Here is a 56592-nt window from a genome sequence, read left to right on the forward strand (position 1 = left end):
TCTGCGAGGTCTCCGCGCCCCGGCAGCAACACCGCGATCCGGGCCCACGCCCGGCCGATTCCCCCGGCCATCACGCGACAGCCCCGGCTTCCCGCAGCTCGGCCAGCAGTACGTTGCGCCCGGCGAGCATCTCGGTCAGGATCCGCCGCGCGGCCTTCATCAGATCGGCGACGTCGCCGCCGGCCAGCTCGTAGACGACGGTCGAGCCCTCGCGGGTGGAGGTGACGATCCCGGAGCGGCGCAGCACCGCCAGCTGCTGCGACAGCCCGGAGGGCTCGACCTCGATCTGAGCCAGCAGGTCCCGCACCGGCATCGGCCCGTCCTGCAGCAATTCCAGCACGCGTATCCGTACGGGATGGCCGAGCATCCGGAAGAACTCAGCCTTGGCCTGGTACAGCGGAACGGACACGACCCCTCGGACTCCCTGCAAGGCCCCGCGCACGGGGCGGACACGAATGGCTGTGCCCGTGACTACCTGCAGACACAGCCAAGCCAGCATCTAACCAATTGCGAAATTTTGCAATTCCGCATCCGGCTGCGCCCAGGACGACTCATCGACGGAGGGGGTCCCTCGCCGGGCTCAGGCCTTCTTGACCACGCTCGACTTGAGCTGCATCGCGCCGAAGCCGTCGACCTTGCAGTCGATGTCGTGACCGTCGACCCCGTCGACCAGCCGGATGTTGCGCACCTTGGTCCCGGCCTTGATCCCCGACGGGCTGCCCTTCACCTTGAGCGCCTTCACGACCACCACGGAGTCGCCGTCCGCCAGCACATTGCCGACGGCGTCCCTGATCACACGCTCCCCGGCGGCCTCGCCGCCCTCGGCACCGGCCTCGGCGGGAACCCATTCGTGGCCGCACTCGGGGCACACCACCAGGGCGTTCATCTCGTAGGTGTACTCACAGGAGCACTTCGGACAGGGCGGAAGATTCTCGTTCATCCCGCCAGACTATCCGGCACCGTTTCCCGAACCGTCCCTCGACCGACCTGCCGATATGAGCACATCCCGTCGGGTCCGAGCAGATGCTCGACGTACCGTGCCGTGTGCGGACAGGGCCGCCTCGACGAGTTCGATGTTCATCCGGCCGAGGCGGTCTTTGTGCTCGACTGCGACCGTGGTGACCGCGGGGTCGGCCAGCAGCCGCTTCGCTTTCGAGCGGGCCCCGTTCCTTACGGAGCCGATCTCCGCCTCCACACGCACGACACGGTGACCGGCCCTCGCCGCCCACCCTTTTGGTGGAGGAAAGCTTGGCATGACCAGCAGGCCGTTCGCCAAGGGGTATTCCGTTAACTGCCTTGCGCGGAGCGGCATTTCATGGCCTCTCCCAGGCACCGATACGGTCCGATTCATGGAGTGGAATTTTCTGACGGCCGAAAAGCTCATGGCTGCCCTGCGTGCCGGTGAAGTGACCTCGGTGGAGCTGACCGACGAGGCGATCGCCCGTATTGAGCGGGACGACAAGGCGGTCAACGCGATCTGTGTGCCGGACTTCGACCGTGCGCGGGCCGCCGCGCGCGACGCCGACCAGGCCCGCGCCCGGGGCGAGGACCGGCCGCTGCTCGGCATTCCGGTGACGGTCAAGGAGTCCTACGACATCGCCGGACTGCCTACGACCTGGGGCATACCGCCGCACCGGGACTACATGCCGGCCGAGGACGCGGTGCAGGTGTCGCGGCTCAAGGCCGCAGGCGCGGTGGTGCTCGGCAAGACCAATGTGCCCTTGCGACTGCAGGATGTGCAGAGCTTCAACGAGATCTACGGCACCACCAACAACCCGTGGGATCACGGCCGTACGCCGGGTGGGTCCTCCGGCGGATCAGCGGCGGCCCTGGCGTGCGGATTCGGCGCGCTGTCCATCGGCTCCGACATCGGCGGTTCGCTGCGCACCCCCGCACACTTCTGCGGTGTCTACGCGCACAAGCCGACACTGGGGCTGGCGGCGACCCGGGGCATGGTCCCGCCGCCCGGGCCGGCGCTGCCGGTCGACCAGGACCTCGCCGTCGTCGGTCCGATGGCTCGCAGTGCCCGCGACCTCACGCTTCTGCTCGACGTGATGGCCGGCCCGGACCCGCTGACGCAGGGTGTGGCGTATGGCCTGAGGCTGCCGCCCGCGCGCCACGAGCGGCTCCGCGACTTCCGGGTCCTGGTCCTGGAGGAGCATCCGTTCATCCCGTCCGGGTCCGCCGTGCGGGCGGGCGTCAACCGGGTGGCCGACGCGCTTGCCGACGGCGGTGCCCGCGTCGAACGGCACAGTCCGCTGCTGCCCGATCTGGCCGAAGCCGCGGTGGTCTACATGCAGTTGTGGTTCTCGGGTGCCGCCGCACGTTTTCCCGACGAGGTGTACGAGCAGCTGCGAGCCGTTGTCGCCGGGCTGAGCGCGGACGACCGGAGTCTCCATGCGGAGCGGCTGCGGGGCATGGTGTTCAGCCACCGGGACTGGGTGAAGGCGGACAGCCGTCGCGAACTCCACCGGCACGGCTGGCGGCGGCTCTTCGCGGAGTTCGACGCCGTGGTGTGTCCCATCACGCCCACTCCCGCCTTCCCGCACGACCATAACCCCGATCTGATGGGTCGCCGGCTCACCATCGACGGCGTCGAGTATCCGTACTTGGACCAGCTCGTCTGGGCCGGTCTGGCCACCATGCCCGGGCTGCCCGCCACCGCCGTACCCGCGGGCCGGTCCCCCGAGGGTCTGCCGGTGGGCGTGCAGCTCGTCGGTCCGATGTTCGAGGACCGCACCCCGCTGCGGATGGCCGAGCTGCTCGAACCGAAGCTCGGCGGCTTCCAGGCGCCGGGGTACTCCGAAGGCTCGTAGTCGTGGAGCGCGACGCCTGACGCCCCCGGTGGGGGCGTCAGGCGAGGCCGAACCAGCCGAGCACTGTCTGGACCAGAAGGATGGTGGACATGCCGCCGACTCCGACGACCACGGCGGTGGCCGCGATGCGGTAGCGGGGGCCGTTGGCGGCAGGGCCGAGGACGGAGCGGCGGTTGGTCAGCACCAGCAGGTACACCAGGACGACGGGGCTGATCAGGCCCTGCAGGACCTGGGTGCCGATGAGGAGTTGGATGACGTCCACCGGTGTCATGGCGACCGTGGCGCCGAGCACGATCTGGGCGGTGAACAGGCCCAGGAAGAGCGGGGCGTCGCGGAAGCTGCGGGAGACGGAGCGTTCCACACCGGCGGCCTCGCCTATGGCGTAGCTGGCGGAGAGGGGGACGACGGCTCCGGCCAGGGCGGAGGCGCCGATCAGGCCGACGGCGAAGAGGAGTTCCGCGTTCTGGCCGGCGACCGGTTTGAGGGCCTCGGCGGCCTGGGCGGCGGAGTTGAGCGGACCGGTGCCGCCGATGGCCGAGGCGGTGGCGATGATGATGGTCAGGCTGATGACGCAGGCGAAGACGGCGCCGAGGATGGCGTCGGCGCGGATGAGGGGGTAGTCGGCGGGCTTGGCACCCCGGTCGACGACACCTGCGGCGGCGTAGAACTGCATGTACGGGCTGACCGTCGTGCCGATCAGCGCGACCGCCAGGAGGATGAAGTCCTTGTTCGGCTCGACGTGCGGGACCACCAGGTGGTGGCCTACGGCGCCCCAGTCGGGGTGGCCGAGGATCATCGCGATCGGGTAGGCGAAGAACGCCAGCGACATGATCAGGAAGATGCGTTCGGCCCAGTGGTAGGACCCGAACAGGACCAGGGCCCAGAGGAGGATCGCGGCGGGCGGGATGACCGCCCATTTCGGGACGCCGAGGAGTTCGAACGCGGCGCCGATGCCCGCGAACTCACTCACCACCAGACCGGTGTTGGCCAGCAGCAGGCAGAACACGGCCAGTGCGCTCAGGCGGAGGCTGAACTGCTCGCGGATCAGGGCACCGAGGCCTTTGCCGGTGTGGGCGCCGAGGCGGACGGCCATCTCCTGCACCATGACCAGGGCGATGGTGACCAGCACCATGAAGAACAAGGTGCCGTAGGTGAATTGGGCGCCCGCCGAGGCATAGGTGGCGATGCCGGCGGCGTCGTTGCCGGCGTTCGCGGCGACCAGGCCGGGGCCGGCGATCGCCGCGACCACGGTGATGCGGCGCCAGCCGGTGCGGCGTGCGGGGGCTTCCGGGGTGACGGGGGTGGTGTCGAGGTCGCGGGTCACTGCAGGAACCTCCGGAAGTGCAGGCGCCCGCGTTCGGGCAGCAGGGCGTCGAGCAGGTCGTCGGCCAGGATCCGGCCGAGCGGGCGGTCGCCGTCGTCGACCACCAGGAGGGAGGAGGCGCGGGCCGCGACCAACTGGTCGGCGGCGTCGGCCAGCGGAGTGTCCGCGTGGACGGTGACGGGCGGGCCGAACTGGGCCCGCCAGGTCACCAGGTCGGCCACCGGGGCCGTGTCCTCGGCCACGGCCAGGTCGAAGAGGGGGATGTCGCACAGGACCCGGCCCTCGTCGTCGACGACGGCGACGGCGTCGATCTCGGTGCGGTGCTCGACCTGTTCGGCCAGCCGTGCCCGCAGGTCGGCGACGGTCGCGTCGCGCCGGGCGGTGACCAGGAGGGTGGTCATGGCGCCGCCGGCCGTGCCCTCGCGGTGGGTCAGCAGCCGCCGCAGCTCGGCCGCCTCCCTCTTGGGCATACGGGTCAGCAGCGCCTCGCGCTCCTCGCCGGTGAGGTCGCGCAGGGCGTCGGTGGCCTCGTCCGGCTCCATCTCGTCCACCAGCCGGGCGGCGTGCTCCGGCTTGGCCTCGCGCAGCAGGTTCTCCAGTTCGGCCGGTTCCATCTCCTCCAGTGCGTCGGCGGCCTGCTCCGGTTCCAGCCAGCCGAGCAGCTGCTGGCGTTCGGCGCGGCCGAGGTCTTCGAGGATGTCGGCCAGATCGGCCGGGCGCAGCCGGTGCAGTGCGGTCCTGGAGGCGCGCAGCCGCACCTCGGGCGGCCCTTCGGTGGCCTGTTCGGCGAAGGGGGCCACCGCCTGCCAGTCCAGCACCCGCTCGGGGGTCGGCCTCGCCTGCCAGCGGCGGGGTCCTAGTCGGCGCAGCAGGGTGGGCAGGGAGACGTCCACCCCTACCAGTACGACCTGGTCGACCAGGGGCGCCAGGTACAGGTCGGCGGCGCGGGTGACCTGGACCCCGTCCACGTCGACCAGTTGGTGGTCGAGGACGTCCTTGGCCAGCAGCACCTCGCCCGGCCGGCGGGCGAAGTCTCGCAGGTCGACCCGCGCTGTACGCAGCCGTACGTGCCCCGCCTGGACCTTGCCGACGGCGTCGGCGGGCAGGAAGGTCCGCCGGCGGCCGATGCGCAGGATCAGCCCGGTGACGGGCGGGTACGGTTCGGGCCCGTACAGCCGGGCGACGACGTCGACGACGCGCCCGACCTCCTCGCCGGACTGGTTGGTGGCCGGGCCCCCGACGAGCCCGGCGAGCGACACCAGTGACGTACGGACCGCCTTGGACGCGGTGGCACGGCGTTCCAGAGTGACCCGCCGGTCGCGCAGACGGGCCGAGGTGGACATGAGCAGAGTGTGGGCAGCCAAGACGAACACCCCCTTGCCCCACGACGGCGGGGCACCGGGCCGCCCTGGGCAGCACGCCTCCCCCTGGACCTCGGCACACAGCACGACGACGGCACGCCGACGCTCGGTCCGGCGGAGCCGATGTGCGGCAGCACTCAGGGAAGGACGGGCTGTCCGGGGCCGCGGAAGGACAGCGTGGACAACACGGAGGAGGGCCGACTATGGCCCGGACTACTGTCCATCTCGCCTCCTCCCGGTCCCGGCCGCGCAACGGGCGTCGCAGCCATACGGCAAGGGGCAACCGGGAGCACTCGGCTCCGGCGCACCCCAACTCGTCAGAGCTTTGGCACTCCACGGCGTGATCCCCCGCCGACCAGGCGGGGGAAGCCACTTGGGGTCACCCCTTGGGCCGGGGAGACCTGTCCTGATCCGGAGCGTCTCTCGACGGGTGGGATCAGTGGCCTGTGTCCGTGAAGACGCCTCACCGAACGAGGTGTCTGGTCAAACCTCACACAGAATACGCCTGCCGCGACCCGGCTTCCCCGCCTATGACCGGCCCTTGACCATGCCTGTGAGCTATCGCAACCGGATCGAGTGAGACGAGCGGCGCCTCGAAGTGCCGGCTGATCCCGTCCGCCGCGTTCGGATCCCGCTGTCGGACGGTGCGCGGGAGCACTCGTGCTCGGTCTCTCGGATCACGTACGTCCCCCCGCCTCCCCGTGAAACCCTACACACCGTAGGGTGCAGGGTGCCCGTCGATTCGGCGCGGCGGCAGTGAGTCGACGACGGGGAATCCATGAAAGAGCCCGACACTCTGTCACCGGTGGGTGACACCGTCTTCGAGGAGATCCTGGACCAGGCCCTGGACTCGCCGGAACTCTCGGAAGCGATCGGCGGTGCCCTTACAGGGCCGACCCGTGGGCGACTTCGCGCCGAAGCCCTGAACGCGCGGGCAGCCATAGCCGGCGCCGCCGCCGTCGAGTACGACCGCTGTCTGCGGTTGCGGGCCTCCGCCGACGAGACCGACCACGGGCGACAGCGCGATGCCGACTCGACCGTTGCTGCACGCGAGGAAGGCGGCGAACTGCTGGCGAGGCTGGCCGTGCTGGTGCCGAGCCTCGGAGCCGTAGCCGCGGGTGTGTTCCTGCTGACCGGGTTCAGCCTGCATGCCCTGGACGCCCGGCCACACTTGGGCGACGGGCTCATCGCGGCGGGCGTGGTCGCCGCCGCAGTGGCGGCAGGGGCGACTCTGGGCGATCTGGCGTGGCTGCTGACGACGGCCCGCAACCGCGCACCCGCCGACCACTCGGAGCCGCCCGATCGGGACGCCGCGGTACGTCAGGCGCAGGAGGCCTGGCAACGGGCCCTGCTGGAGCGGGGGCTGCTCCCCTTCCTGCTCGGCCGACTGGATGCGACGAGCCCGCCCGATGCCGGGAACCCTGACCAGCAGGGGTGACCCATGCCGGGGGTGTCCCGGCCGCGCGGCACGACGGGCACGGCGGTGGCGTAGCTCCTTGAAGCAGTTCTCGATCGGTCAGCAGGCCCTCGCCGCTGCCCGCGTGGCGCGCTTCGGTCTAACGGGGCCCACGACTACTCCGACGACGACAGCGGGCACGGTCACCTCCGTCGACCTGGAGGGACAGCAGGGCAATGCCGTCTGGAAGGTCAGCATCGTCACCGACAAGGGTGTGGAGCACGAGGTCACCGTCGACGCCGGGTCCGGCAAGGCCATGGCTGTGCACACCGACCGCTCGGACGACGACCGTACTGACGACTGAGTCGCCGCCCCCGGTGTACCGGTGTGCGAGCGTAGGTCTACGCGCCGGTGAGCGCGCTGACGCCGGTCCGGGTGCCGAGGTAGACATGGTCGCCGGAGAGCACGGGCGAGGCGAAGTTCGGCAGGTGGCCCACCGCCAGGTGCTGACGGACCCGGCCGGTGTCCGGGTCGAGGGCGTACAGGGTGCCCGTCTCGAAGTCGGTGACCCAGACCGCGCCGCCGCCGATCACGGGCGAGCCCGCCCGTCGCAGCGCGATGCGCCACCCGGTGGTCATCGTGCCGTCCGCCCGGACCGTCAGCTGCAGCAGCCCGTGGGAGCACGGCACATAGACGGTGCCGCCGGTGAAAGCCGCCGCTCCGTACGCCGGGCAGGCGCGGGTCTGCGCGAGCTGCCCGCCGATTCCGCCGAGGTGGTCGGCGGCCAGCAAGTAGGCGGTGCCGCTCTTGCCGACCGTCAGGACGAAGCGGCCGATCCGCACCGGGGTGAGGGAACCCAGGTCGGCATCGGCCGCGTTGTCCCGCCCCCAGCCGGAGGGGGCGAAGTAGTCGGTACGGTGCAGATCGGAAGAAAGGGACAGAACTGAGTCCGTTCCGTCATAACTCCCGCCGGTGGACTCGCCGTTGCCGACCGGCACCAGAAGCCGTCCGCCGTCGACCACCGGTCCGCCCGGCGCCCAGATGCCGCCCATGCGGTGGGTGGGCACGGTGTACGAGGTGACGGGACCCGCGCCGGTGACCGCAACCGAGACCACGGAGCCCCGGTAGGACCCGCAGTCGCCGTACAGCCCGCCGTAGGCGATGTAGACCCGGCCGGCCAGCAGGGCGAGCGCGGCACGCTGCTGATGGGCCGATCGGTCGCCGGCCGGGGGCTCCACCTCGCGGTCCACCATCTCGTGGCCCGTGGCGAGGTCCAGTCCCACCAGGTGGTGGCGCCCGCCGGCGGTCTCGGCGACGGCGAGGACGAGCCCCGTGGAGGCGTCGTACACGGGCGTGCCGGTGATGCCCAGCGGGTCGATGTTTCCGCACTCCAGGCCCGATCGCGGTTGCGGTGTGCCCAGGTGGCGGCGCCACAGGACGCGGCCGGTGTCCGGGGCGAGTGCGTAGACGGTGTTGTTCTCGGTGGCGGCGACCACCTTGCCGCGCACCACGAGTGGCTGGCCGTACACCGCGCCGTCGAGCCTGGCCGTCCAGGCCGGCCGGAGCGTACCGAGCGCCGGTGTGTCAGGGGCGTACCCACTGCGCGGTCCGTCACGGTGGTACATCGGCCAGTCCGCCTGCCCGGCGGGTGCCGCCGACCGGCTCTGCGGGGGCAGGGAACGCGGTGCCGGTACGGGGCTGTCGTCGCCCGTCGAACACCCGGCGGCCAGCAGCCCGCCGCACAGCACCACCGCCGCGAGCCGCCGAGCCATCACCGTCGCCCCCTTCCGCCGCCGAGGAGACCAAGATGTGCCCCCTCTCCTCACACTGTGCCCGGCACACGCGTCCGCAGCGCCCGCCGATTCTCCGCGAGGGCGCCACAGGGCACCAACTCCCCTCGCGACTGGGGGCTTGGCCAAGAGAGCACCAAGGGACGGTCAAGGTGACGGACAGATCCACCGGCACAGACAACCTCGACCGGCAGCCTCACATCCTCAACTGCGCGAAGGTGAACGTGCCGGCCACCAGGGTCGGCCGTCTTCCGCCGTCACGGCCGCACCTCATCAGTCCTACAAGATGTAGGGTGCTCTCGCCCTACAAGGTTGTAGGGCGAGGTGGACGGCAAGCACGCGGGAAGAGACATGACCAAAGTACCGCGCACCGATCATGGTCGCCGGCCAGGGGGATTCGTTCGGCACCCTCAGGAGCTGCGTTCCGGGCGCGAGGCGCTTGCCGTGGACCTCGACCCTCAGCTCCCCGCCGGCCGATGCACCACCTTCGGGCAATCACCTCCGCCGCGGACGCCGCAGGTCTCCGGCTGGCGTTCGTTCGGACTACGCGGTAGAAGGGGTCGGGCACGCGACGGCCCTCGCCTGTCCCCCGTCCCCACCCGTACCGATCCCACAGCCCACTCCCCAAGGTGACCCCAGTCATGACCGCCCAGCAGCAGTCGGCCCTGATCCCCCGCCGGCGCTCCACCCCCGCACAACCGCCCGCTCCCTCCCGGCTGCGGGCGCGGGCAGCCGCATTCACCGTCTGGTATCTGCGGCTGATCGCCCTGCTCAACATCGCGGCGGTGGTGTCCGTGCCGTTCCGGCGCGAGGTCGACGAGCACAACACCGGCCGGATCTACGCCTCCCACACGGCTCACCGGTTCCACGCGCATCACGCGGGCGAGTACTTCACGCCGTACCTGGCCACCGCCGGCCTGGTCTCGGCCGCGCTCGCGATCTTCCTGTCGCTGGTGATGCGGCGCCGGAAGCGGGCCGCCTGGACGGTCAACATGGCCCTTGCCGGGCCGCTCTTCGCGCTGTACGTCGTAGCACTCACCCAGGACCCGTTCCGCAGGCACGTCTTCAACTGGGGGTCGGCCCTGCTCACCGGCCTGTTCGTGGCCGCGCTGCTGATCGGGCGCCGGGAGTTCGAGGCGGTCGGGGACCGGTCCAACCCGAAGCTGGCGCTCGCCTTCGGAGCGGGCGGCATCCTGGTCAGCGGCACCATCGGCACGCTGCTGGTCGGCGCGACCAACAAACTCCACGGTGCCACGCTGTTCGACAAGGTCGCGTACACGCTGCTGCGGGGCATCAGCGTCGGCCCGCTCGCCGACCGCGTGCATGCCGTGCAGGCGCCCCGCTGGGTGGACGTCATCGTCAACATCATGGTCGCCGCGACCTTCTGCCTCGTCCTGTACGTCTGCTTCCGCTCGCCCCGCGGCCGGGACCTGCTGGGCCCGGAGGACGAGGAGCGGCTGCGCGCGCTGCTCGACCGGCACGGCGAGCGCGACTCCCTCGGCTACTTCGTGCTCCGCCGCGACAAGGCCGTCATCTGGTCGCCGACCGGCAAGGCCGCCGTCGCCTACCGCGTGATCGGCGGAGTCACCCTCGCCTCCGGCGACCCGATCGGCGACCCGGAGGCATGGCCCGGCGCCATCGACGCCTGGCTCGCCGAGGCCCGCCGCCACGCCTGGACGCCCGCCGTGATGGGCGCGAGCGAGGAGGCCGGCACGATCTACGCCCGGCACGGCCTGGACGCCCTCGAACTCGGCGACGAGGCCATCGTGGACCTCGCCGACTTCACCCTCGACGGCCGTGCCATGCGCGTCGTACGTCAGGCGCACAACCGGGTGCGGCGGGCCGGGTACACCGTGCGTATGCGCCGCCACGCCGACATCCCCGAGGCCGAGATGGCCACGCTGGTCGAACGCGCCGACCAGTGGCGCGACGGCGCCACCGAGCGCGGCTTCTCCATGGCGCTCGGCCGGCTCGGCGACCCGGGCGACGGAAGCTGCGTGATGCTGGAGTGCCACGACGCCGAAGGCGAGTTGCGGGCGCTGCTGAGCTTCGTGCCCTGGGGCGAGCACGGGCTGTCCCTCGACCTCATGCGCCGCGACCGGGACGGCGAGAACGGCCTGATGGAGTTCATGGTCGTCGAGCTGCTGCTGCGCGCAAAGGAGTTGGATGTACGACGGGTGTCGCTGAACTTCGCCATGTTCCGTTCCGTCTTCGAGCGCGGCGCACGCCTCGGCGCCGGACCGGTGCTACGGCTGTGGCGCTCCATCCTCACCTTCTTCTCCCGCTGGTGGCAGATCGAGTCCCTCTACCGCGCCAACGCCAAGTACCGGCCGGTCTGGGAGCCCCGCTTCCTGCTGTTCGAGAAGTCCGCGGACCTTCCGCGCATCGGCATCGCCAGCGCCTGCGCGGAGGGCTTCCTCACCCCGCCACGCCTGCCCCAGCTCCGGAGGAACCAGCCCGCTCAAGAGGTTTCGTCAGCAGGCTGACCCAGCGGGAGGGGCAGGCACTGCGTGACCTCCTCTGCAAGCAGCCATGAGGGCGTGAGCGGCCGGCGCGGGCCGCCCACGCCCTCGATGCGGCCGGTGTGATCACCGCGGCCGCCACCGGCCCACCCGGCACCCCCCGGCCATGCCAACTACCGGGCACCCGGCGCCCGTTCGGCGCGCCGGAAAACCCTGCGCGCGGCGCGGCCGTCCGGCATACGCTGACGCCCGCTGTCTGCCGAGGAGGATGCATGGGGATCCGAAGCCTGACCCGTAGCGAAGCCGAGCGCCGGGCCGCGCTGTTGACCGTCGAGCGGTACGACGTGGACGTCGACCTCACGGCGCTGCCCGACGGACCCGAGGTGCGGTGTGTGTCCACCGTGACCTTCAGCTGTCACGAGCCGGGCGCCGAGACCTTCGTGGACTGCGCGGCAGAGGTCGTCGGCGCCACCCTGAACGGCACCGCGCTCACCCCCGGCGGTGACGGCCGGATCCCCCTGCCCGCCCTGGCCGGGCACAACGTGCTGCGTGTGGAGAGCGTCCAGGCCGACACGGCCGCGGGCGGGGGCGTGCACAAGGCGACCGACCCCGCCGACGGCGAGGTCTATGTGTGGATGAGCTTCGAACCGGACGAGGCCCGGTTCGTCTGGGCGTGCTTCGACCAGCCCGATCTCAAGGCCCCGCACGCCTTCACCGTCACGGCCCCCGCCGCCTGGACCGTCACCAGCAACTCCGGCGAGGCACGCATCGAGGAGCTGGGGACGGCCCGCCGCTGGACCTTCCCGGACACGCCGCCGCTGTCCCCGTACAACACCGTCGTCAACGCGGGCCCCTTCCACGAGATCCGCCGCGAGGCCGACGGCCACGACCTGGGCCTGTACGCGCGCCGCTCGCTCGCCGGGGTTCTCGACCGTGACGCCGACGAGATCTTCACCCTCACCCGGCAGGGTCTCGCCTTCTACGGCGAGGCCTTCGCGATGCCGTTCCCGCAGCGCAGGTACGACCAGGTGTTCGTGCCCGAGTTCGGCGGGGCGATGGAGAACTACGGCTGCGTGACCTGGTCGGACGTGTTCCTGCGGAGGGCCGCGCCGACGCCCGCCGAGCGGGAGTTGCTCGCCAAGGTGCTGCTGCACGAGATGGCGCACATGTGGTTCGGCAACATCGTCACCATGCGGTGGTGGGACGACCTCTGGCTGAACGAGGCCTTCGCGGAGTTCGCCTGCCACTGGGCCGCCGAGCGCGCCACCCGGTACACGGACGCCTGGGCGGGGCACCTGGTGGGCGACAAGCTCAAGGCCTATCTTGCCGACCAGGGCCCGGTCTCCCACCCGATCCACCAGCCCATCCACGACGTCGCACAGGCCGCGTCGATCTTCGACAACATCACCTATCCCAAGGGCGCCTCGGTCCTGCAGCAGCTGATGACGTATGTCGGCGAAGAGAGCTTCCGGGCCGGTATGGCCGCCTACTTCGCCCGCCACGCCTGGGACAACACCACGCTCCAGGACCTGATCGACTCCCTCGGCAAGGCGAGCGGGCGAGACCTGGACGGCTGGCGCACCGCCTGGCTGGCGACGTCCGGCACCGACCGCTTCCGGCTGGAGCGCGAGGGCGAGAGCGTCACCCTGGTGGCCGCCGGCACCCCACGCCCGCAGGTTCTGGCGGTGGGCGCGTACGCCCGGAACGGACAGGCGCTGCAACGTACGGCGCTGGTGCGCGTCGAGGTGACACAGCCCCGTACCCCGGTCGCCGGCCTGCCTCCAGCGGCGGACGTCCTGCTGATCAACGACGACGACCTGACCTTCGCCACCGCCCGCCCGGACCCCACGACCCGGGACACCCTCCTCCGTTCGGCCGCGGACCTGCCCACGGCCATCTCCCGGGGCGTGGCCGCCGCCACCGTGTGGGACATGTTGACCACCGGCGAGGCCACGGCCGTGGAAGCCGGGCAGTGCCTCACCGCGGTCCTCGCGGCCGAGACGTCGGACGCCGTGATCGAGCCGTATCTGACACTCGCCGCGAACATCGCCGAGCTGTGGGCGCCGCCCGGCGATCGCGCGGAGCTGACGGCGGCGGTGGCCAGGATCTGTCGGGACCTCGCCGCGGACCCCGGCCGCCGCCAGGTCGCCCTGCGCGGCCTGGCCCGTACCGCCACGACCGACGAGGACCTCGCCCGGCTGCGCGAACAGGCGGGCGACGACGTCGACCTGCACTGGCGCGCGCTGGTCCGCGCGGCCGAACTGGGCGGGGACGTCTCGTCCGAGGCCGCCCTCCTGCTGGAACGCGACCCGGACCCCGACGCCTGGATCCGCGCCCTCACCGTACGGGCCGCCGTGCCCGACGCCGCCGCCAAGGCAGAGGTCTGGCAGAAGCTCGTCGTCGACCGCGCCGTCCCCATCTCCGCGGTCGGCCAGGTGGCGGCGGCCTTCTGGCGTCCCGCCCAGGACGACCTGCTGCGCCCATACACGCAGCGCTACCTGGAGGCGATCCCCCATCTGCACCAGGGGGGAATGATCCCGGCGATGATGTTCACCAGTTACCTGTTCCCGCCCCACGGCATCGACTCCGGCTACGTCGAAACCGCCCAGCGGATCTCCGAAGAGGCAGCCCCGGTGGTCCGCAACACACTCCTCGAACGCTCGGACACGGTCCGCCGCATGCTCCACTCGCGTTCCCTCAGGCCCTGACCGTTCCTGCGGGACGCCCGACCGTCCAGGCCCGGCCGCGTCTGCCTGCGGCCGCGCCTGCGCGGGCGGTCAGCCCGTGCCGGCACAGGAAGCGGTCAGTCGTCGGCCCGGTGAGCGGCCGCGAACTCCCGCAGTTTGTCCACGGGGGCGTTGAACTTGTCGTGGTCGCCGACGGTCGGCCCGGACGACGTGTACTGCCACATCGTGTACGTCGACCAGCCCGCCGGAAGCTCGCCCACCGTCGACGCGTACCGGGCGACCCACAGGGGGTTGGTGGAGCCGAAGCCCTTGTAGCCGCCCGTGCAGTTGTTCCACCAGTTCGTGGCCGTGTAGATCACGGCGGTGCGACCGGTGCGGGCCTTGTAGCGGTTCAGGAAGGCACGGATCCAGGCCACCATGCCGCTCTTGGTCTTGCCGTAACAGGGGTCACCGTAGGGGTTCCACTCGATGTCGAGGGCACCGGGCAGTGTCCGGCCGTCGGCGGACCAGCGCCCGCCGTGGTCGACGAAGTAGTCGGCCTGCGCGGCGCCGCTGCCGGAGTCCGGCGTGGCGAAGTGGTACGCCCCGCGCACCATGCCGACGCGATAGGCGCCGTCGTACTGCTGGGCGAAGTAGGGGTTCTGGTAGGACGTCCCCTCGGTGGCCTTCGTGTAGGACCATCGGGTGCCGCTGCTCCACAAGGCGGACCAGGCGACGTCGCCCTGGTAGCTGGAGACGTCGACGCCTTCGGTCTGGCCGGACTGCAGGGGCGGGGGGTCGGGATCGGGGTCGTGGTGGGCGCCCATCCCTTCGTACTTTCCGACGCCCATTCCCATATAGGCGCCGCCGCGCACCGGCGGATCGGGCCAGGGTCCGGCCGCCGAGTACGCGGGCGGCATGGCGGGCAGGGTGAGGAGGAGGCCGGTCAGGGCAGCGATGAGACGCCAGCGCGAGCGGCCGTGCTGAGGACGGAAGCAGCTTGGCACGCAACCCATCTGACCCCGGGGCGCGCCGCACCGCACGCCATGTACCGCCCAATGAAGGCATTCCGGGGTCGGAGTACTCCAATGGGTGTGCCTCGTGGTTGCGTGTGCGGCGATGGTGTCGTTGGCGTTTTCCGTCGGTTCGTACGCCGGCCGCGGGCCCGTGCAGGAGGAGGTGCTGGTGGGTGGAGCTGTTGACGAGGGGACGTCCCGGAGGGCTGTTCGTCGGCTTGTGCACGCTGGACGTCATTCAGCTCGTGGACCATGCGCCGGCTTCGAACGAGAAGCTGACGGCTCGTGAGCAGGTCGTCGCGGCAGGCGGTCCGGCGGCGAACGCGGCCGCCGCCTTCAGCCACCTGGGGGGCACGGCCCGGCTGCTCACCGCGATCGGTTCCCATCCGCTGGGGCTCGGGATCAAGGAGGACCTCGGCCGCCTGGGGGTGGCCGTGTCGGACCTGGCGGCCGAGTCGGCCGAGCCGCCGGCCGTGTCGTCCATCCTGGTGACTGCGTCCAGCGGGGAACGCGCCGTCGCCTCGACCAACGCGAAAAGCCACCGGCTCACCCCGCCCGACGATCTCGACATGCTGGTGGCCGCCTGTGACATCGCGGAGTTCGACGGCCATCACATGGACCTGGCCGTGGCCGCCGCCCGGCTCGCGCGCACCGCCGGCCGTCCGACCGTCCTGGACGGGGGCAGTTGGAAGGACGGCACGCAGGACCTGCTGCCTTTCATCGACGTGGCCGTCTGCTCGGCAGACTTCCGCCCGCCCGGCGCGAGCACTCCGGCGGACACGCTGCGGTTTCTGCGGGAGCACGGGGTCGCATGGTCGGCGGTCAGCCGGGGAGGAAGGCCCCTCCTGTGGGCCGGCCCCCACAGCAGTGGGACGGTGGACGTGCCCGCGGTCCGTGTGGCGGACACGCTGGGAGCGGGTGACGTGCTGCACGGGGCGCTCGCTCATCACCTCGCCGTCCAGGGACCTCTGACGTCGGAGGGCTTCGTGCAGGCACTGCGGGGTGCGGCCGCGGTGGCCTCGCGGGCGTGTGCGTCGTTCGGCACACGTGCCTGGATGCAAGGAGGTTGAGGCCCAACCGGCTGCGGGTCGACTCTACCCAGCTGTGGTTGAAAATTCAAACGCAGATCGGCCCATTCATCGCATGGATGAACCGGATACGGGATTCGGATAACGCCAAGGATGGCGGACAGGCACGGACGCACCCATAGTCGTCCCTACCCGCACGCCGCTGTCCGGACCAGCCGCAGTCGTGCGGCCGTCCCCTGCATGCCGTGCGCCGATGGCGCCCCTGACAGGCATGCCCGCTTCCGTACACCCTGTCTGGAGTCGCCATGCCCGGTTCCGTCCCGCCGCCGTCCGCCACCGCGGTCGACGACGCCCCCTCGTCGCCCGTAACCGTCTCGGGCCCGGCCCATCTGCTGCGCGTGGGCGTGCTGATGGCGGGCAGTTGTCTGCCGATTCTCGGGGCGGTGCTCATCGCGCCGGTGCTGCCGAAGATGCAGGACCACTTCGGATCCGTTCCGGGTGCCAAGGCGCTGGTGCCACTCGCGCTGACCGTTCCCGCGCTGGCGCTGGCCCTGCTGGCCCCGTTCGCCGGCGTGATCGTGGACCGCCTCGGCCGCAGGCGGCTGCTGATCGTGGCGACGCTGCTGTACGCCCTGTTCGGCACCGCCCCGCTCTGGCTGGACTCGCTCGGCGCCATCATCGCCAGCCGCGCCCTCGTCGGTGTCACCGAGGCCGCGATCATGACGTGCTGCACCACGCTGATCGGCGACTACTACTCGGGGCAGCGGCGCGTGAAGTACCTCGCCCTGCAGACCATGTGCGCCTCCGCCTCGGCCACCGTGTTCTTCGTGCTCGGCGGCGCCGCCGGAGCGGCGGGCTGGCGGGTGCCTTTCTGGGTGTACGCCGTGAGCCTGGCGCTGGCCCCGTTGATGGTGACCGCCCTGCCCGACCCTGCTGCACGCCCCGCCGCCGTCGCGGTACCGGCCGCGGTGGAGGACCGACGGCCCTTCCCCTGGCGGGAGTTGAGGGGCATCTGCATCCTGACCTTCTTCGGGGCGATGGTCTTCTACACCGTCCCGGTGGAGATGTCGTACCTGCTCGACGACCTCGGGACGAAGAACTCCGGTGTGATCGGTCTGGCCACGGCGATCGCCAGTGCCGCGACCGTGGGCGGGGCGATCACCTTCGCCCGCCTCGGGCGCTCCCCGGACGCGATGCTGCCGGGCGTTCTCGCCGTCTGCGGGGTCGGCTTCGGGGTGATGTTCCTTGCGGGCAACGCGCCGCTGCTGGTCGCCGGAGCGGTGATCAACTGTCTCGGCACGGGCATGCTGCTGCCCGCCCTGCTCACCAGCGCCATGTCCCGGCTGGCCTTCGAGGACCGCGGCCGCGGCACAGGTCTGTGGACGGCTGCCTTCTTCGCCGGTGAGTTCGTCTGCCCCTTGGTGCTGCTCGCCGGGGAGTCGGCGGTCGGCAGCCTCGCAGGCGCCGTCGGCGTGCTGGGAGTGGCCGCCGCTCTCGTCGCCGCGGGTCTGCTGGCGGCCCGCCGCCGCGCGCCCGCCGCCGAGTCCCGCCCGCTGCCGGAGCAACTGGCCTGAGGTCACGCGCGCCGACGGGCACAGACGCGTCGCTCAGGGGCCGGCAGCGGGCCGGATCACGGCCGGCCCGCCGTCGGCCCGGCGTCCTGTGCGCCGGAGACGGCCCTCTCGTGGCCGTTGCCCGTCAGCGTCGCGCCCACCTCCGCCGCCTTCTGACGGAGCCAGATGTGGGCCGCGTCCTGGGCGTGCACCGGATGCCACCACATCGCCTCCTGCACCGGTACGGCCTCGAAGGGGCAGGGCAGGACGCGAACCGCGGCTAGGCGGGTCGCGCTGCGGGCCAGGCGTTCCTGGATCATCGCGACCCGGCTGGTGCCCTCGACCATGTGGGGCAGCAGCTGAAAGGCCTGCACGGACACCTCCACCCGGGGGCTGATGCCGATCATGCTGAGCTGGCGGGTCGCGGGGGCGTCGTAGGGGCGCTGGTAGACGGCCCAGGGCAGGCGTGCCAGGTGGTCGAGGGTGAGCTCGTCGCCGATCTCGGGGTTGTCGTCGGCGACCAGGCACAGCCATCGGTCCTGGTGGAGGTCGACGGCGGGCAGGCCGTCAATGACGCCGTGCGGCATGAGCAGGCCGTCGACCGTGCTCAGCGCGGTGGCGGGGTTCTCCACGACGGACGGCGGTGTGTGCTGGAAGGTGAGCCGGATGCCGGGCGCCTCGTGGTGCAGGGCGCGGGCGAGCGCGGCACCGAACACGGCCGTGCCGTAGTCGGACGCGAACAGTGTGAACTCCCGGGTCTCGGCCGCGGGGTCGAAGTCGGCCTGGCTGGAGAAGACACGTTCCAGCAGGTCGCAGGCGGTCACACTGCGGTCTCGCAGGGCGACGCCGAGCGGGGTCAGCTCGTAGGAGTTCCCGGTGCGTGCGAGCAATTCGTCGCCGAAATGACGGCGCAGCCTGGCCAGCGCCGCGCTCATCGCGGGCTGGCTCAGTCCGATGCGCTCGCCGGCCCGGGTGACGTTGCGCTCCTCCAGCAGCGCACGCAGGGCGACGACCAGATTGAGGTCGAGACGGGACAGGTTCACTGGCTACCACCTGGGAGCGAGCTGGCGAGCTGATGGGTGCGGGCGGCCATCCTGCGCATCATCCATGCCATGGATGTGATGGATCCACAGGATTGATTTCCCTGATTGGTTGATCGGGGTCAGAGTAGTCCGCAACCCAGCAGGAGGAAATCTGATGGCAACGCTCGTGCAACCTGCCGGCCCGTTCGCGCTCGGCACGTTCTCGGCCCAGGACGACGGAGCCCCCTTCCCCGGCCTCTTGGCCGAAGGCCGCGTACTCGACCTGAGCAAAGCCCTGGACTGGGCGCCGCGCGAGGTGCGTGCCGTGGTCGAGCGGTGGGAGCAGGCCCTCCCCGAGCTGCATGCCCTGGCGGGCGACACCGCCCTCGACTGGCGGCCGCTGGAGGGCCTGCGGGTGCACGCCCCGCTGGAGCCCCGCCAGATCTTCCAGTCCGGCGCGAACTACCGACAGCACGTGATCGACCTGGAGGTCGCCCACCGCTCCCCTGACGATCCGCGCACGGTCGAGGAGGCGCGTGCGGAGATCGCCGCGGTCATGGACCGCCGGGCCGCCGAGGACCTGCCGTACGTGTTCATCGGCCTGCCGAGCACGGTCACGGGACCGTACGACGACGTCGTACTGCCCGACTGGGCCGAACAGCCGGACTGGGAGCTGGAGTTGGCGGCCGTCATCGCCAAGCCCGCCTACCGGGTGTCGGTGGAGGAGGCCCTGGAGTACGTGGCCGGCTACACGATCGCCAACGACCTCACCGATCGTGCCACCGTCTTCCGCCGGGACATGAAGGCCATCGGTACCGACTGGCTGCGCTGCAAGAACGCCCCCGGCTTCACCCCGCTCGGGCCATGGCTCGTGCCGGCCGGGTCGATCGCGGATCCGCAGGATCTTCGGGTCACCCTGAAGCTGAACGGCGACACCATGCAGGACGAGTCCACCAAGGACATGCTCTTCGGGGTCGCGCGGCTGGTGTCGTACATCTCCCGGACTTCCCAACTTCTGCCCGGCGACCTGGTGTTGACCGGCAGCCCGGCCGGCAACGGCATGCACTGGGGCCGGCTGCTGCGCGACGGCGACGTCATGGAGGGCTCCATCACCGGTCTGGGTGTCCAGCGCACCCGATGTGTGGCGGAGGAGGCATCATGACGCTCGACCGTCACGACCCGGAGGGCGCGATCGCCGAGGCCGCCAAGTCCTGCTCCAACTGGGGACGTTGGGGCGAGGACGACGTACTCGGCACGCTCAACTTCCTCGACGAGGCCAAGCGGCGTGAAGGCGCTGCGCTTGTGCGCCGCGGAGTCAGCTTCTCACTGTCGCAGTCCTTCGACATGAACGGCCCGCAGAAGGGCTGGCGCCGGCGGACCAACCCCGTCCACACGATGCTCGACACCGGCGGCGACGCCGCCCTCGGCAACCAGGGCTTCCCGCACGGCATCGGCGGCGCCGACGACGTGATCGCCATGCCGTTGCAGTGCTCCACCCAGTGGGACGGACTCGGCCACATCTTCGACCACGGCAGGGCCTGGAACGGACGGGCGGCCGAGAAGGTCGTCACCTCCGAGGGCGACCTCGTCACCGGCATCGAGCACATGGCGCCGTATGTCGCCGGGCGCGGGGTGCTCCTCGACGTGGGCCGAGTGATCGGCGCGGACGGCGAGTTGCCCGACGGCTTCGCGATCACCGAGGAGCATCTGACCGTGGCCGCCGCGGCGCATGGGGTGGCCGTCGGGCGCGGCGACATCGTCCTCGTACGGACCGGGCACCTCGCCCGCGCCCGGCGCGAGGGCTGGGGCGACTACGCGGGCGGGCCCGCACCGGGCCTGTCGTTCACCACCGCGGGCTGGCTGCACGGCACCGAGATCGCCGCGATCGCCACCGACACCTGGGGTTTCGAGGTGCGGCCCAACGAATTCGAGAACGCCTTCCAGCCGCTGCACCAGGTCGTCATCCCCAACATCGGACTGCTGATCGGCGAGATGTGGGACCTCGACGCGCTCGCCGCGGACTGCGCAGAAGACGGCGTGTACGAGTTCTGGCTCACCGCGGCGCCACTGCCCATCACCGGTGCGGTCGGCTCCCCGGTCAACCCCATCGCCGTCAAGTAACGCCCGGCCGCGCCCCTAAGGGGCGAGCCGCATCCCCCGCCGCCCGAAGCCGTGCGGCCCCGACCGGGAGGTATCCCCGACATGACCGATCCCCACGCCCGTTCCGTACTCGTCGTCGGTGGGGGCGCCTCCGGCAACGCCGTCACGATCCTGCTGCGCCGTGCGGGCATCACGGTGGACCTGATCGAGGCCAGCCCCGACTGGCACGCCTCCACCGGTTCCGGCATCACCCTCCAGGGCAACGCCCTCAGGGTGCTGCGCGAACTGGGCGTCTGGGAGCAGGTGAGCGCCTCCGGTTTCGCCTTCGGCTCAGTGGGGGTCACCGCCCCGGACGGCACCGTGCTGTTCGTCGCCGAGGACATCCAGACCGGCGGCCCGGAGCTGCCCGCCACCGTCGGCATGCAGCGCCCCCGGCTCCAGCAGATCCTGAGCGACGCGGTCCGCGCATCCGGTGCCACCGTGCGCCTGGGCGTCACCGCCGAGTCCCTGGAACAGGACACCGACGGCGTCTCGGTACGCCTCAGCGACGGCACCGAGGGCCGCTACGACCTGGTCGTCGCCGCCGACGGTCTCAACTCGGCGACCCGCGCCGCGATCGGCATCACCGACAAGCCCGCGCCGACCGGCATGGCCATCTGGCGCATCGCCGCTCCGCGTCCGGAGGGTCTGGAGCGCACCGACCTCGCCTACGGCGGACCGGCCTACATCGCCGGATACTGCCCCACCAGCGAGAGCACCATCTACGCCTACGTCGTCGAGGGGTGCCGGGACCGCGCGTCGATCCCGCCCCAGTCGTACGCCGACGAGATGCGCGGCCTTGCACAGGGCTACGGCGGCTTCTGGCCCGAGATCGTGAAGCACATCGACGATCCGGCCAAGGTCAACTACACCTGGTTCGACCGCCACCTGGTGGAAGGGCCCTGGCACCGCGGCCGGGTCGTGCTGGTCGGGGACGCCGCCCACTGCTGCCCGCCCACCCTGGCGCAGGGCGCGGCGATGTCCCTCGAGGACACCTCAGTCCTCTGCGAGCTGCTGACCACCCGCGGCGACTGGGACGACCAGCTCTTCACCGACTACCGGGACCGGCGGCTGCCCCGGGTGCGCATGGTCGTCGACGCCTCCGTGCAACTGGGCCAGTGGACGCTCGACGGGGTGCGCGACGCCGACGTGCCGGGGCTGATCGGCCGCACCATGAACGCGCTGAAGGAACTCCCGTGACCGATCCCGCAGGCCTCTCGTCGATGCCGACGATCGACGTCCACGCCCACCTCCTGCTTCCGCAGGTCGAGGAGGCCGTCGCCGGACGCCCCGGGCTCGCCGAGGCCCGCGAGCTCGACGCCCGCCGCAACGGGCCGGCGGCCCTGGCCGTGAACGGTCCGATGGTCGGCACGCGCCTGCCGAAACTGACGGACGTCGCCGTGCGGCTGGCGGCGATGGACGCGCAGGGCGTGGACGTCCAGCTGGTCAGCCCGTCCCCGTCGCACTACCACTACTGGGCCGAACCTCACCTGGCCGAGCAGGTATGCCGGTTGGCCAACGAGGGCACGGCCGCGCACTGCGCGAAGGCGCCCGACCGGCTGCACGGCCTCGGCCTGGTCCCTCTCCAACACCCCGGTCTGGCCGTGGAGTTGCTCGACCACGCGCTGGACCAGGGACTGAAGGGGGTGGAGATCTCCTCGCACGCGCCCGGCCGCGAGTTGTCGGATCCCGCGTACGAGCCCTTGTGGTCCCGGGCGGAGGAGACCGGCGCGCTGGTCTTCCTGCACCCGTTCGGCTGCACGCTCGACGAGCGTCTGGACCAGTGGTATCTGTCCAACACCGTCGGCCAGCCCACCGAGAACGCGGTCGCCCTCTCCCATCTGATCTTCTCCGGCGTCCTGGACCGCCATCCGGGGCTGAAGCTGATCGCGGCGCACGGTGGCGGCTATCTGCCCACCCACATCGGCCGCTCCGACCACGCCTGGCGGGTCCGCCCCGACGCCCGGGGCTGCGCACGGGAGCCGAGCAGCTATCTGCAACAGCTCTACTTCGACTCCCTCGTCCACGATCCCCACGTACTGCGGGAGTTGCTCAGGGCCGCCGGGCCGGAGCGGATCCTGCTCGGCTCCGACTTCCCCTTCGACATGGGCACCGACGACCCGCTGGACGCACTGCGTGCCGCGGACCTGCCCGAGCCCGACTTCCACGCGGTGCGGGGCGGCAACGCCGCCGCCCTGCTCAACCTCGCCTGAGGAGGAACCCCCCATGAGCAACCGCCTGCTCACCCACCTGCGGCACGTCGACCTCGCCGTGCCCGACTACGACAAGCAGCTCGACTTCTACTCCGGAGTATGGGGTCTGACCAAGGTCGCCGAGGACTCCGGCATCTCCTTCCTGGCCGCCGAGGGCAGCCCCGAGCAGTACGTCATCCGGCTGCGCAAGGCCGACGAGAAGCGCCTCGACCTCGTGTCCTACGGTGCCGCGAGCGCGGCCGACGTGGATGCGCTCGCCGATCAACTCCTGTCCGACGGCGTGCAGTTGATCTCGCAGCCGGGCAAGGTGGACACCCCCGGCGGCGGTTACGGCTTCCGCTTCTTCGACGTCGACGGCCGCACCATCGAGGTCTCCGCCGACGTCCAGGTGCGGCAGCACCGCAGGATCGAGGAGAAGGAGTCGATCCCGGTCAAGTTGTCGCACGTCGTCCTCAACTCCCCCGATCTGAACCGCACTCGACAGTGGTACGAGCGCCACATGGGCTTCCGTCTCTCCGACACGCTCAGCTCGCCGCACATGGGCGAGGTCATGCACTTCATGCGGATCTCCAACCAGCACCACTCGATGGCCATCGCGCAGGGACCGCACACCGCCCTGCACCACGTCTCCTTCGAGATGCGCGGCCTGGACGAGTACATGCGCGGCTCCGGGCGTGTGATGCGGGCCGGCGTCCGCAAGATCTGGGGCCCCGGCCGCCACATGGCGGGCGACAACACCTTCACCTACTTCCTCGACCCGCACGGCAACACCGTCGAGTACACGACGGAGCTGGAGGTCCTGGACGAGGACACCTGGCACCCGCACGTGTACGACTTCTCCCAGCCCGAGGTCACCGACCAGTGGGGCACCGCGAACCCCATGAACGAGCTGGTCGCCAAGGAGTCCTTCAACGACGTCGACCGCGGCGTCTTCGTCGCCCCACCGGTCTGACCGGCCCCCCTGTCACCGGGGGCGCGGCAGCCCGGTCATGCCCTGGCTCCCCGCCGCGCCCCCGGCCCCGCTCCGCCCGCCCTCCCGCCGACAGGACCCTGCCATGCGTTTCGCCACGTACGAGTACCGCAACCGACGCCAAGTGGCCGTCGTCGAAGAGGACGGCACGCTCAACCCCCTGCCGGGCGTCGCCTCACTCACCGGGCTGCTCGCCGAGGGCGGCGGTCTGCCCGAACTGCTCGACGCGGGGTCCGCGACGACCGACCTGCCGGCCGGCCCCCATGTCTCGGACGTACGGCTGCTGGCACCGCTCCAGCCGCCCACCGTGCGGGACTTCGTCACCTTCGAGGAGCACGTGGAGGGGGTGCGGCGGTCCGTGGACGGCAGCGTGGGCGTGCCCGAGCAGTGGTATGCGGCCCCCACGTTCTACTTCACCAACCCGTACGCGGTGTACGGGCCGGGGGACGACATCCCCGTGCCGCCGGGATCCGGCGTGCTGGACTTCGAGCTCGAGGTCGCCGCCGTGATCGGCAGGGAGGGCCGCGACCTCACTCCCGAGCAGGCCCGTGAGCACATCGTCGGCTACACCGTGCTCAACGACTGGTCCGCCCGCGACCTGCAGTCCGCCGAGATGCGGGTGGGGCTCGGCCCGTGCAAGGGCAAGGACACCGCCACCACCCTGGGCCCCTACCTGGTCACCGCCGACGAGCTGGACGAGTACCGCGACGAGGACGGGTTCCTGCGGCTGGGGCTGACCGCCGCGGTGAACGGCGAGGTGGTCGGCAAGGACCTGCTGTCCAACATGAGCTGGACGTTCGAGGAGATGGTCGCCTACGCCTCGCGCGGGACCTGGGTGCGCCCCGGCGACGTCCTCGGCTCGGGCACCTGCGGCAACGGCGGCTGCCTCGCCGAGCTGTGGGGCGTACGGGGCAGGCAGGACCCGCCGCCGCTCAAGCCGGGCGACACGGTCACCCTCACCGTCGAGGGCATCGGCACTGTCTCCAACACCGTGGTGCGCGGCGCCGATCCACTACCCGTCCCAGCCGGCCGACGCCGCTCGCGGGAGCGGCCGTGAGCGGACTCCATCCGAAGCGGCTGCTCGGCAAGGTCGTCGTGGTGACGGGCGCGGCAGGCGGCCAGGGCGCCGCGGAGGCCGAGGCACTCACCCGCGAGGGAGCCCGGGTGATCGCCACCGATGTGACAGAGGGGCCCGGCTGCCGCCGCCTCGACGTCACCAGCGAGCGGGACTGGGCCGAACTCACCGCCGAACTGCGGGAGTCGTACGGGCAGGTGCACGGCCTGGTCAACAACGCGGGCGTCACCTGGCGCGCCCGCATCGACGACGTACGCCCCGAGGACATGGCCCGCGTCCACGCCGTCAACGCCACCGGGCCGCTCCTGGGCATCCAGCACCTGGTGCCGCTGATGCGCGCGGGGGCGTCGATCGTGAACGTCGGTTCGTCGGCGGCGCTCACCGCCCACTACCCGGTGGCCTACACGGCCGCCAAGTGGGCACTGCGCGGCCTGTCGAAGACCGCCGCCATGGAACTGGGACCCCGCGGCATCCGCGTGAACACCATCCACCCCGGCTTCATCGAGACGGACATGACCGCCTCCGCCGCTCCGGCCTTCCGGGAGGCGAACCTCCGCCTGACCCCGCTCGGCCGCACCGGCACGGTGGACGAGATCACCCCGCTCGTCACCTTCCTCCTATCGGACGACTCCGCCTTCATCACCGGAGCCGAGATCCCGGTGGACGGCGGCTTCACCTCGCACGGTGGCGCGATGCCGATCTCGGACGCCCTGCGCCCCGATGCATGAATCAGCACACGCACGGCAGAAAGGCTCTTGAGCCATGGACAAGGTCTGCGCGAGCGCCGTGGAGGCGGTCGCCGACATCCCCGACGGTGCGTCGCTGGCCGTCGGCGGCTTCGGCCTCAGCGGCATTCCCGACGTGCTCATCCAGGCCCTCCACTCCCAGGGCGCCACGGGCCTGCGGGTCGTGTCGAACAACTGCGGCGTGGACGGACGGGGACTGGGCGTCCTGCTGGCCGACGGCCGGATCGCCCGCGTGACGGGGTCCTACGTCGGCGAGAACAAGGAGTTCGCCCGTCAGTACCTGTCGGGTGAACTGGAGGTGGAGCTGGTCCCGCAGGGCACACTGGCCGAACGGCTGCGCGCCGGCGGCGCGGGTATCCCCGCGTTCTACACGCCCGCCGGGGTGGGCACTCAGGTCGCCGTGGGCGGCCTCCCCTGGCGCTACGCATCCGACGGCGCGGTGGCCGTGGCCTCCCCGGCCAAGGAGACCCGGGACTTCGCCGACCGGACGTATGTCCTGGAACACGCCATCACCACCGACTTCGCACTCGTACGGGCCTGGCGCGCGGACACCCACGGAAACCTGGTCTTCCGCAAGGCGGCCGCCAACTTCAACCCGCTCGCGGCGATGGCCGGCCGCATCACGGTCGCCGAAGTCGAACAGCTCGTGGAACCGGGTGAGTTGAACCCGGACGAGGTGCATCTGCCTGGCATCTTCGTGCAGCGGGTGGTGGAGCTGACGGCCGCCCAGGCCACCGCCAAGCAGATCGAACACCTTCTGACTTCCGCGTCTTCGACACGAGGGACCGTACGCGCATGAGCACCGCCATCCCCACCCGACTGGGCTGGACCCGCGACCAGATGGCCGCCCGCGCCGCCGCCGAACTCAGCCACGGCTCCTACGTCAACCTCGGCATCGGCCTGCCCACCCGCATCCCCGGCCACCTCCCGCCCGGCGTACACGTCGTCCTGCACTCCGAGAACGGCATCCTCGGCACCGGCCCGTATCCGTACGAGGACGAGGTCGACCCTGATCTGATCAACGCGGGCAAGGAGACCGTCACCGTCCTGCCCGGCGCGTCCTTCTTCGACTCCGCGCTCTCCTTCGGCATGATCCGCGGCGGTCACATCGACACGGCCGTCCTCGGCGCCATGCAGGTCTCCGCCGCCGGCGACCTGGCCAACTGGATGATCCCCGGCACCATGGTCAAGGGCATGGGCGGCGCGATGGACCTCGTCCACGGCGCCCGCCGCGTCATCGTCCTGATGGACCACACCGCCAAGGACGGCACCCCGAAGCTGGTCGAGGAGTGCACCCTGCCACTGACAGGAGAGCGCTGCGTGCACCGCGTCATCACCGACCTCGGCGTCCTCGACATCACGCCCGACGGCCTGGTCCTGGTCGAATGCGCGCCGGGTGTGAGCGTGGACGACATCGCGGCTCGCACGGACGCGCCGGTGAAGACCTGAGCCACGCGTCCGTGCGCTGCGGGCAGGGATGGTGAGTCCCTGCCCGCGCCACGTTTTCCGGCGCGTTCCTACGACAGGGGCATGACCTTGCGGTAGGCGAACACCGCGGCCGTCGCAACCACGACATGCATCAGCAGCAGCGCCCCGACGCCGGTCGCGCCGCCGGCGCCGAAGAGCAGGAAGTCGGGAACGAAGGACACGACGACGAGCGTCGGCACCAGCCACCGCACCAGCGCCCGGGGATCCTTCGACACCCTGCGCACAACGGCCCAGCCGACCGCGCCGGCCACGACGCCGACCGCCGTCAGGAATATGTACGAGGACGCCTTCAGCGGCTTGAAGTCGTCAGGCGCGCCCGCGGCCGAGGCGAGGAGCGCAAGGAGCGCGTCCGCCGCGGAGGCCACGACGATCGCGGCGAGCACACCTCCCGCCACTACGAGTGGACCACGGCGGACGACGGCTTCGTCAGAGGCAACAGACATGGCAACTCCGGGGACGGGACGGCGGAGGGGCTCCGCGAGAAGTGTTTGAAGCATCAAACGGTAGTCTGAACGAATGTGTTTGAGGATTCAAGCTCAAGCGGCTACGGAGTCCACTGTCCGGCCTCGCCCCAGGCAGCCGACCGTTCCCGCGCCACATCGCGCAGGAGTCCGTGGAACACCTCCACCGCCTCCCGTGGCTCCAGCTCCGGCTTCTCCAGCCGTTACCCGGCGAACCGCACGGCGAGCTCCGCCATGAGGCGCGTGTCCCGGCGCACGGTGGTCAGCCCGATCGGTATCAGAGGGGAGAGATGACTGTCGTCGTATCCAACGACGGACATGTCGCGGGGAGTCTTGGGGCCCGCCCGAGTCAGGGCCATCGACAGGCCCCACGCACAACGGTCGTTGCCCACGAGAACGGCCGTCGGCAGGGGCGGACCCTGATCGCACTCCGCCACCAGCAGCCGTCCGGCCTCGATACCGGACGGCTCGGTGTGCTCGCCGGGAATCACCCGCACTTCGGCCTCCAGCACATGGCTGCGCATGGCCGCCCGGCAGGAGCGCCGGCGGTCGGCGGAGCCCGGGCCGCGGCCGCCGTCGATCTGCACGATCCGGCAGGCCCAGCTCGACGAGGTGGTCCATCGCCTGCCGTACGCCCTTGTCCTCAGCGCTGTGCGCGAAGTCCACGCGGGTGCGCCGCCCGCCCATGAGACGAGCCGTGATGGGTGAAGTCGTCGGTGTCCCGGGCCGGCGGGTGGGTCAGGGCACCACGAGCAGGGCCTTACCGATCACCTCTCGGGCCTCCAGTGCTCGGTGCGCCGCGGCGGCCTGTGCCAGTGGGAAGGTCTGGCCGATGAGTGGCCGCAACTCGCCGCGGGCCGCCGCTTCGACAGCCTGCGCCGCCAGCCGCCGCCGGTCCTCGGCGGAACGTTGCACATCCTGGATGCCACGGAGCCGCACACTCCGCTCCTGTGCGGCCCGCGTGTCGACCTCGGTGAAGGAACCGCTGGGCGCGCCATGCGCGGAGAACCGGGCGCCCGGCGCCGTGAGTTCGAAGGCGGCTCGGCCGACCGCCCCGCCCACGCCGTCGAAGACGACATCGACGCCCCGGCCGCCTGTCGCCTCCCGCACCCGTGTGGTCCAGTCGGGGTCGGAGTAGTCGGCGAGGACATCGGCACCGCGCTCGTGGGCGGTGGCCAGTTTGCGCTCGCCGCGCGCAGCGGCGATGGTGCGGGCGCCGGCCGCGTGCGCCAGCTGGACCAGCAGGCTGCCGAGCCCTCCGGCCGCCGCCGTGATCAGGACCTGGTCGTCCTTGGTGACCTCGGCGGCCTCGAAAACCGTCAGCGCGGTCGTGCCGTCGTTGAGGAGCGCGGCGGCCTGCGGCAGCTCCAGCCCGTCCGGGACGGGGATCAGCGCCTCGACCGGTACGACCACTTGCTCGGCGTAGCCTCCGTAACCGCCGGCGTGGGCGGCCACCCGTCGGCCCACCCACCCGGGGTCGACGCCCGGGCCGACCGCACGCACGTGCCCGGCCACGCCGTCGCCCGGTACGTAGGGCGGCTCCACCGAGAAGAATTCCCGGCCCCAGCCGTTCCTGACCTGGGTCTCGATGAAGAGGATGTCGGCGACCGTGACGTCGATCACCGCCTGTCCCTCACCGGCCACGGGGTCGGGCGCCTGAGTCGGCGTCAGAACCTCGGGGGGCCCGAATCGGTTTACCTGGACGACGAGCAAGTCGGCACTCTCCTCTTACGTGTGCGATGGGCGGGGACGGACTCGCCGTGCCCCAGTCGGCAGTCGGTGCACCGAGTGTCCTACGGGGGAAGCCGCGTGCCGACGGAAACAGGACACCGGGCGAAGGAAGGCGGGCAGGAGATGTGGGGCCTGGTCGACGTCGACTCGCCCGGCGCCGGTGTGCCGCACCGCTCGGGCTCCCGGCCCCGGACATTCATCGCTCGGGCTTCTGGCCCCAGACGCAGAACCGCAGCATGGTGACGTCACGGTCGCGCGGGTCGTCGAGGCTCGCCACGAACGCCTCGAGGTTCTCGGCGCTCACCACTCCCTGCTCGATCATCGCGGGGCCCTGGAGCTTCATCCGCAACCGGATCAGTTCGCTGTCCAGTTCGTCCTGTCCCGGACCCAACGGGGTCACCCGCATCGAGACCGAGGTCAGTCCCGCCCTGGCGAACGTCGACGGCAGCCTGCGGCCCCAGTGCATGTCCGCGCCCACGGCCTTCCAGCCGGCGAAGTACGCGCCGATCAACGCCCGTGCGGCAGGGCTGACGGCGTGCTCGCTGGGCAGGAAGTAGAAGTCCTCCAGCAGGATCCAGCCGCCCGGCGCCAGCCAGCGCACCACCCGCTCAAACGTCTCCTCGGCCTTGGGCAGGTGCTCGAACACGGCCCGGGCCAGGATGAGGTCGGTCGAGTCCGGCTCGAACTCGGCCTCCGCGACGTCCTGTTGCACTACCGTCAGGTTCGGCGCGCGCCGCTCGTCCAACCGACTGATGTCGGTGTCGAGGGCGATCACCGAGCCCTGGTCGGCCTGTGCGGCCAGCCAATACGACATGGAGCCCGCCCCTGCCCCCACCTCCAGGCAGCGCCAGCTCCGCCCGATCGGCAGGCTCGCCAGAATCTCCGTGGTGAGTGGGTCGTAGACCCGCTCCCACAGCAGGGCCAGGGCGTCATCGCCCTCGGCGCCCGCGGGGGCCTTCGTGTCCTCGGCCCGGAAGGCGTCGGCGTGCTCCTCCACCCATTCCCGGAAGGTCCGCGCCGGCCGGCCGGTGACATCGGCCACGACGGTGGATCCCACTTCCGGCTGCGTGGTGAGCATGGCGAAGTAGTCCAGCGCCCCGTCCGCGTACGCGGGGGGCCAGCCGGATTTCACCATCTCCTCCCGCGCGGCCTGTGCCTGGACGTCCTGCCAGCCGAGTTGACGGCCGATCACCTCGCCGATGATGTGGACCTGTTCCTCCTGGGTGAGCGCCTCCGGCCCGGTCACCAGGTACTTCTTGCCCGCGTGCCCGTCCTCGGTCAGCGCGTGCACCCCCACGGCCGCCAGGTCCCCCTCGTGCACCGACGTCCGGGCGGCCGCGCCGTGCGGGAAGTGCACGGTCCCGCTGCCCTTGATCTGACCGGCGAAGCCGAACGCGTTCGCCATGAACCCCGTGGTGCGGAGAAACGTCCAGTCCAGACTTGTCTGCTCGATCAGCTCTTCCAGATAGGCGTGGCAGTTGTTGTCCCGTCGCTCCAGGCCTATGTGCACGCCGACCGACGAGACCAGCACGATCCTTTCGGCCTGACGTTCGATCTTCGCCAGCACGGCGGGCGCGGTCTCCACGCTCAGGGTGAAGAACGGCCACATCCAGAAGACACCGTGGACGCCGTCGAGAGCGGGGTCGAGGCTGTCGGGGTCGGCCAGGTCGCCATAGTGCAGTTCGACGCCCTCGGGAAGCTTGGCGATGTTGGGGTCGTCCTTCAGTACCAGGGCCCGGACCGTGGCGCCCGTCGCGAGCAACTGGGCGGCGGCGTGCGGGCCCACGTTGCCGGTGGCCGCGGTGATCAAGAACGTGCGCTGGGCGGTCATGGGGCGGTTCCTCTCGGGCACTGGAGAAAAGACGGATTTTCGAAATCTGCGGCGGACGGTCCGCGGGGAGCGAGTGCATGCGAGTGCGGCGAATGGACCCTGATGAAAGCTTCTTCGTGATGCCGGGAAGCAGTCAAGGCTTCAATTCCAGATGCTCGTAAGGCTTCTTCAGAGAAATGTCAACTGCGGTGCGGCCGGTGTCGTTCCAGGCGTCCGCCAGTGCACACTGGTGTCGAGCCGCAGAGGTGACGTAGGAAAAGGGCCGAGAGCCGAAGGAGTTCGGAATGTCCCAGATGGTATTGACGGAGCCGGAGCCGGGCATCTTCGTCTTCGACAGCATCAAGGTGGCGGGTGACGGGGGCGCCGTCGAGTTGGTGGACGCATTCAAGGAGACGGTGGAACGCGAGTATCGCGAAGCGCCCGGGTTCCTCGGCGCACGCGTCCACCTCAGTGTGGCGGAGGACACGATCGTCACACGGGTCCGCTGGGAGCGGGAGCAGGACCTCGAGGCGTACTCGGCCGCGGTGGCGGCGCGGGGCAACACCTTCACCGAGTGTCTCGCCAAGGCCGCGATCACCGATCGAACAGCTTTCGTCGGAACGCAGGTCCCGGGGTTCACCGGCCCGGACGCCGACAAGGAAGCCGGGTACAGCGTGGTGGCGACGCGACCGGTCCAGGACCGCGAGACGGCCATGAAGATCCATGACGTCCTGCTCAGGACAGGGGAATGGAAGCACACGATTCCCGGCTTCGTGTCCGCCACCCCGTATGTCAGCCTCGACGGCACGGAGTTCCTCAACAACCCCGCATGGGTGGACGAGGATGCTTTCCACGTCTACATGAACCACCCCAGCATCCCGGGCGGGTTGGCGGACGCGAAGGACCACGCGCTCGCCGAGCCGTGCGTGATCTCCTGCCGGTACGCGCAGGACATCGCTTCCTGATGCTCCTGCCAAGCGGCCGTGGTCACCGGCGGTGTTACTTGGTAGCACCGCCGGTCACGGATCAGGGCCCACAGGACGTTCGGTGGTGGCGACCGGCCGGTGCAGGTTGCCGCTGACCTTGCCGGAGTCGTGAGGCGCGGGGGCGACGCCCGCGAACCAGGGCTCTTGCGTTGCGGACCTTGCGTGCGTCGGTCCTGCGCTGGGTGCCGGGCGGCGAAGCGATGCAAGCCACGAGGCGGCGGCCGACTGATGGCCACACCCGGCACCCCTGGGCGAGCCAGCCCTACGAATGGCTCGATCAAGACGGTGGAGCCGGCTGACGGCACTTCACTTCTGCGGAGTGCCGTCCGTCGCGTCATACGCCGTCTGGGCGTCGACGATGTCGTGAGTGTGCAGGGTGATCCACTCGACGAGGGCGTGTGTGTACTGGGCGAGTCCGCTGCCGAGCGGAGTCAGGCCGTACGAGACCCGGGGCGGTGAATCGGGCACGACCTCCCGGCTGACCAGTCCGTCCCGGCACAGCACGCGGAGGTTCTGGGACAGCATCTTCTCGCTGATCCCGCCGATCCGGTCCCGTAGCTCGTAGAACCGCAGGTCGCCTTCGCGCAACGCGCTGAGGATCAGCACACCCCAGCGGCTGGTGACGTGGTTGAGGACATGCCGTCCAGGACAGTCCGTGTGAAACGCGTCACTTTCCTGGGCCGACTGATGGCGTGTGAGCTCGTGACGGACCTTCATGTACTGAGCTTACCCAGAGGTATGGGCTCACTTCCAGTAAGCCCATGTACCTAGGCTTGGCGTCATGACAGAGATCACCGTGGACATCTGGTCCGACATCGTCTGCCTCTGGTGTCCGATCGGCAAAGCCCAGTTCGACACCGCTCTGGCGCAGTTCGACCATCGGGACGCGGTGACGGTGCGATATCACAGCTTCGAACTCGATCCGAGTACACCGCGCGACAGCGCCCAGCCCATGCTGGAGAGGTCTGCTCGCGACATGGGCACCAGCAAGGCGCACGCGGCCAAGGTGCTCGGGGAGGTCGCCTCGATGGCCGCGGATCTGGACCTGGAGTACCGGATCGACGCGATCCGCGTGGTCAACTCCTTCGACGCGCACCGCCTGACGCATTTCGCCGCCGGCCACGGTCGCGCCGACCTCATGCTGGGCCGGCTGATGGCGGCCTACACCGGCGAGGGGGCCGTGCTCTCCGACAGCGATACCCTGGTCCGCCTCGCGGGCGAAGTGGGGCTCGACCGAGAGGAGGCCGCGGAGGCGCTCAGGAGCGGCCGGTACGCCGACTCCGTCCGCCAGGACCAGCAGCTGGCTCGGCGGCTCGGTCTTCGCGGGGTGCCCAGCTACGTCGTTCAGGAGACCTACGCGGTCTTCGGGCCGCAGAGCCCGGACGAGATGACCGCGCTGCTCCAGCGGGCCTGGGAGGACGCCGTCCGCTCCGACTCGGGGGCCGGCCAGGGGGTCCCCGGTCCCGTCAGCCCCTCCGCGGACTCCGGCGCATGAGCGGTCCGCGGCCGGCGACGCAGATGACCATCAGTCAGTTCGCGCGGCGCGCCGGTGTGCCCACCTCCACGTTGCGCTTCTACGAGCGGCAGGGACTGGTCCGCAGCGCGCGCACCTCCGGGAACCAGCGCCGTTATGCGCGGGACACGCTCCGGCGGGTCTCGTTCATCCGGGTGTCCCAGCGTCTCGGCATACCGCTCGCGGCGATCCGGGAGGTCCTCGACCTGCTACCCGAAGGCCGTACTCCGACTCCGGAGGACTGGGCCCGCGTCTCGGAGCACTGGTACGAGGATCTGACCCGGCGCATCGAGCAGTTGATCGCCCTCCGCGACGCCCTGACCGACTGCATCGGCTGCGGCTGCCTCACCCTGGAGCGGTGCCAGTTGGCCAACCCCTATGACGTGCTTGGTGAGAAGGGGCCGGGCGCCCATCGCCTCGGTATGCGCTGAAACCCCGCAGGGTTTCAGCGCGGCGATTGAGATTCCTTTGACGTTACCCATGGTTCGTGCGGACGCCTTGACATTCTTCTGATGATTCATCACGGTCCTCTTTATTTCTCGCCTTGACCTGCCCGTGCGGAAACGAAGAGGATTTACACCACTCACCAATTCTCTTTCCTCGGCACTCCGAGGAGAGTGGTTTTCTTGAGGTGGTGTTTCCATGCCGGAAAAGGTCCTGATCTCCAATCGCGGCGAAATAGCCGTCCGTGTGGCGCGTGCGTGCCGGGATGCCGGTATCGCGAGCGTGGCCGTCTACGCCGACCCGGACCGGGACGCTCTGCATGTCCGCGCCGCGGACGAGGCGTTCGCCCTCGGCGGCGACACTCCGGCCACGAGCTACCTCGACATCGAGAAGGTGCTGGGTGCGGCCCGTGAGTGTGGGGCGGACGCCGTGCACCCGGGCTACGGCTTCCTCTCGGAGAACGCCGAATTCGCACAGGCGGTCCTGGACGCGGGCCTGATCTGGATCGGCCCGCCCCCGCAGGCCATCCGCGACCTCGGCGACAAAGTGGCGGCCCGTCACATCGCCCAACGCGCGGGCGCACCCCTTGTGGTGGGGACACCCGACCCGGTCTCGGGCCCCGAGGAGGTCGTCGCCTTCGCCGAGGAGCACGGCCTGCCCATCGCCATCAAGGCCGCCTTCGGCGGTGGCGGACGCGGCCTGAAAGTCGCCCGTACCCTCGAAGAAGTCCCCGAGCTGTACGACTCGGCCGTCCGCGAGGCGGTCGCCGCCTTCGGCCGCGGCGAGTGCTTCGTCGAGCGCTACCTCGACAAGCCCCGCCACGTCGAGACCCAGTGCCTGGCCGACTCCCACGGCAACGTGGTGGTCGTCTCCACCCGCGACTGCTCCCTGCAGCGCCGCCACCAGAAACTCGTCGAAGAAGCCCCCGCCCCCTTCCTGACCGCCGAACAGAACGCCGAGCTGTACCGCGCCTCCAAGGCGATCCTGAAGGAGGCCGGCTACGTCGGCGCGGGCACTGTGGAGTTCCTCGTCGGCAACGACGGCACCATCTCCTTCCTGGAGGTCAACACCCGCCTGCAGGTCGAGCACCCGGTCACCGAGGAGGTCGCCGGCATCGACCTGGTCCGCGAGATGTTCCGCATCGCCGACGGCGAGGAACTCGGCTACGACGACCCGCCCCTGCGCGGCCACTCGTTCGAGTTCCGCATCAACGGCGAGGACCCCGGCCGAGGCTTCCTGCCCGCCCCCGGCACCGTCACCACCTTCACCCCGCCCACCGGCCCCGGCGTCCGCCTCGACGCCGGCGTCGAATCCGGCAGCGTCATCGGCCCCGCCTGGGACTCCCTGCTCGCCAAGCTGATCGTCACCGGCGCCACCCGCGGGCAGGCCCTCCAGCGTGCCGCCCGCGCCCTGAGCGAGTTCACCGTCGAAGGCATGGCCACCGCCCTTCCCTTCCACCGCGCGGTCGTCACCGACCCGGCGTTCGCCCCCGAACTCACCGGCTCCACCGACCCGTTCACCGTCCACACCCGCTGGATCGAAACCGAGTTCGCGGGCGGCATCGAGCCCTTCACGGCCCCAGCCGACACCCCCGAGGCCGAGGACGAGGCCGGCCGCGAAACCGTCGTCGTCGAGGTCGGCGGCAAACGCCTGGAGGTCTCCCTCCCCGCCTCCCTCGGCATGACCCTCGCCCGCACCGGCCTGGCCGCCGGAGCCAAGCCCAAACGCCGTGCCGCCAAGAAGTCCGGCCCCGCCGCCTCCGGCGACACCCTCACCTCCCCCATGCAGGGCACCATCGTCAAGGTCGCCGCCGAGGAAGGCCAGGAGATCGAGGAAGGCGACCTGGTCGTCGTCCTCGAAGCCATGAAGATGGAACAGCCCCTGAACGCGCACAAAGCGGGCACTGTCAAGGACCTCGGAATCGAGGTCGGGGCCGCCGTGGCCCAGGGCGCGGTCATCTGCGACATCAAAGACTGACGAACCATCCGGGCCGCGAACCATCCGGGCCACAGTTCTGATCCGCCGGGCTGCTTGCCGACATGTGCGCCTGAAATCCGCTGAATTGTGACCGTGGTCGACCGAGGAGAACATATGGACGCCGAAGTAATTGTCGTCGGAGCGGGGCCGGCCGGGTTGATGCTGGCCGGAGAGCTACGGCTGGCGGGTGTCGACGTCGTCGTCATCGAGCGCCTGGCCGCACGGACGGGTGAGTCCAGGGGCCTGGGGTTCACGGCGCGCACCATGGAGGTCTTCGACCAGCGGGGGCTGCTCTCGCGGTTCGGTGACATCGAGATCAGCAACCAGGGCCACTTCGGTGGTCTGCCCGTCGACTTCGCCGTGCTCGACGGCGCTCACCAGGCCGCCAAGACCGTGCCGCAGTCCCACACGGAGACGGTTCTGGAGAACTGGGCCGAGGAACTGGGCGCGGACATCCGGCGCCGGCATGAGCTGCTGTCCCTCAAGGACACCGGTGATGTGGTGGAGGTCGAGGTCCAAGGGCCGGACGGCGTACACCAGTTGACCGCCGGTTACCTGGTGGGCTGTGACGGCGGGCGCAGCGTCGTGCGCAAGACCGTGGGCTTCGACTTCCCGGGCACACCGGCCACGTTGGAGATGTTCCTCGCCGATGTGAAGGGGCTCGACCTCGAGCCCCGCATGATCGGTGAGACGCTGCCGGGCGGCATGGTGATGGTCGGTCCGCTGCCCGGTGGGATCACCCGGCTGATCGTGTGCGAACGGGGCACGCCACCGCAGCGGCGGGAGACGCCGCCCTCCTACGACGAGGTGGCGGCGGCCTGGAAGCGCCTCACCGGCGACGACATCTCGCACGGTGAGCCGGTCTGGGTCAGTTCGTTCGGCGATGCCACGCGCCAGGTCACCGAGTACCGGCAGGGTCGGGTCTTCCTGGCCGGCGACTCTGCGCACATCCACCTCCCGGCAGGCGGCCAGGGGATGAACACCAGCATCCAGGACGCCGTGAACCTGGGCTGGAAGCTCGCCGCCGTGGTACGGGGCCGGGCACCCGAGTCCCTGCTGGACACCTATCACGACGAGCGCCACCCGGTCGGCAAGCGGCTGTTGATGAACACCCGCGCCCAGGGGCTGCTCTTCCTGAGCGGGCCCGAAGTGCAGCCGCTGCGCGACGTGTTCACCGAGTTGATCACCTATCTGCCGGTGAGCCGGCACCTCGCCGGGATGGTCAGCGGTCTGGAGATCCGGTATCCGGTCGCCGGGGGCCGGCATCCGCTGCTCGGTCGCCGTATGCCGCACCTGAAGCTGTCCGACAGCACCGGCAGGAGCGTCGGCAGCAGCACGCAGGCCCTGCACGCGGGGCGCGGTGTCCTGCTCGACCTGGCCGACAATGCGGAGCTTCGGCGCCGCGCCGCCCGGTGGCGGGACCGCGTGGACATCGTGACCGGGCAGCCGCAGGACCTCGCCGAGGACAGTGAGCTCGCGGGCACCACCGCCGTGCTGATCCGTCCCGACGGCTACGTGGCGTGGGCAGCGCCCGGCTGCCACAGCGATCTGCCCATGGCCCTGGACCGCTGGTTCGGCCCCGCCGGCTAGGCCTTCCTCCGGAGCCGGTGTCCCGTACCGGAAACCGCAGGAAACGAAGGAAAAGCACAGGAAAGCGAGAGAAGCATGCACAGTACCCTGATCGTCGCCCGGATGGCTCCGGACTCCAGCGCTGACGTGGCACAGCTGTTCAGTGCCTTCGACACGACGGACATGCCCCACCGCATGGGCACCCGACGTCGTCAGCTCTTCTCGTACCGGGGCCTCTACTTCCACCTCCAGGACTTCGCCGAGGACAACGGCGACCGGCTCATCCAGGAGGCCAGGACGGACCCGCGGTTCGTCGCCATCAGCGACGACCTGAAGCCCTTCATCGAGGCCTACGACCCGGCGACCTGGCGCTCCCCGGCCGACGCCATGGCCACCCGCTTCTACCACTGGGAGGCACGGTGAACGGGCGACGGGTCGTCATCACCGGGATGGAGGTCCTCGCTCCCGGCGGTGTCGGTGTCAAGAACTTCTGGGAGCTGCTGAGCGGGGGACGGACCGCGACCCGGCGCATCACCTTCTTCGATCCTTCGCCGTTCCGCTCCCAGGTCGCGGCGGAGATCGACTTCCATCCCGAGATGCACGGACTGCGGCCGCAGGAGGTGCGGCGCATGGACCGGGCCGCGCAGTTCGCGGTCGTCGCGGCGCGCGGTGCGGTCGCGGACAGCGGGATCGAGCTCGACTCCTACGATCCCTTCCGGGTCGGCGTCACCATCGGCAGCGCCGTGGGCGCCACGACGGGCCTCGACCAGGAGTACCGGATCGTCAGTGACGGCGGTCGGCTGGAACTCGTCGACCACGAGTACGCCGTACCCCATCTGTACGAGTACCTGGTGCCCAGTTCCTTCACCGCCGAGGTCGCGCGGACGGTCGGTGCCCGGGGTCCCAGCACGGTGGTGTCCACGGGCTGCACCTCGGGCCTGGACTCGGTCGGTCATGCCGTCGAGCTGATCCGTGAGGGTTCCGTGGACGTCATGATCGCCGGGGCGACGGACGCGCCGATCTCCCCGATCACCATGGCGTGCTTCGACGCCATCAAGGCGACCACGCCCCGGCACGACGAACCGGAGCGGGCCTCCCGCCCCTTCGACGGCACCCGCAACGGATTCGTGCTGGGCGAGGGAGCGGCGGTGTTCGTCCTGGAGGAGCTGGAGAGTGCCGCCGCGCGCGGCGCCCATGTGTACGCCGAGATCGCGGGGTACGCCACGCGCAGCAACGCGTACCACATGACCGGTCTGCGGCCGGACGGCGCGGAGATGGCCGAGGCGATCCGGGTCGCACTCGACGAGGCGCGGATGTCCGGTGACCAGATCGACTACATCAATGCCCATGGCTCGGGGACCAAGCAGAACGACCGTCATGAGACGGCGGCGTTCAAGCGAAGCCTCGGCGAACACGCCTATCGGACCCCGGTCAGCTCCATCAAGTCGATGGTCGGACACTCGCTCGGCGCGATCGGCGCGATCGAGATCGCCGCGTCCGCCCTCGCCATGGAGAACAACACGGTGCCGCCCACCGCCAACCTGCACACCCCCGACCCCGAGTGCGACCTGGACTACGTCCCGCTGGAGGCGCGCGACCAGCTCACGGACGCCGTGCTCACCGTCGGCAGCGGTTTCGGCGGTTTCCAGAGCGCCATGGTGCTGGCCCGACCCGACCGGAGGGTCGCATGAGCGCCTCGGCGGTGGTGACCGGCCTCGGTGTGGCCGCGCCCAACGGCCTGGGCACGGACGAGTACTGGAAGGCCACGCTGGTCGGCCGGAGCGGGATCGGCCCGATCACCCGCTTCGACCCGAGTTCCTATCCGGCGCGGCTGGCGGGTGAGGTTCCCGGCTTCGTCGCGCAGGAACACATCCCGGGCCGTCTGATCCCGCAGACCGACCGGATGACCCAGCTCGCGCTGGCGGCGGCCGACTGGGCCCTGCGGGACGCCGGGGTCGAGCCGGGTGAACTGCCCGCCTTCGACATGGGTGTGGTCACGGCCAGTTCCTCCGGCGGCTTCGAGTTCGGCCAGGGCGAACTGCGCAAACTGTGGTCCCAGGGCAGCGAGTACGTCAGCGCCTACCAGTCGTTCGCCTGGTTCTACGCCGTCAACAGCGGCCAGATCTCGATCCGCAACGGAATGAAGGGCCCCAGCGGAGTGGTCGTGAGCGACCAGGCCGGCGGACTGGACGCGCTCGCACAGGCCAGGCGCCAGATCCGCAAGGGGACCCCGCTCGTCGTCTCCGGCGGTGTCGACGCCTCGATCTGCACCTGGGGTTGGGTGGCCCAGCTCGCCGGGGGCCGTCTGAGCACCAGCGACGATCCCGCGCGGGCCTATGTCCCGTTCGACGCTCAGGCGCGGGGACATGTGCCGGGCGAGGGCGGCGCCATCCTGATCGTGGAGGACGCGGCGGCGGCCCGTCGGCGCGGAGCCCGCGTGTACGGCGAGATCGCCGGCTACGCCGCGACCTTCGACCCCGCGCCGGAAACCGGCCGTGAGCCCGGGCTGGGCAAGGCGATCGAGCTGGCTCTGGCGGACGCCGGGGCCCAGCCGTCGGACATCGACGTGGTGTTCGCGGACGCGGCGGCCATCCCGGAACTGGACCGCGCGGAGGCGGAGGCGATCACCGCGGTCTTCGGCCCGCGCGGGGTGCCCGTGACCGCGCCGAAGACCATGACCGGCCGGCTCTACTCCGGTGCCGCCGCCCTCGATGTCGCGACCGCGCTCCTGGCCGTCCAGGACGGTGTCGTACCGCCGACCAGCAACGTCGAACCATCCGCCGACCATGACCTCGACCTGGTCATCGGCGAGCCCCGCCGTCTTCCCGTGCGCAGCGCCCTGGTACTGGCCCGCGGCCACGGCGGTTTCAACTCCGCGCTCGTCGTACGGGCCGTCTGACCCGCCCGACGGCACGGGCCGCCGACCGGGCGCGCCCCGCTCACACACCACACCCCCACCGCACACCCCGACGACCGGAAGGGAAACAAACATGTCCCCGTTCACTCTCGCCGACCTCAAGCGGATCCTCCTCGAAGGCGCGGGCGCCGACGACGGCGTCGATCTCGACGGCGAGATCCTCGACATGGAATTCGTGGACCTGGGCTACGAGTCCCTCGCCCTGCTGGAGACCAGCAGCCGCATCGAGCGTGAGTACGACATCTCGCTGGACGAGTCGGCGATGGCCGACGTGACGACGCCGCGCGCACTCATCGACCTGGTCAACAGCCACCTCGCCGCCGCGGCCTGAACCGAGCACGGAGGAAGAACATGACCGTCACCCCTGTCGCCGAACAGCGGGACACCGCCGGCGAAACGACGCAGAAGGTCGCGCTCGTCTCCGGTGCCACGAGCGGTATCGGGCTCGCCGTCGCCCGGCTGCTGGCCTCGACCGGCCATCGGGTGTTCATCGGCGCCCGGAACGCCGAGAACGTCGCCGCCACCGTCAAGGAGCTGCGCGAGGAAGGCCTCGACGTGGACGGCGCCGTCCTCGACGTCCGTTCGGCGGACGCGGTGCGACAGTTCGTCGAAGCCGCCGTCGAGCGCTTCGGCACCGTCGACGTGCTGGTCAACAACGCCGGCCGGTCCGGTGGTGGGGTCACCGCCGACATCGACGAGGAGCTGTGGCAGGACGTCATCGACACCAACCTCCACAGCGTCTTCCGGATGACCAAGGAAGTCCTCAACACCGGTGGCATGCGTCAGAAGAAGCGCGGGCGCATCATCAACATCGCCTCGACGGCCGGTAAGCAGGGCGTGGTCCTGGGCGCCCCCTACTCGGCCTCCAAGCACGGTGTCGTCGGTTTCACCAAGGCCCTGGGCAATGAGCTGGCGCCGACCGGCATCACCGTCAACGCGGTCTGCCCGGGCTATGTCGAGACGCCGATGGCGCAGCGCGTCCGGCAGGGCTATGCCGCGGCCTACGACACCACCGAGGAGGCGATCATGGAGAAGTTCTCCGCGAAGATCCCGCTCGGCCGCTATTCCAGCCCTGAGGAGGTCGCGGGTCTCGTCGGCTACCTGGCGTCCGACCCCGCTGCCTCCATCACCTCGCAGGCCCTCAACGTCTGCGGCGGGCTCGGCAACTTCTGACCGCCGACCGTACGGCACCCGCCCCTCGGGCTCCTTGGGATCCCCGCCGGAAAGGAGAACAGACATGCCCCCCAGCGCACTTCGCGAGGTCGAGCACGAGATCGTCGTGGCGGCACCGGCCGCCGACGTGTACCGGCTCATCGCCGAGGTCGAGAACTGGCCGAGGATCTTCCCACCGACCATCCACGTGGACCATGTGGAACGCGGTGAGAAGGAGGAGGTCATCCGGATCTGGGCCACCGCCAACGGCGAGCCCAAGAACTGGACCTCGCGCCGCACCCTCGACCCCGACGCCCTGCGGATCGGTTTCCGCCAGACGATATCGACCCCTCCGGTGGCCACGATGGGCGGCACCTGGGTCATCGAGACGCTCTCGGACAGCGAGTCCCGGGTCCGTCTGCTGCACGACTACCGCGCGGTCGACGACGACCCGAAGAGCCTGGAGTGGATCGACAACGCCGTCGACCGCAACTCCCGCTCCGAACTGGCGGCTCTGAAGGGCAATGTGGAACTGGCCGTCGCCCAGTCCCGGGAGCTGCTGCTGTCCTTCGAGGACAGCGTCCGGATCAACGGCTCCGCCAAGAACGCCTTCGACTTCGTCAACGAGGCCCAGTTGTGGGCCGAGCGACTGCCGCACGTGGCCAAGGTCCGGTTCGAAGAAGACGCCAACGGTCTGCAGACCCTGGAGATGGACACCCGGGCCAAGGACGGTTCCACGCACACCACGAAGTCCATCCGGGTGACCTTCCCCCACCACAAGATCGCGTACAAGCAGATCACCCTGCCCGCGCTGATGTCCCTGCACACCGGGTACTGGACGTTCGTGGAGCACGAGGAGGCGGACGGCACCGTCGTCACCACCGCGTCCTCGCAGCACACCGTGGTGATCAACCCGGAGAACATCGCCCGCGTCCTCGGCCCCGAGGCCGGCGTCGCCGAGGCCCGCGAGTACGTCCAGGGCGCGCTGAGCACCAACAGCCTGGCCACGCTGGGCCACGCCAAGGACTACGCCGAAGCCAAGGGCTGACCATGGCCGGCACAGCGGACGTACAGCCCCGTATCGACACCCAGGTCGTCGTGGTGGGGGCGGGCCCCGTGGGGCTGATGCTCGCCGGGGAACTGCGGCTCGGCGGGGTGGACGTCGTCGTGGTGGAGAGCAGGGCCGAACCGACCACCGAGTCACGTGCGTCGACCCTGCACGCCCGCACCATGGAGATCTTCGCCTCCCGGGGGCTCCTGAACGGCTTCGGGGAACTGCCGAACGACGTCATGGGCCACTTCGGCGGCATCCCGCTGGACCTGACACTGCCGGGCCCGTTCCCCGGCCAGTGGAAGGCCCCCCAGGTCCGCACGGAAGCGGTCCTCCAGGAGTGGGCCCTGTCCCTCGGCGCCCGTCTCCGACGCGGTCACGCCCTCACCTCGGTGACGCTTCATCAGGACCGGGTGGAGACCGAAGTGTCGGGACCCGCCGGGCCGGTCCGGATCAGCGCGCTGTACCTCGTCGGCTGCGACGGCGAGCACAGCACGGTCCGCCGGCTCACCGGGGCGGAGTTCCCCGGCCGGGACGCCGACCGGGAGCTGATCCGGGCGGATGTCGCCGGGATCGACATCCCGGCCCGGCGCTTCCAGCGGCTGGAGCGGGGGCTGGCCATCGCGGCCCGCAATCCGCAGGGGGTCACCCGGGTCATGGTGCACGAGTTCGGCAGCGCCGCAGCGCAGCGCACCCGTGACCCGGAGTTCGCCGACATCCGCGACGCCTGGCGGCGCGTCACCGGCGAGGACATCTCCCATGGCACACCGCTGTGGGTCAACTCCTTCGACGACGCCTCCCGCCAGCTGGCCCGGTACCGGCACGGCCGCGTGCTGTTCGCGGGCGACGCGGCCCACCGGCAGATGCCCATCGGCGGCCAGGCGCTCAACCTCGGCCTCCAGGACGCGGTCAACCTCGGCTGGAAACTGGCCCTCCAGGTCAGTGGCCGGGCACCAGCCGGACTCCTCGACACCTACCACACCGAACGTCACGCCGTCGGCCGGCGGGTCCTGGCGAACATCAACGCCCAGGCACTGCTGCTGCTCGGCGGCCCGGAGGTGGAGGCCGCCCGCTCGGTCCTCGCCGAACTCATCGCCCTCGAACCCGTCCGGCAACGGCTGGCCGGGGCGATATCCGGCCTGGACATCCGCTACGACACCGGCCCCGGCGGCCCTTCACCGCTGGGCGCCCGCCTGGCGCACGGCCACCCCGTGCGCTCCGGGCGGGGCCTGCTGATCGACGCCTATGGCGACCCGGAACACCACCTGCGGCTGCGCCGGGCCGCCGCGCCCTGGGCAGACCGGGTGGACGTCCTGGCGGCCGGACCCGAGACCGTCGGGCTGTCCGGCACCGATGCCGTGCTCGTCCGCCCGGACGGCCATGTCGTCTGGATCGCCTCAGCCGGACCTCCCGGCCCGGAACCGCTGGTCGCGGCCCTGCGGACCTGGTTCGGCGAGCCGGCGCGGCTCGACCACGTCGGCACCACACGAAACCTCTCGGTCGAACGCACCACACGAAACACCCCAGCCGAACGGAGACACGACATGAACAGGCTCACCGGCAAGACGGCACTGGTCACGGGATCGAGCCGGGGCATAGGCCGCGCGATCGCCGAACGGCTGGCCCGGGAGGGGGCGCTCGTCGCGGTGCACTGCTCCACCGGCGTGGCGGCGGCCGAGGACGTCGTCGCGTCGATCGAGAGTGACGGCGGCCGGGCCTTCGTCGTGCAGGCCGAACTCGGTGTGCCCGGCGACGTCCACGAGTTGTTCCTCGCCCTCGAACAGGGGTTGAAGGAGCGCACCGGGTCGACCGATCTGGACATCGTCGTCAACAACGCCGGGGTGATGGGCGGTGTCTCCGTGGAGGACACCACCCAGGAGAAGTTCGACCGGCTGTTCGCCGTCAATGTCAGGGCGCCGTTCTTCATCATCCAGCGGGCCCTGGCCAACCTGACCGAGGGGGGCCGTATCGTCAACATCTCCTCCGGCCTCACCCGTTTCGCCAATCCCGACGAGATCGCGTACGCGATGACGAAGGGAGCGGTGGAGCAACTCGCCCTGCACTTCGCCAAGTTCCTCGCACCACGCAACATCACCATCAACAGCGTGGCGCCGGGCATCACCCGCAACGGCAGTCCCGTCTTCGACATACCGGAGGCGGTCGAGCAGATGGCGCAGCTGTCGGCGTTCGGCCGGGTCGGGGAGCCGCAGGACGTCGCCGACGTCGTGGCCTTCCTCGCCTCCCCCGACGCACGCTGGGTCACCGGGGCGTTCATCGACGCCAGCGGCGGAACGCTGCTCGGCTGAGGGACGGACCATCGATGACGAGGCCCAGGAGTGTTGCCGAGGGAGCGTGGGGATCCCCCGAAGCCAGGCCGACGGCCGGGCGGTGGGGTGCGGGGCAGCGGGGCCTGCTGATCGTGCTGGCGGGCAACATGCTCATCGACGCGCTCGAGGTGTCCGTGGTGATCGTGGCGCTGCCCTCGGTCGGCGCGGACCTCGGGATGCCGCTGGTCGCTTCACAGTGGCTGGTCAGCGGGTTCGCTCTGGGGTTCGGCGGGCTGCTGCTGTTCGGTGCCCGCGTGGTGGAGGCGCTGGGACGCCGGCGGGTCTATCTGGCCGCGCTCCTCGCCTTCGCCGCCGCCTCCCTGGTGGCCGGGCTGACGAGCGAGCCGTGGCTGCTGATCGCCATGAGGTTCGTCAAGGGCTGCTGTGCCGCGCTCACCGCTCCCACCGGCCTTGCGATCATCGGTGCCGCGTTCCGCGAGGGCCCGGACCGCGACCGGGCGGTCTCGGTGTACGCGTTCTTCGGCGCTGCCGGGTTCACCTCCGGACTGCTGTTGTCCGGGGCGCTCACCGGGGTGGGCTGGCGGTGGGCCTTCCTGTTCCCCGCTCCCGCCGTACTCGCCCTCCTCGTCCTCGGACTGCGGCTCGTCCCCGTCGACGAGCCGAGTCCGTCGACAGGGCGGTCCTTCGGCGCGACCGGCGCCGCGTCCTTCACCGGAGCGCTGTCGGCGCTGGTGTACGGGGTGATGTCGGTCCCCCGGGCCGGCTGGTCCGCGCCGCCCACGGTCATCGCCTTCGCACTCGCCGCGCTGCTCGCAGCGGTCTTCGTGACCGCGGAACGGTTCGCGCGGCAGCCGCTGATCCGCATCGAGGTGCTCGCCAACACCATGCTTGTCCGCTCGATGCTCGGCGCAGCGGCCCTCAACGGCTCCTACCTGGGGCTGCTGTTGCTCGCCACGATGCGCCTGCAGACCCAGCACGGTTGGTCCCCCTGGCAGACGGCGCTGGCCTTCCTGCCGGCGAGCGCCCCGGTGGTCGTCACCACGCTGCTGACGCAGCGGCTGGTGAAGCGGTTCGGCACGGCTCGGCTGATCGCCCTGGGAGCACTGTGCCCGGTGGCGGCCTGTCTGCTCTACGCCGTGCGGGCGTCCGGTACGACCGTCCGTTACCCCACCGACGTACTGCCGTCGCTGCTGCTGATGGGCATCGGGTTCGTGCTGGCTTTCGCGGCGCTGAACATCCAGGCCACGTCGCGGATCGCGGCATCCGAGCGGGCGACCGCCACGGCCCTGTACCAGACCGCCGTTCAGTTCGCTGCTGCCCTGGTCCCGGCCGTGGTCGCCGCGGTCGTCGCCTCGGGCGCGGGAGAGCGGACGGCCGCCCTGTCCGTCCTCGCCGTCGCCCTGGTGGGCGTCCTGCCGTACGCCGCGGACCGCGTGGTCGCCCACCACGGTTCCACACGAGAGTGAGAGACCCATGCTCGCAACCGACACCACCACCGCCGACCCGGCCGTCAGGACGGCCTCGCCGCCCACCGCGCGCGAACGCCTGGACGAACTCCGGCTGCTCAAGGAGGAGGCCCGGGACGGAACGGACCCGAAGGCCACTGAACGACAGCACGCCAGGGGGAAGCTGACCGGCCGGGAGCGCATCGAGCTGCTCCTGGACCCGGGCTCCTTCCAGGAGGTCGAGCAGCTGCGCCGGCACCGCGCGGTCGGCTTCGGCCTGGAAGCGAAGAAGCCCTACACGGACGGTGTGATCACCGGCTGGGGCACGGTGGAGGGCCGCACGGTCTTCGTCTACGCCCATGACTTCCGCATCTTCGGCGGCGCGCTGGGCGAGGCCCACGCCACCAAGATCCACAAGATCATGGACATGGCCATCGCGGCCGGTGCCCCCCTGGTCTCCCTGAACGACGGCGCCGGCGCCCGCATCCAGGAGGGCGTCTCGGCGCTGGCCGGCTACGGCGGCATCTTCCAGCGCAACACCAAGGCCTCCGGTGTCATCCCGCAGATCTCGGTCATGCTCGGCCCCTGCGCCGGCGGCGCGGCCTACAGCCCCGCCCTGACCGACTTCGTGTTCATGGTCCGCGAGACCTCGCAGATGTTCATCACCGGCCCGGACGTGGTCAAGGCGGTGACCGGCGAGGAGATCACCCAGAACGGCCTGGGCGGCGCCGACGTGCACGCCGAGACCTCCGGCGTGTGCCACTTCGCCTACGACGACGAAGAGACCTGCATCGCCGAGGTCCGCTACCTGCTCTCCCTCCTGCCGCAGAACAACCGCGAGAACCCGCCGCGGGTCGAGTCCACGGACGCGGCGGACCGCCGCAGCGACGTCCTGCTCGACCTCGTCCCGGCCGACGGCAACCGGCCCTACGACATGGCCAAGGTGATCGAGGAGATCGTCGACGACGGCGACTACCTCGAGGTCCACGAGCGCTGGGCCCGCAACATCATCTGCGCGCTGGGCCGCCTGGACGGCCAGGTGGTGGGCATCGTCGCCAACCAGCCGCAGACCCTCGCCGGCGTCCTGGACATCGAGGCATCGGAAAAAGCTGCGCGCTTCGTCCAGATGTGCGACGCCTTCAACATCCCGATCGTCACCTTCCTGGACGTCCCCGGGTTCCTCCCGGGCGTCGACCAGGAGCACGGCGGAATCATCCGCCACGGCGCGAAGCTCCTCTACGCCTACTGCAACGCGACCGTGCCGAGGATTTCGCTGATCCTGCGCAAGGCGTACGGAGGTGCGTACATCGTCATGGACAGCCAGTCCATCGGTGCCGACCTCACCTATGCCTGGCCGACGAACGAGATCGCCGTGATGGGCGCCGAAGGGGCCGCCAACGTCATCTTCCGGCGACAGATCGCAGAGGCCGAGGACCCCGAGGCCATGCGGGCCCGCATGGTCAAGGAGTACAAGTCCGAGCTCATGCACCCGTACTACGCGGCCGAACGCGGCCTGGTCGACGACGTCATCGACCCGACCGAGACCCGCGAGATCCTCATCCGCTCCCTGGCGATGCTGCAGACCAAGCACGCCGATCTGCCGTCCCGCAAGCACGGCAACCCCCCGCAGTGAGCAATTGACTTGAAGTTCGGTTCAACTTCTACGTTCGTCGACGTACGCCCTCACTCGTAAGGAGACTCATCCATGTCCGCCACCCCCTTGCGGATCGTCGTGATCAACAGCAGTGTCCGGGAGGGCCGATTCGGTCCCACCGTCGCCAACTGGATCACCTCGCTGGCCAAGGAACGCGAGGATATGCAGGTCGATCTGATGGACCTCGCCGAGCACCCGCTGCCGCACTCGCTGTCCTCCGGCCCCGGTGAGGAGGTGGCCGCCGAACTGGCGAAGGTCTCACCACGGCTGGCTGAGGCCGACGCGTTCATCGTGGTGACTCCCGAGTACAACCACAGCTTCCCCGCCTCGCTCAAGACCCTGGTCGACTGGCACAACACGCAGTGGCAGGCCAAGCCCGTCGGCTTCGTCTCCTATGGCGGGTTGTCCGGCGGTCTGCGCTCGGTGGAGCAACTGCGCCAGGTCTTCGCCGAGTTGCACGCGGTGACGGTCCGCGACTCGGTGAGCTTCCACAATTGCTGGGGGCAGTTCGACGAGACCGGCGCCCTCAAGGAGCCGGAGGCGGCGACCCTGGCCGCCAAGACGCTGCTGGATCAGCTCACCTGGTGGGGCAAGGCGTTGTCCGAGGCCCGGTCGAGGACTCCGTACGGAAGCTGACCGCGGCTCGCCGGATCCCCGTGGGGTGTGCCCGGTGCCGCCGGGCACACCCGCCGCCGTACGCCCCCGTCGACCGTCGTACGCCCTGCGAAGGAGATCTGCCATGACCATCGACCAGACGACGCATCAGCCCGTGCGCCGCCCCTCCGAGGCCGCGGCCCCGTCCGCCGAGGACTCCGAACCCGTCGCGCCGACGGCTCCCGTGCCGCCGGCGGTTCCCGGCCGGCCGGCGGGGGAGGACGAGACCGACTGGGCGGAACCACATATCGTCCGGGGAATCGACTGATGCCCCGAGGGCGCTCCGTTCTCTTCGTACTCCTGGCCGGCTCCACCCTCACCGTCATGGCTGGTACGGTCCTCAGTCCCGTGCTGCCCCTCATCCGCCGCGAACTCCAGTTGGGCGGCACGGCGGCCGGGCTCCTGCTCACGGCGCACGGCCTGGCACTCGCCGTGGCCAGCCCGCTGGCCGGGTGGCTGCTGGACCGTTACGGCATCCGCCGTCCTCTGGTCGCCGGACTGCTGCTGTACGGCGTGGCCGGCGGCTCGGGTCTGTTCATCGACTCCTACGGCGTGCTCTTCGCCGCGCGGCTGGCCTTCGGGGTCGGCGCGGCGGCGGTCTTCTCCGGCACCACGCTCGCTCTGCTGACCCTCTATCAGGGGCCCGAGCGGGACCGCGCGATGGGCCGGCGCTCCACGGCCATCAGCCTCGGGGGCATCCTGTGGCCTCTGCTGGGCGGGGCGCTCGGGACGATCTCCTGGCACGGCCCCTTCGCCGTCCATCTGATCGGCCTTCCGCTCGCCCTCGGCGTACTGCTCCTACTGCCCGCCGACACAGGCTCCCGGACGGCGGGGGGCGGAACCGCGTTCACCCTGCTGCGTCTGCGGCCCCGGCTGCTGGGCCTGTACGCGATCTCGTTCACCAGCTCGCTCCTGCTGTATGTGCTGTCCGTGTTCCTGCCGCAGCGGCTGGCCCAGGCCGGCATCGACGAGCCGGCGCTCATCGCCCCTTACACCGCGGCCAGTTCGCTGGCCGCGAGCGTGGCGGGGCTGGCGTATGCCAAGGCCAGGGCGTATCTGGGGTACGCCGCGTTCCTGCGCGTCGCCGGGGCCTGCTGGACGCTGGGGCTCCTGGTCGCCGGGACGGCCACCCGTCCGGCAGCGCTCCTGGCCGCGCCCGCGCTGTTCGGCCTGGGCATGGGCATGTCCGTACCGGCCATGACCGTGCTGATCAACCGCACAGCCCCGCCTCATCTGAAGGGGCAGGCCACGGCGTTGTCGGGCACGGCCGCGTTCTCCGGGCAGTTCCTGTCCCCGGTGTTCTTCGGCCCTTTGGTCGCCGCCACCTCGCTCGCAGACGGATTGCTCGCGGCGGCGGGCCTGGCGGCCGTCGTCCTGCTGGCCGTGCTGGTCCTGCCCCTCCCGCTCCCCGACGCCGGCGAGGCGGTCCCCTCCCCCGCAGCCGGCGCGCACCGGCCCTCCCGGACCGATCCGGCCGGGACGCGACATCCGTAGGAGCTCCGATGCCTGTCGAATACGCCAAATCGCTGCCTGCCCCGGCCGTTGAGAACGTACGGGAGGTCGTCCTCGACGGCGGCCACAGCCCGCTGTCGGCCCTGCTGGTGCTGCCGCGCGACGCGCCGCCCCGGGCGGTCGTCGTCGCCCTCCACGGGGGCGGCATGCGCGCCGGGTACTTCCATGGCATGGCCCATCCGAGCCTGTCCCTGCTCAGGCTCGGGGCGTCCCTGGGATTTGCGGTACTGGCCGTCGACCGTCCCGGCTACGGGCTCTCGGCCACCGCGGTCCCCCGTGGGGAGAGCCTGGCCGAACAGGCCGGAACGCTCAGCACCGCCCTCGGGGACTTCACCGCGCGCCAAGCCACTGGGGCGGGGCTGTTCCTGGTCGGTCACTCCTACGGTGGCAAGGCCGCCCTCGCTGTCGCGGCCCACGGGGGCGAGGCGGACGGTCCTGTCCTGGGCCTCGACGTGTCGGGGATCAGCCACCGGTACGCGATCGACGTCAACGGTCTCGGCGGCTTCCACGGCCGTCGCACGACACGGCTGCACTGGGGACCGCTGCGGCTCTACCCGCCGAACACGTTCCGCCTGGCGGAAGGGCTCGTCACCACCATGCCGGAGAGAGAGGAGGCAGAAGCCTCGCTCTGGCCCGAACTCTTTCCCGGCATCGCGGGCCGGGTACGGGTACCCGTGCGCTTCACCTATGCCGAGTACGAGCGGTGGTGGCTCCACGACGAGGCCACGCTCGACGAGATGACGGGGCTTCTCGCCGCACCCCGGGTGGTCGTCGACCGCCTGCCCCGCGCCGGCCACAACATCAGCCTGGGGTGGGCGGCACGCGCGTACCACCTGCGAGCGCTCGCCTTCCTGGAGGAGTGCCTGTCCGGTCGGGAACAGTCCCCGCACGGGGCTTAGCCGTGCACCACGCCGGTCAGGCGTCGGCGGCGAAGCGGAAGCCGACGCCGTGCACGGTGGTGATCCAGCGACCGCCGCCCAACTTGCCGCGCAGACTGCTGACGTGGGTGTCGATGGTGCGTCCGGTGCTGTTCCATCTGTCCCCCCAGACCTTCGTCATGAGTTCCTGGCGGGACACCACCGCGCCGGGGCGCGAGGCGAGCAGCTGGAGGAGGCCGAACTCCTTGTCGGTCAAGCGGACGGACCGGCCGCCCAGCACGACCTCACGCGTGTCGGGTTCGATGCGCAGCGGACCGAACGACAACTCTCCGGTGTTGTCGGCCTGCAGCCTCACCCGCCGCATGACCGCGTCCATCCTGGCCGTCAGTTCCCGGAAACCGTACGGCTTGTCCAGGCAGTCGTCGGCCCCCGCCCGCAGTACGAGAGTCCGGGTGACCTCGGAGTGGTGCCGCGAGGTCCCTATCACCGCGACGTCGGAGACGGCTCTGATGCGCCGGCAGGCCTCCACTCCGTCCATGTCGGCAAGATCGAGGTCGAGCAGGACGAGATCGAATTCCGTCAGCACGCGCAGGGCATCCTCGACGGCGGTAAGACTCACCGCCCGGTGACCGCACCTCCTGAGCCCGCGGGCGAGGCAGGCGGCAAGCTTCTTGTCGCTTTCTAACAGAAGAATGTCCAAGGCGAACCTCCGGGGGAGAGTGACAACGTTCGACTCTTTTCACGATCCACAGTGAGTCAAACGATGTGCTCTGTTAACAACGGAGGATGCGACGAAGGTCACTCCTTGTGCCCTCGCCCAAACATGAATCCGGCGCCTCGTACTGCCACGATCCAGTCACGTGAACCAAGTTTGCGTCGAATGCTGCTCACATGGCTGTCGAGGGTCCTGCCCGTACCGGGCTGAATGTCACGCCACACCTCCTGGAGGATCTGCCGACGCGGCAGCACCTCGTCAGGACGGCAGGCGAGAAGTGCGAGCAGGTCGAATTCCTTCCGGGTGAGCGGCACAACCCGGTCATGGAGGCGCACTTCCCGCGACTCCAGATCGATCCGCAGCGGACCGCTTTCGATGGTCTTCGGCGACTGTCCGGTCAGCGAGCCGCGGAGCCGGCGGGTGACGGCCTCGATGCGTGCCGTCAGTTCATGCAGACCAAAGGGTCTGACCAGGCAGTCGTCCGCGCCTGCCTGGAGGGCCAGGACCCGGTCGAGTTCCTCGGTGCGGACGGTGACACACAGGACGGGCAGATCACTCAGTTCCCTGATGCCCCGGCAGACGTCCAGGCCGTCACGATCCGTTATGTCCAGATCGAGCAGGACGAGGTCGACCTGGGCGAGATCACGCAGGGCCTCCGCGCCGGCGTGGACGACCTCGACGGTGAACCCGCTCCGGGTCAAGGGGGCTTCGAGGGCAGCAATCCTGGCGTCGGCTGTCACAAGACGTATGTGCAAGGGGGTCACTCTCCCTCGGCGGCAGGCATCGGTCTCGCCAGATGCGGGACACGCGCCCACGCCATAGGACCTTTCGGGGCAGCTTCGGGCGGCAGCGGTAAGGCCGGATCCCCTGGTCGGCGGCGCCACCGACCAGCGCTCCGCCTGGGGGCAGCGGAGCACGACTACGGACGATGGCGGCCACAACGGATCACCAGGGGTGAACGGGGCACCCGGCGGTGTGGGAGCAAGGGCTTCTACAGAGGCTTCCACGGCGGACCCGGCGGGAAGGGCGAATCCTTCGCGGTGCGCTGAGACGACATCGAAGAGGACGTGTCGCGGGGTCGCGGCCGGAAAAGGGCACACTTCGACTGCCCGAAGAAGCGTGACACCCCACTCACTCACTGTCAACACGCGCCCATCCCGTCACTCCGGGTGACGGGAGCCGTCCTGGCAAATGCCAGGGGCGAGCGGCAACCGCAACACAAAACGACAATATGTGACCGCTTCGTGACATTCCCCTCTCTGCCGGGCTTGACGAACTCCTTGAGGCTTCATCAAAATTGACCCCAGTAACCGCTTCCATACTCTGACCCTGAGGAGCACTTCAAGGTGGGTCCCTCACCCAGGCCATTAAACGTCTGTTAAATCAGAGTCAGATATCCCTTCACCGTGCGACAGCCATCTTCCTGCCGGCCGCAGCGCGATTCTTTTTTGTAATTCATGAACATGTCTCCGGGCCGGAGGGAGAACAATCGTGCCCTCATCCAGGAAATTAACCCCACCTCTCCACATATCCCTCGACACATCTCTCGAGAGTGTCCATGAAGCGAGCTGCTTCCGGGCAGAGCGCCTGCGCGTCGCTCTGTGCACAGCCGTGAATTTCCACCACGAGAGCGAGCACGAACTGACGTCGTCCGCGCATGGGCTGCGGGAACGCGTCAGCGGCAGCAGGCCGACGGGTATCACTCTCGACGAGTCCGTGGTCGCCCTGCGGTCGCGGATCACCGAGCTGCTCACCTCGTGGGCCCGGCTGGTCATCGAGGAGCGCGGAGTGGCCGCGCCCCGGAACTGCAGCGTTCCGGGCCTGGCCGAATTCCTCGACCGACACCTCTCCTGGCTGACGGAGCATCCGGCGGGACCTGACTTCGACCGGGAGGTCACCGCGCTGATGCGCTCCTGCCACACACTGCGCGAAGAAACCGGGCCGACGCGCCGGGAGCTGGGCGGCTGCCCGGAGCCCGGCTGCTCCGGAACGTTGTATGCAGCACTGCATCCAACCGAAAGCGACCCAGAACGGCCCGGTTCAAGGGTGATGTGCGACCAGGGGCATGCCTTCGCGCCACAGGACTGGCTGCTGCTCGCCGGCCCGCGCCAATCTGCCGGGATCCGGCCGTGACCACCGGGGGAGGCAAGCGCACCGTACCGACCGAACTGGCGGCTCTGGCCATGGGGGTCTCGTCGGCGACCATCCGGAAATGGGCCAGTCGAGGAAAGATCACCCGTCTTGGCACCGCACAGCGCGCGGAGTACGACCTCGACGAGTTGTACAGGTTGCGACAGACCCGACAACCCGAAGCCCCGAGCCGGGCCCGGACGGTCGATGACGCAGCTGATTCCGGCCCGGATTGAAGCGGGCCGGTGCGGTCACGTGAGCTGTTCGCGTAGACATACGGTGCAGGTTCGGAGTTGACGTGTGGTCGGCCCGCCACGAGGGCGGTGGGCACGGTCTCGTTGCCTTGCCTGCCACCCTCACCACACGGCGCTTGCAGCCCGGCCACCACAAGACGACCGGCCGGCCGTCGGCCGCGCCGGGTCGCTGTAGCACCTCAGCTCGGATGGCGGGGAACACCTCGGCCAGTGCCCGCGCGGAAGCCCAGGGCTCCGTCCCCGACCGCCGGAACCGGGGCGCACATGCGGCGACGGGCGCAGTCGCGCATCAAGTCGGCCCACGACTCGGCACATTCGCGGTATGTGAACGCGCGACACACCGCCCTGCGCAAGGAGGAGGACGTCCGGCTCAGGAAGGGCGGAGCCCCAGCCGGGCGGCTGGAGTTCTGGCGTACGCAGGACGTGCTGCGGCGGCAGCGGGGTGCGCGCGGAGTGGCTCCGCCCGAATCCCCGGAGTCACCGCCCGCCTCGGGACGCCCGTGAACTGCCCACCCCAACGCCGCTTACGACGCGGTGCTGATCCTGGGCCCGCACGCACCCCAAGAACCCGCGCAAGTCCACCGTCCGCGTGACCGGCGTCAGGCACGACGACATCACCGGCCGGCCCATCTGGACCAAGAAGGTCGGCGTCGTCACCGGGGTCTGAGCCCTTCCGGTCATGCCGTCGCAGAAACGTGAAGTGTGGTCAGGCCTCCTCGACCGCCACGGTGACGGGCGTACCGGTCTCGACCGTGCGGCTGACCGTGCAGAGCCGGTCGTGGGAGGTCTTGACGGCCCGGGGAAGAATCGCGCGGGCCCGGTCCGCGCCCTCGCCGTCCGGGAAGGCGACGGAGAAGGTGACCTGGAGATCGGTCATCCGGTTGCCGAGCTCGTCATTGATCTTGTTGCCGGTCACCGCGACGGAGAACCTGGTCGGCTCCGCGTGGCGGCTGGTGGCGATGTCGACGTCGACCGCCGTGCAGCCGCCGAGCGCGGCGAGCAGCAACTCCACCGGGGTGAATTCGTCCTCCCCCTCGGGTTCGGAACCGGTCCCGAAACTGATCGTGCCGCCACGGGCGTTCATCGCGACGAAGTGACCGGTGCTGGTTCGCTCGACGGTGACGGAGCGCAGGGTGTCATCTGCCATGACGACGACACTAAGCGCTCCGCGGGGTGTGCGGCGAAGCGCTGGGTGCCCCGGGACCGGCACTCCGAACGCATCGCCGCGGTCACCACAGGCTCTCCAGCGGCAGGGCGAGAACCCTCTGCGTCTCACACCACTGCCTTCATCGCGGCCCGCTCTGCTGGTACGAGTGGAAACCCCGGCCCGTCTTGCGGCCGAGAAGGCCGGCCTCGACCAGGCGGCGGAGCGTGGGCGGTGCGCTGTGGTTCGGGTCGCAGGACTCTGCGTACAGGGACTCGGAGATCGACAGGACGACGTCCAGGCCGATGAGGTCGGCGAGGCGCAGCGGGCCCATCGGGTGGGAGCAGCCGAGGGTCATGGCGTCGTCCACCGCGTCCGGTGAGGCGTAACCCGACTCGACCATGCGGACGGCGGACAGCAAGTAGGGGATGAGCAGGGCGTTGACGGTGAATCCGGCGCGGTCCTCGCAGCGGATCGGTTTCTTGCCGAGGACGACGGTCACCCATTCCTCGGCGCGCGTCAGGGTCTTCTCGTCGGTCAGGAGGGTGCCGACGAGCTCGACCAGGGGGAGGGCGGGCACCGGGTTGAAGAAGTGCAGGCCCAGGACGCGGCTCGGATCGCGGGTGGCGCGGGCCAGACGGGTGACGGACAGGGAGGAGGTGTTGGTGGCGAGGATGGTGTCGCGGTCCGCCAGGACGCTGTCCAGACGGGCGAACAGGGCCAGCTTCGCGTCGAGGTCTTCGGCGACGGCCTCGACGACCAGGTGGCAGTCGGCCAGGTCCGTCAGGTCCGTGGTGTAGGTGAGGTGGCGCAGAGCGGTTTCGTGCTCCTGCGCGCTCAGCCGGTCCTTGGCCAGCGCGCGGTCCAAGGACTTGGTCACTCGCTCCTCGGCGCGGGTCAGGGATTCCTGTGACGACGCCGCCACGCGTACGTCGAGGCCGGCGACGGCGCAGATGTGGGCGATGCCTGAGCCCATGGTGCCGCAGCCGACCATGCCCACGCGCTGGATCGCGGTCATCCGCGTCCCCTCCTCAGGCTGTTGTGTGGTTCTCGTGTCAGTGGGCCGGTGCGGCCGCGACGGGGCTTCGGGTCTCGGTGGTCTGCTCGGCGCGCAGGGGGTTGAGGCGGTGTTCGCCGATCCGGTCTCGCAGGGCGCGGTCCGTGACGCCCAGTCCGGGGCGGGGGGCCAGGCACAGGACGCCGACCTTCCCGATGTGGCCGTTGGTCTGGACGAGCCGGGCG

At 70.4% G+C, this 56592-nt stretch carries 52 protein-coding genes, 3 pseudogenes and 1 riboswitch (1 of these 56 only partly in view); of the genes and pseudogenes, 36 read left to right on the plus strand and 19 right to left on the minus strand.

Features of this window, described 5'->3' with window-relative positions:
- Positions 1-70: 70 nt before the first annotated feature.
- Together ACFY1U_RS30885 and ACFY1U_RS30890 are read right to left on the minus strand one after the other, a co-directional pair.
- Positions 71-409, minus strand: coding sequence for an ArsR/SmtB family transcription factor (locus ACFY1U_RS30885; RefSeq protein WP_390697413.1), 339 nt, complete (start codon positions 407-409; stop codon positions 71-73).
- A 171-nt stretch (positions 410-580) separates the two neighbouring features.
- Positions 581-940 carry a zinc ribbon domain-containing protein YjdM gene (locus ACFY1U_RS30890; protein ID WP_390697414.1) on the minus strand — a complete coding sequence of 120 codons (360 nt, stop codon included), beginning with the start codon at positions 938-940 and terminating at the stop codon, positions 581-583.
- Positions 941-1349: 409 nt separating this feature from the next.
- Here ACFY1U_RS30890 and ACFY1U_RS30895 point away from each other — a divergent pair, with 409 nt between their 5' ends.
- Entirely contained in the window at positions 1350-2816 is a 1467-nt protein-coding gene (locus ACFY1U_RS30895) for an amidase (RefSeq protein ID WP_390697415.1), read from the plus strand.
- Positions 2817-2853: 37 nt separating this feature from the next.
- On the opposite strand, the gene ACFY1U_RS30900 is transcribed toward ACFY1U_RS30895, so the two are convergent.
- Both ACFY1U_RS30900 and ACFY1U_RS30905 read right to left on the minus strand, forming a co-directional pair.
- Complete coding sequence (locus tag ACFY1U_RS30900) at positions 2854-4140, minus strand: NRAMP family divalent metal transporter (protein ID WP_390697416.1); 1287 nt, start codon at positions 4138-4140, stop codon at positions 2854-2856.
- Complete coding sequence (locus ACFY1U_RS30905) at positions 4137-5483, minus strand: magnesium transporter MgtE N-terminal domain-containing protein (protein ID WP_390697417.1); 1347 nt, start codon at positions 5481-5483, stop codon at positions 4137-4139. Before ACFY1U_RS30905 ends, ACFY1U_RS30900 begins: the two co-directional genes overlap by 4 nt.
- 319 nt (positions 5484-5802) lie before the next feature.
- Positions 5803-5983: riboswitch (M-box (ykoK) riboswitch) on the minus strand.
- A 323-nt stretch (positions 5984-6306) separates the two neighbouring features.
- Between ACFY1U_RS30905 and ACFY1U_RS30910 the strand changes: the two genes are divergently transcribed.
- Both ACFY1U_RS30910 and ACFY1U_RS30915 read left to right on the plus strand, forming a co-directional pair.
- Positions 6307-6939: a hypothetical protein gene (locus ACFY1U_RS30910; RefSeq protein ID WP_390697418.1), complete on the plus strand. Its 633-nt coding sequence runs from the start codon at positions 6307-6309 to the stop codon at positions 6937-6939.
- Positions 6940-6997: 58 nt separating this feature from the next.
- Positions 6998-7261, plus strand: a complete 264-nt coding sequence (locus ACFY1U_RS30915) for a PepSY domain-containing protein (protein WP_390697419.1) — start codon at positions 6998-7000, stop codon at positions 7259-7261.
- A gap of 37 nt (positions 7262-7298) precedes the next feature.
- On the opposite strand, the gene ACFY1U_RS30920 is transcribed toward ACFY1U_RS30915, so the two are convergent.
- Positions 7299-8669, minus strand: coding sequence for a PQQ-binding-like beta-propeller repeat protein (locus tag ACFY1U_RS30920; protein WP_390697420.1), 1371 nt, complete (start codon positions 8667-8669; stop codon positions 7299-7301).
- Between the two features lie 659 nt (positions 8670-9328).
- On the opposite strand from ACFY1U_RS30920, the gene ACFY1U_RS30925 reads away from it, so the two are divergent.
- Both ACFY1U_RS30925 and pepN read left to right on the plus strand, forming a co-directional pair.
- Entirely contained in the window at positions 9329-11173 is a 1845-nt protein-coding gene (locus ACFY1U_RS30925; RefSeq protein WP_390697421.1) for a phosphatidylglycerol lysyltransferase domain-containing protein, read from the plus strand.
- 248 nt (positions 11174-11421) lie between these two features.
- On the plus strand, positions 11422-13857 hold the full coding sequence (gene pepN, locus ACFY1U_RS30930; RefSeq protein WP_390697422.1) for an aminopeptidase N: 2436 nt from the start codon (positions 11422-11424) through the stop codon (positions 13855-13857).
- Positions 13858-13952: 95 nt separating this feature from the next.
- On the opposite strand, the gene ACFY1U_RS30935 is transcribed toward pepN, so the two are convergent.
- On the minus strand, positions 13953-14831 hold the full coding sequence (locus ACFY1U_RS30935; RefSeq protein ID WP_390697423.1) for a lysozyme: 879 nt from the start codon (positions 14829-14831) through the stop codon (positions 13953-13955).
- A gap of 182 nt (positions 14832-15013) precedes the next feature.
- Between ACFY1U_RS30935 and ACFY1U_RS30940 the strand changes: the two genes are divergently transcribed.
- Positions 15014-15901 (plus strand): PfkB family carbohydrate kinase, encoded by an 888-nt coding sequence (locus tag ACFY1U_RS30940; RefSeq protein ID WP_390697763.1) that lies wholly within the window; start codon positions 15014-15016, stop codon positions 15899-15901.
- 263 nt (positions 15902-16164) lie between these two features.
- Positions 16165-17433, plus strand: a complete 1269-nt coding sequence (locus ACFY1U_RS30945) for an MFS transporter (protein ID WP_390697424.1) — start codon at positions 16165-16167, stop codon at positions 17431-17433.
- Between the two features lie 56 nt (positions 17434-17489).
- Here ACFY1U_RS30945 and ACFY1U_RS30950 read toward each other — a convergent pair whose 3' ends face one another.
- Positions 17490-18455: a LysR family transcriptional regulator gene (locus tag ACFY1U_RS30950; RefSeq protein WP_390697425.1), complete on the minus strand. Its 966-nt coding sequence runs from the start codon at positions 18453-18455 to the stop codon at positions 17490-17492.
- A gap of 154 nt (positions 18456-18609) precedes the next feature.
- Between ACFY1U_RS30950 and ACFY1U_RS30955 the strand changes: the two genes are divergently transcribed.
- From ACFY1U_RS30955 to ACFY1U_RS30995, 9 genes are all read left to right on the plus strand, one after another.
- Positions 18610-19596, plus strand: coding sequence for a fumarylacetoacetate hydrolase family protein (locus ACFY1U_RS30955; protein ID WP_390697426.1), 987 nt, complete (start codon positions 18610-18612; stop codon positions 19594-19596).
- The gene (locus ACFY1U_RS30960) at positions 19593-20555 is read left to right on the plus strand and encodes a cyclase family protein (RefSeq protein ID WP_390697427.1); all 963 of its coding nucleotides are present in this window, start codon (positions 19593-19595) and stop codon (positions 20553-20555) included. The genes ACFY1U_RS30955 and ACFY1U_RS30960 overlap by 4 nt, the downstream gene beginning before the upstream one ends.
- 81 nt (positions 20556-20636) lie before the next feature.
- Entirely contained in the window at positions 20637-21773 is a 1137-nt protein-coding gene (locus ACFY1U_RS30965; RefSeq protein WP_390697428.1) for an FAD-dependent oxidoreductase, read from the plus strand.
- Positions 21774-21796: 23 nt separating this feature from the next.
- Complete coding sequence (locus tag ACFY1U_RS30970) at positions 21797-22786, plus strand: amidohydrolase family protein (RefSeq protein WP_390697764.1); 990 nt, start codon at positions 21797-21799, stop codon at positions 22784-22786.
- A gap of 13 nt (positions 22787-22799) precedes the next feature.
- Positions 22800-23738 (plus strand): VOC family protein, encoded by a 939-nt coding sequence (locus ACFY1U_RS30975; protein ID WP_390697429.1) that lies wholly within the window; start codon positions 22800-22802, stop codon positions 23736-23738.
- A gap of 103 nt (positions 23739-23841) precedes the next feature.
- Positions 23842-24813, plus strand: coding sequence for a fumarylacetoacetate hydrolase family protein (locus tag ACFY1U_RS30980; RefSeq protein WP_390697430.1), 972 nt, complete (start codon positions 23842-23844; stop codon positions 24811-24813).
- Positions 24810-25559: an SDR family NAD(P)-dependent oxidoreductase gene (locus tag ACFY1U_RS30985; protein WP_390697431.1), complete on the plus strand. Its 750-nt coding sequence runs from the start codon at positions 24810-24812 to the stop codon at positions 25557-25559. The genes ACFY1U_RS30980 and ACFY1U_RS30985 overlap by 4 nt, the downstream gene beginning before the upstream one ends.
- A 34-nt stretch (positions 25560-25593) precedes the next feature.
- Positions 25594-26376, plus strand: coding sequence for a CoA transferase subunit A (locus tag ACFY1U_RS30990; RefSeq protein WP_390697432.1), 783 nt, complete (start codon positions 25594-25596; stop codon positions 26374-26376).
- A complete protein-coding gene (locus ACFY1U_RS30995; protein ID WP_390697433.1) occupies positions 26373-27026 on the plus strand; it encodes a CoA transferase subunit B in 654 nt (217 codons plus the stop codon). Before ACFY1U_RS30990 ends, ACFY1U_RS30995 begins: the two co-directional genes overlap by 4 nt.
- Positions 27027-27094: 68 nt before the next feature.
- On the opposite strand, the gene ACFY1U_RS31000 is transcribed toward ACFY1U_RS30995, so the two are convergent.
- From ACFY1U_RS31000 to ACFY1U_RS31015, 4 genes and pseudogenes are all read right to left on the minus strand, one after another.
- The gene (locus ACFY1U_RS31000; protein ID WP_390697434.1) at positions 27095-27508 is read right to left on the minus strand and encodes a DUF6069 family protein; all 414 of its coding nucleotides are present in this window, start codon (positions 27506-27508) and stop codon (positions 27095-27097) included.
- A 224-nt stretch (positions 27509-27732) separates the two neighbouring features.
- Positions 27733-28201: pseudogene (locus ACFY1U_RS31005) on the minus strand (substrate-binding domain-containing protein); the annotation flags it as partial.
- Between the two features lie 63 nt (positions 28202-28264).
- Entirely contained in the window at positions 28265-29170 is a 906-nt protein-coding gene (locus ACFY1U_RS31010; protein WP_390697435.1) for a zinc-binding dehydrogenase, read from the minus strand.
- 283 nt (positions 29171-29453) lie between these two features.
- The gene (locus ACFY1U_RS31015) at positions 29454-31088 is read right to left on the minus strand and encodes an NAD(P)H-binding protein (protein ID WP_390697436.1); all 1635 of its coding nucleotides are present in this window, start codon (positions 31086-31088) and stop codon (positions 29454-29456) included.
- Between the two features lie 284 nt (positions 31089-31372).
- On the opposite strand from ACFY1U_RS31015, the gene ACFY1U_RS31020 reads away from it, so the two are divergent.
- Complete coding sequence (locus ACFY1U_RS31020) at positions 31373-32032, plus strand: antibiotic biosynthesis monooxygenase family protein (RefSeq protein WP_390697437.1); 660 nt, start codon at positions 31373-31375, stop codon at positions 32030-32032.
- 11 nt (positions 32033-32043) lie between these two features.
- On the opposite strand, the pseudogene ACFY1U_RS31025 reads toward ACFY1U_RS31020, so the two are convergent.
- Together ACFY1U_RS31025 and ACFY1U_RS31030 are read right to left on the minus strand one after the other, a co-directional pair.
- Positions 32044-32188 (minus strand): annotated as a pseudogene (locus ACFY1U_RS31025) (IS110 family transposase); the annotation flags it as partial.
- Between the two features lie 171 nt (positions 32189-32359).
- The gene (locus ACFY1U_RS31030) at positions 32360-32770 is read right to left on the minus strand and encodes a winged helix-turn-helix transcriptional regulator (RefSeq protein WP_390697438.1); all 411 of its coding nucleotides are present in this window, start codon (positions 32768-32770) and stop codon (positions 32360-32362) included.
- Between the two features lie 64 nt (positions 32771-32834).
- On the opposite strand from ACFY1U_RS31030, the gene ACFY1U_RS31035 reads away from it, so the two are divergent.
- From ACFY1U_RS31035 to ACFY1U_RS31115, 17 genes are all read left to right on the plus strand, one after another.
- Entirely contained in the window at positions 32835-33548 is a 714-nt protein-coding gene (locus ACFY1U_RS31035) for a DsbA family protein (RefSeq protein ID WP_390697439.1), read from the plus strand.
- On the plus strand, positions 33545-33997 hold the full coding sequence (gene soxR, locus ACFY1U_RS31040; protein ID WP_390697440.1) for a redox-sensitive transcriptional activator SoxR: 453 nt from the start codon (positions 33545-33547) through the stop codon (positions 33995-33997). Before ACFY1U_RS31035 ends, soxR begins: the two co-directional genes overlap by 4 nt.
- A 211-nt stretch (positions 33998-34208) precedes the next feature.
- Positions 34209-35987: an acetyl/propionyl/methylcrotonyl-CoA carboxylase subunit alpha gene (locus ACFY1U_RS31045; RefSeq protein WP_390697441.1), complete on the plus strand. Its 1779-nt coding sequence runs from the start codon at positions 34209-34211 to the stop codon at positions 35985-35987.
- 114 nt (positions 35988-36101) lie between these two features.
- Positions 36102-37577, plus strand: coding sequence for an FAD-dependent monooxygenase (locus tag ACFY1U_RS31050; protein WP_390697442.1), 1476 nt, complete (start codon positions 36102-36104; stop codon positions 37575-37577).
- Positions 37578-37652: 75 nt separating this feature from the next.
- A complete protein-coding gene (locus ACFY1U_RS31055) occupies positions 37653-37979 on the plus strand; it encodes a TcmI family type II polyketide cyclase (protein ID WP_126395648.1) in 327 nt (108 codons plus the stop codon).
- A complete protein-coding gene (locus ACFY1U_RS31060; RefSeq protein ID WP_390697443.1) occupies positions 37976-39247 on the plus strand; it encodes a beta-ketoacyl-[acyl-carrier-protein] synthase family protein in 1272 nt (423 codons plus the stop codon). Before ACFY1U_RS31055 ends, ACFY1U_RS31060 begins: the two co-directional genes overlap by 4 nt.
- Positions 39244-40455, plus strand: coding sequence for a ketosynthase chain-length factor (locus ACFY1U_RS31065; RefSeq protein WP_390697444.1), 1212 nt, complete (start codon positions 39244-39246; stop codon positions 40453-40455). Before ACFY1U_RS31060 ends, ACFY1U_RS31065 begins: the two co-directional genes overlap by 4 nt.
- A gap of 91 nt (positions 40456-40546) precedes the next feature.
- Positions 40547-40804, plus strand: coding sequence for an acyl carrier protein (locus tag ACFY1U_RS31070; protein WP_390697445.1), 258 nt, complete (start codon positions 40547-40549; stop codon positions 40802-40804).
- A gap of 20 nt (positions 40805-40824) precedes the next feature.
- Positions 40825-41646 carry a 3-oxoacyl-ACP reductase FabG gene (gene fabG / locus ACFY1U_RS31075; protein WP_390697446.1) on the plus strand — a complete coding sequence of 274 codons (822 nt, stop codon included), beginning with the start codon at positions 40825-40827 and terminating at the stop codon, positions 41644-41646.
- A gap of 64 nt (positions 41647-41710) precedes the next feature.
- Positions 41711-42673, plus strand: a complete 963-nt coding sequence (locus ACFY1U_RS31080) for an aromatase/cyclase (protein ID WP_390697447.1) — start codon at positions 41711-41713, stop codon at positions 42671-42673.
- Positions 42674-42675: 2 nt separating this feature from the next.
- Entirely contained in the window at positions 42676-44982 is a 2307-nt protein-coding gene (locus ACFY1U_RS31085) for an SDR family oxidoreductase (RefSeq protein ID WP_390697448.1), read from the plus strand.
- A gap of 14 nt (positions 44983-44996) precedes the next feature.
- A complete protein-coding gene (locus tag ACFY1U_RS31090) occupies positions 44997-46430 on the plus strand; it encodes an MFS transporter (RefSeq protein WP_390697449.1) in 1434 nt (477 codons plus the stop codon).
- A 7-nt stretch (positions 46431-46437) separates the two neighbouring features.
- The gene (locus ACFY1U_RS31095; protein WP_390697450.1) at positions 46438-48042 is read left to right on the plus strand and encodes an acyl-CoA carboxylase subunit beta; all 1605 of its coding nucleotides are present in this window, start codon (positions 46438-46440) and stop codon (positions 48040-48042) included.
- A gap of 72 nt (positions 48043-48114) precedes the next feature.
- Positions 48115-48699 carry an NADPH-dependent FMN reductase gene (locus tag ACFY1U_RS31100; RefSeq protein WP_390697451.1) on the plus strand — a complete coding sequence of 195 codons (585 nt, stop codon included), beginning with the start codon at positions 48115-48117 and terminating at the stop codon, positions 48697-48699.
- Between the two features lie 103 nt (positions 48700-48802).
- Positions 48803-48985: a hypothetical protein gene (locus tag ACFY1U_RS31105; RefSeq protein WP_390697452.1), complete on the plus strand. Its 183-nt coding sequence runs from the start codon at positions 48803-48805 to the stop codon at positions 48983-48985.
- Positions 48985-50211, plus strand: a complete 1227-nt coding sequence (locus ACFY1U_RS31110; protein WP_390697453.1) for an MFS transporter — start codon at positions 48985-48987, stop codon at positions 50209-50211. The genes ACFY1U_RS31105 and ACFY1U_RS31110 overlap by 1 nt, the downstream gene beginning before the upstream one ends.
- 8 nt (positions 50212-50219) lie before the next feature.
- Positions 50220-51128, plus strand: a complete 909-nt coding sequence (locus ACFY1U_RS31115) for an alpha/beta hydrolase (protein WP_390697454.1) — start codon at positions 50220-50222, stop codon at positions 51126-51128.
- A 16-nt stretch (positions 51129-51144) separates the two neighbouring features.
- Here ACFY1U_RS31115 and ACFY1U_RS31120 read toward each other — a convergent pair whose 3' ends face one another.
- Both ACFY1U_RS31120 and ACFY1U_RS31125 read right to left on the minus strand, forming a co-directional pair.
- The gene (locus ACFY1U_RS31120; RefSeq protein WP_390697455.1) at positions 51145-51807 is read right to left on the minus strand and encodes a response regulator transcription factor; all 663 of its coding nucleotides are present in this window, start codon (positions 51805-51807) and stop codon (positions 51145-51147) included.
- Positions 51808-51905: 98 nt separating this feature from the next.
- Entirely contained in the window at positions 51906-52586 is a 681-nt protein-coding gene (locus tag ACFY1U_RS31125) for a response regulator transcription factor (protein WP_390697456.1), read from the minus strand.
- Between the two features lie 847 nt (positions 52587-53433).
- Between ACFY1U_RS31125 and ACFY1U_RS31130 the strand changes: the two genes are divergently transcribed.
- Complete coding sequence (locus ACFY1U_RS31130; protein ID WP_390697457.1) at positions 53434-53955, plus strand: OvmZ protein; 522 nt, start codon at positions 53434-53436, stop codon at positions 53953-53955.
- 429 nt (positions 53956-54384) lie between these two features.
- Here ACFY1U_RS31130 and ACFY1U_RS31135 read toward each other — a convergent pair.
- Positions 54385-54529: pseudogene (locus tag ACFY1U_RS31135) on the minus strand (IS256 family transposase); the annotation flags it as partial.
- A gap of 1 nt (position 54530) precedes the next feature.
- On the opposite strand from ACFY1U_RS31135, the gene ACFY1U_RS31140 reads away from it, so the two are divergent.
- Complete coding sequence (locus ACFY1U_RS31140) at positions 54531-54710, plus strand: hypothetical protein (protein ID WP_390697780.1); 180 nt, start codon at positions 54531-54533, stop codon at positions 54708-54710.
- Positions 54711-54912: 202 nt separating this feature from the next.
- Here the strand turns inward: ACFY1U_RS31140 and ACFY1U_RS31145 are convergent, their stop codons facing one another.
- The 3 genes from ACFY1U_RS31145 to ccrA form a co-directional block, all read right to left on the minus strand.
- Positions 54913-55353 carry an OsmC family protein gene (locus tag ACFY1U_RS31145; RefSeq protein ID WP_390697458.1) on the minus strand — a complete coding sequence of 147 codons (441 nt, stop codon included), beginning with the start codon at positions 55351-55353 and terminating at the stop codon, positions 54913-54915.
- Between the two features lie 139 nt (positions 55354-55492).
- Positions 55493-56368 carry a 3-hydroxybutyryl-CoA dehydrogenase gene (locus tag ACFY1U_RS31150; protein ID WP_390697459.1) on the minus strand — a complete coding sequence of 292 codons (876 nt, stop codon included), beginning with the start codon at positions 56366-56368 and terminating at the stop codon, positions 55493-55495.
- A gap of 37 nt (positions 56369-56405) precedes the next feature.
- Positions 56406-56592: the final stretch of a crotonyl-CoA carboxylase/reductase gene (gene ccrA, locus ACFY1U_RS31155; protein WP_390697460.1), read on the minus strand. 1190 nt of this gene lie beyond the right edge of the window; only the last 187 of its 1377 coding nucleotides appear in the window; its start codon lies off the right edge, out of view; its stop codon occupies positions 56406-56408.

The organism is Streptomyces sp. NPDC001351 (genome assembly GCF_042896045.1).
In the GTDB taxonomy this organism is placed as follows: domain Bacteria; phylum Actinomycetota; class Actinomycetes; order Streptomycetales; family Streptomycetaceae; genus Streptomyces.

Bases quoted from the DNA above. Each gene is read 5' to 3' on its own strand.
- ACFY1U_RS30955 (WP_390697426.1), top strand. From the start codon at position 18,610: ATGGCAACGCTCGTGCAACCTGCCGGCCCGTTCGCGCTCGGCACGTTC.
- ACFY1U_RS31070 (WP_390697445.1), top strand. From the start codon at position 40,547: ATGTCCCCGTTCACTCTCGCCGACCTCAAGCGGATCCTCCTCGAAGGC.
- ACFY1U_RS30935 (WP_390697423.1), bottom strand. From the start codon at position 14,831: ATGGGTTGCGTGCCAAGCTGCTTCCGTCCTCAGCACGGCCGCTCGCGC.
- ACFY1U_RS31055 (WP_126395648.1), top strand. From the start codon at position 37,653: ATGCACAGTACCCTGATCGTCGCCCGGATGGCTCCGGACTCCAGCGCT.
- ACFY1U_RS31035 (WP_390697439.1), top strand. From the start codon at position 32,835: ATGACAGAGATCACCGTGGACATCTGGTCCGACATCGTCTGCCTCTGG.
- ACFY1U_RS31020 (WP_390697437.1), top strand. From the start codon at position 31,373: ATGTCCCAGATGGTATTGACGGAGCCGGAGCCGGGCATCTTCGTCTTC.
- ACFY1U_RS30895 (WP_390697415.1), top strand. From the start codon at position 1,350: ATGGAGTGGAATTTTCTGACGGCCGAAAAGCTCATGGCTGCCCTGCGT.
- ACFY1U_RS30945 (WP_390697424.1), top strand. From the start codon at position 16,165: ATGCCCGGTTCCGTCCCGCCGCCGTCCGCCACCGCGGTCGACGACGCC.
- ACFY1U_RS30995 (WP_390697433.1), top strand. From the start codon at position 26,373: ATGAGCACCGCCATCCCCACCCGACTGGGCTGGACCCGCGACCAGATG.
- ACFY1U_RS30905 (WP_390697417.1), bottom strand. From the start codon at position 5,483: ATGTCCACCTCGGCCCGTCTGCGCGACCGGCGGGTCACTCTGGAACGC.
- ACFY1U_RS31015 (WP_390697436.1), bottom strand. From the start codon at position 31,088: ATGACCGCCCAGCGCACGTTCTTGATCACCGCGGCCACCGGCAACGTG.
- ACFY1U_RS31095 (WP_390697450.1), top strand. From the start codon at position 46,438: ATGCTCGCAACCGACACCACCACCGCCGACCCGGCCGTCAGGACGGCC.
- ACFY1U_RS30965 (WP_390697428.1), top strand. From the start codon at position 20,637: ATGACCGATCCCCACGCCCGTTCCGTACTCGTCGTCGGTGGGGGCGCC.
- ACFY1U_RS30970 (WP_390697764.1), top strand. From the start codon at position 21,797: ATGCCGACGATCGACGTCCACGCCCACCTCCTGCTTCCGCAGGTCGAG.
- ACFY1U_RS31045 (WP_390697441.1), top strand. From the start codon at position 34,209: ATGCCGGAAAAGGTCCTGATCTCCAATCGCGGCGAAATAGCCGTCCGT.
- ACFY1U_RS30975 (WP_390697429.1), top strand. From the start codon at position 22,800: ATGAGCAACCGCCTGCTCACCCACCTGCGGCACGTCGACCTCGCCGTG.
- ACFY1U_RS30920 (WP_390697420.1), bottom strand. From the start codon at position 8,669: ATGGCTCGGCGGCTCGCGGCGGTGGTGCTGTGCGGCGGGCTGCTGGCC.
- ACFY1U_RS30990 (WP_390697432.1), top strand. From the start codon at position 25,594: ATGGACAAGGTCTGCGCGAGCGCCGTGGAGGCGGTCGCCGACATCCCC.
- ACFY1U_RS31110 (WP_390697453.1), top strand. From the start codon at position 48,985: ATGCCCCGAGGGCGCTCCGTTCTCTTCGTACTCCTGGCCGGCTCCACC.
- soxR (WP_390697440.1), top strand. From the start codon at position 33,545: ATGAGCGGTCCGCGGCCGGCGACGCAGATGACCATCAGTCAGTTCGCG.
- ACFY1U_RS31115 (WP_390697454.1), top strand. From the start codon at position 50,220: ATGCCTGTCGAATACGCCAAATCGCTGCCTGCCCCGGCCGTTGAGAAC.
- ACFY1U_RS30980 (WP_390697430.1), top strand. From the start codon at position 23,842: ATGCGTTTCGCCACGTACGAGTACCGCAACCGACGCCAAGTGGCCGTC.
- ACFY1U_RS31100 (WP_390697451.1), top strand. From the start codon at position 48,115: ATGTCCGCCACCCCCTTGCGGATCGTCGTGATCAACAGCAGTGTCCGG.
- ACFY1U_RS31030 (WP_390697438.1), bottom strand. From the start codon at position 32,770: ATGAAGGTCCGTCACGAGCTCACACGCCATCAGTCGGCCCAGGAAAGT.
- ACFY1U_RS31105 (WP_390697452.1), top strand. From the start codon at position 48,803: ATGACCATCGACCAGACGACGCATCAGCCCGTGCGCCGCCCCTCCGAG.
- ACFY1U_RS31050 (WP_390697442.1), top strand. From the start codon at position 36,102: ATGGACGCCGAAGTAATTGTCGTCGGAGCGGGGCCGGCCGGGTTGATG.
- ACFY1U_RS30925 (WP_390697421.1), top strand. From the start codon at position 9,329: ATGACCGCCCAGCAGCAGTCGGCCCTGATCCCCCGCCGGCGCTCCACC.
- ACFY1U_RS31080 (WP_390697447.1), top strand. From the start codon at position 41,711: ATGCCCCCCAGCGCACTTCGCGAGGTCGAGCACGAGATCGTCGTGGCG.
- ACFY1U_RS30890 (WP_390697414.1), bottom strand. From the start codon at position 940: ATGAACGAGAATCTTCCGCCCTGTCCGAAGTGCTCCTGTGAGTACACC.
- ACFY1U_RS30960 (WP_390697427.1), top strand. From the start codon at position 19,593: ATGACGCTCGACCGTCACGACCCGGAGGGCGCGATCGCCGAGGCCGCC.
- ACFY1U_RS31090 (WP_390697449.1), top strand. From the start codon at position 44,997: ATGACGAGGCCCAGGAGTGTTGCCGAGGGAGCGTGGGGATCCCCCGAA.
- ACFY1U_RS31145 (WP_390697458.1), bottom strand. From the start codon at position 55,353: ATGGCAGATGACACCCTGCGCTCCGTCACCGTCGAGCGAACCAGCACC.
- ACFY1U_RS31000 (WP_390697434.1), bottom strand. From the start codon at position 27,508: ATGTCTGTTGCCTCTGACGAAGCCGTCGTCCGCCGTGGTCCACTCGTA.
- ACFY1U_RS31085 (WP_390697448.1), top strand. From the start codon at position 42,676: ATGGCCGGCACAGCGGACGTACAGCCCCGTATCGACACCCAGGTCGTC.
- ACFY1U_RS31150 (WP_390697459.1), bottom strand. From the start codon at position 56,368: ATGACCGCGATCCAGCGCGTGGGCATGGTCGGCTGCGGCACCATGGGC.
- pepN (WP_390697422.1), top strand. From the start codon at position 11,422: ATGGGGATCCGAAGCCTGACCCGTAGCGAAGCCGAGCGCCGGGCCGCG.
- ACFY1U_RS31065 (WP_390697444.1), top strand. From the start codon at position 39,244: ATGAGCGCCTCGGCGGTGGTGACCGGCCTCGGTGTGGCCGCGCCCAAC.
- fabG (WP_390697446.1), top strand. From the start codon at position 40,825: ATGACCGTCACCCCTGTCGCCGAACAGCGGGACACCGCCGGCGAAACG.